This window comes from Butyrivibrio proteoclasticus B316 (assembly GCF_000145035.1).
GTDB classification, from domain to species: Bacteria; Bacillota; Clostridia; order Lachnospirales; family Lachnospiraceae; genus Butyrivibrio; species Butyrivibrio proteoclasticus.
Genome location: NC_014387.1, coordinates 2,059,044 through 2,116,714, shown reverse-complemented (window position 1 = coordinate 2,116,714; position 57,671 = coordinate 2,059,044). Strand labels below are relative to the sequence as shown.

The window sequence follows — 57,671 nt, the reverse complement described above, 5'->3', positions numbered from 1 at the left end:
GGCTGTGGTCAAATTATGCTGCAGCTCTTAATACAGGAAGTATGGGGCTGTATTTCTTTAACAGTATTTTGGTAACAACTCTGGCAATTGCAATTTCAATTATGGCAGCCATGATGGCCTGTTATGCAATCACCAGGATCAAATGGAGATTCAGTAAGCTTACGAATGCCTTCTTTATGCTGGGACTTACGATTCCTATTCAGGCTTCAATCGTTCCTGTATATGTAGTTATGAGTAAGGCTCACTGGCTCAACAAGTATTCAACACTTATTATTCCGTATTCAGCATTTGCATTATCTATGGCTATTCTTATCTGCACAGGCTTTATGTCTGAGATACCTTATGCGCTTGATGAGGCTGCAAGAATAGATGGCTGTGGACTTTTCAGAACCTTTTTTACCATCATATTACCGCTGATGAAGCCGGCTGTATCTACGGTTGGAATATATTCATACCTCCAGTGCTGGAACGAATTCATGTTTGCAAATGTATTCATATCCGATTCGGCCCACAGGACCCTCCCTGTCGGTATTAAGGCTCTCTCCGGCCAACATACAACGGATTGGGGACCGATCGGAGCAGCACTTGTGATTGCGACTTTCCCTACTCTCATAGTTTATCTGTTTCTCAGCCGCAAGATACAGGCTAGTTTCATCGCAGGCGCTGTGAAAGGATGACGAATGATGCCACTTTTTGTGCTGATAAGCTTTGCTAAAAGGCCAAAAAGTGGTATCTTTTTGTTTGACGAAAAAGTTATGGGGACTTTTGGAGTCAGGGTATAGTGTAAGAGTTATAAGGGGTTATAATACGGGGATTTTTATGGGGAAAGAGTCATCTAAAAAGGTATCTCTTTATGCAAGTTTGCAGAAGGGAATACTTGGTCTGATACTTGTCGTAACATTTTCTTTTTTGATCTCAACTTATTTTATCGCAGACAAGGAACAGAAGAACTATTGTAAAAGAGAGTCTGAGAGCGTTCTGAAAACTCTCTCAAGCAATATTTATTCTGATATACATAAATATATAGAGCTTTCCCGTATCATAATGACGGAAGAAAATCTGGTGGAATTTCTGCGTGCTGATGCCGACAGTGTTGACATAGGAATGATCAACGATGCCAGATACGGCGTCATGAATGTTTTAAATGTTACCGAGAGCGTAGACGGCGTCATGATCTTCAGGGAAGATATGATAATGGTCGCTACCAACAGATTTACTTACGAATATGACTATGAACTCATGGGGAGCGATGAATGGAAAAAAGATATCTATGACGGAAAAGGAAGCGCCATTGTTACTCTTAACAGTAATAAAGTCGCATCCAAGGTAGATAAAAGGCCGCTTGTTACTGTGGCGAGGGCAATCTATGACATCGACTCTCAGGAGAGAACCGGTGTCATGCTTCTTAACATATCCAATATTCTTTTTGACAAGATGCTGTCACAGCTTGGATACAGGAATATATGCATAATGGGTGAAGATGGCACTTATCTCGCGGGTAATCGCTCATATACTCAGTTTTTGGATAAAGATATAGCTCCGGGAAGGATAACATATAAGGATGTAAGCTTTGAGGGAGACAAGATGCTGCTGTCATCAACCAGAGTAAGCGATTATCCTATTATAGTCATGAGACTTGCCCCCTATAGCACAGAGGGAACTCCTTATAGCTTCATATATGTGCTTCTGGCCCTTCTTATGATCTTTATAGTGATGGTATTTTTTGTCAGCGGCTTTATCAGGAAGAATATTACTGATCCGGTTCTTTTGCTATCGGAGTCAATGGACAAGAATAAGAGGACAGGAGAACTTAAAAAAGTTGATGCTCAAATGCCATCTGATGAGCTTGAAATGCTCAAAGAGGATTATAATAGTCTCATAGATCATGTCAATGAACTTATCGATACATTGATAGATAAAGAAAAAACTCTTCAGAGAGCTGAAATGAGAGTTTTGCAGGAGCAGATCAAGCCACATTTTCTGTACAATTCGATAGAGACTATCGGCTTTATGGCTCTTGATGCGGGAGCTGAAAATGTTCATGAGGCACTTGAAACACTGGGAAGTTTTTATCGGAACTTCCTCAGCAAGGGCGACAGAGAAATTCCGTTATCCAGGGAAATCTGGATTGTAAAAGACTATCTGGCTCTTCAGAAGCTTAGATATGGGGATATCATGGATGATGAGTATGATATTGCTGAGGATACTCTTCAGATTGTGGTGCCAAAACTCATATTGCAGCCTCTTGTAGAAAACAGTATTTATCACGGCATCAGACAGAAGGGCGAAAAGGGAATCATCAGGATCAGCAGCAGATTGGAAAATGGCGATCTATTCCTTACTGTCAGAGACACAGGTGTTGGTATGAGCAGTGAGGAAATAAAAGAAATCCTGTCTACGGATAATAAAGCTGACAGGTCAGAGGCCGACAGCTTTGGATTATGGGGTACGATCCAGAGAATACGGCTATTTGAAGGTGAGGAAGATATAGTTAAAATAGAGAGTGAAGTAGGCGAATACACTCAGATTGAATTCAGGATCAAAGCAAAATAAGTATTAAAAAAGTATTGGTGGGGACAATATGGATAGAAAATACAGAGTTATGATCATTGATGATGAACAATCGGCAAGGAAACTGATGAGAGCCTCTATAGACTGGGAGAGTCTTAATATGGAGGTAGTAGGCGAGGCGGCAAGTGGTATTGAAGCCATTAACACAATTGACGAGATAAGGCCTGATATAGCATTTGTAGATATTTCAATGCCTTTTATGGATGGCATTGAATTTACTCAGGTGGCTACCGGCAGATATCCTAACCTTGTCATAATAATCATGACAGCTATAGATAAATTTGAATACGCAAGGAAATGCGTAAGTCTTCCTGTGTTTGAATACATGTTAAAGCCTATGGTCAGAGCTGAGATAACTGAGGTTTTGGAAAGAGTAAAAGGAAAGCTTGATAATTCTCCTGATTTTTGGGATGATAATAAGGCATCTTCAGAAGGATCTTCTTCAAAGGCTGATTCTACAGAGACTATCAAGGCTTATGTAGAGGAGAATTACGGAGATCCCAAGCTAAACCTTGCGTTTATAGCACAGCATTTTGGATTTAGTGCAAGTTATTTGTCCAGGAAATTCAAGCAGGATACAGGCAAGAATTTCATTGAATACCTGACAGGAATCCGAATGACCAAGGCTATGGACATAGCCCGTAGCGGTCATAAGATGTATCAGGCCGCTGCAGAAGTGGGGATACCTGATCCGAATTATTTCGGGAGATGTTTTAAAAAATATGCCGGTATGAGTTACTCTGATTATGTTAACTCAGAGGACTATGAAGGCAGGAATGCAGTGCACAAGACGGGTGCATGAGGTTTATATGAATGTTTTTGATATTATTGGTCCTGTTATGATAGGACCATCAAGTTCTCATACTGCAGGGGCAGTGAGACTTGGAAGAGTAGTTAATAAGCTTATTGATGACAGAAAACTTGAGAAGGTGGAGATCATCCTTTCAGGATCTTTTGCACAAACTTATAAAGGACATGGAACTGACAAGGCGCTTCTTGCAGGTATCATGGGTTATAAGAGTTATTCTCCGGAGATAAGGGATGCCCTTACAATTGCTAATGAGAGAGGAATTGAGTACTCTTTTATCAAAGAGGATATTAAGGATGCTCACCCCAATACCGCTCTGATAAGATTCTATCTTGAAGACGGAACAAAAGGCACTATGCAGGGCGCGAGTATAGGCGGAGGCAATATTCTGGTCAATCAGATAAATGGCATGCATGTTGAGTTTAACGGCGATAACAATACTATCCTGGTCATGCATGAGGATAAGCCGGGAGTAATTGCAAATGTTACTCATATGATGCATTTTGAACATGCGGATCTGAATATCTCTAATTTCCATCTGTCCAGACAGGAAAAGGGTGGAGATGCGATCATGACTATAGAGATCGACAATCAGCCCCCGGAAGAACTTGTTGATGAGATCAGACAGATAGAACATGTAAAAAACGCAATTTTGATAAGGCGTGTGTAATAATAGAAATATAGAGGTAGTAATGCTTAAATATGAATCAATACAGGAACTGGTAGAGGAAGCTGAGAAGAGAAATGTCAGGATAAGTCAGCTTGTTTTGGAAGACCAGGCTATTAGCATGGAGAAATCTGAGCAAGAGATATATGAGAAAATGGAGATGAGCTTTCAGATAATGAGAGAGTCAGTTCAGGCCGGTATGAACAAGGATCAGAAGTCCACCTCAGGGCTTACCGGTGGAGAAGGCTTTCTCATGAATCAGTATGCTATGAACAACGGAGGCCTTAGCGGCAGCTTTATGACAAAGGCTATCGCCAGGGCCCTTTCTGCGGCTTGCTGTAATGCGAGCATGGGCAAGATAGTGGCAGCTCCAACTGCTGGAAGCTGTGGAATCCTGCCGGGATGCCTTGTGAGTCTGTTTGAAGATAAGGGCTTTGAAGAAAAAGATATAGTGATGAGTATGTTTACTGCTGCAGCTTTCGGTATGGTAATTGCTGCAAGAGCAAGTATCGCCGGAGCTCAGGGAGGGTGTCAGGCGGAGTGCGGAAGCGCGTCTGCTATGGCTGCAGCGGCTCTTGTTGAGCTTAGCGGTGGAAGCCCGAGGCAGTGCGCCGATGCGCTGGCAATAGCTCTTTCAAGTCAGATGGGACTTGTTTGTGACCCTGTGGCTGGTCTTGTGGAAATTCCATGTATTAAGAGAAATGCTTCAGGCATGATGATAGCATTTTCCAGTGCAGATATGGTTCTTGCGGGAATTGATGCCAAGATTCCGGCAGATGAATGTCTTGATGCGATGGCTGAGGTTGGAGAGTGCCTTCCAAAGAGCCTTAAGGAAACTGCTAAAGGGGGACTGGCTACAACACCCACAGGCAAGAAGCTAAGGGACAGGGTATTTGGGTGAACTGATTGAATTTACCTGTGTCGTTATGCTAGAATGAAGCGTTGAATTTACGTAAAAGGATATTTGAAAATGAGTAATACATGTAAGACCATCATAGTTATGCCTGTTGCAAATGAGGCTGAAACTATGGCTCAGGTTATTGACGATATAATGGCACTGCCATATGAGAATCTCTATTATTATCCGGTAATAGATGATTATTCCAAGGATGATACAGAGAAGATAATTCGCCGGAAGGCGGAGGGTAATCCCAGGATAAAGCTTATATACTACAAGGAATCCCGTGGAGTTATCAGCTGTTATCTTGAAGGATACAGACAGGCACTATTGGATGGTGCTGACAGAATTATTGAGATGGACGGCGGACTTAGCCATGATCCTAAACAGATTCCTATGTACATGGACAAGCTGGATCAGGGATATGACTGTGTGTGGGGATCACGATTTATTAAGGGCGGCGGAGTAAGTGACCTTCCTCTTTACAGGAGAATACTCAGTAGTGGAGGAACTATTCTGGCCAATCTTGTTCTTGGAACCAGACTCAAGGATATGACAAGTGGCTACGAGGCATTTCAGAGACATGTACTTGAGAATATCAATCTTGATCAGATCATGTCTACCGGTCACATGTATCAGACTGAGCTGCGCTATTATTGCAGAAATCTCAACTGTATAGAAGTTCCTATTCACTATGTAGGCTCATCTACAGGACTTAAGCTTCAAACAGTAATAGAAGCTTTGGAAATACTATTTAAGCTTAAAAAGCACGAAAGGTACATATGGAAAAAGCAAAGTATCTGATACTTGGGGCAGGACCTTCCGGGCTTACCTTAGGAAGAAAACTTCTTGATAAGGGCGAGAAGGATTTTATAATTTTGGAAAAAGAGGACACTGTAGGCGGACTATGCAGATCAGAGACAGTAGATGGCAAGCCCCTTGATATAGGAGGCGGCCATTTTCTTGATGTCAGGAGACCTTTAGTATGTGAATTTGTTTTTCGCTTTCTTGAGGAAAAAGAGTGGAACTCTTTTGACAGGGATTCCAGGATAAGAGTTCACGGGACTGAGATCAATCACCCCTTTGAAGCTAATATATGGCAGCTTCCCAAGGAATATCAGGATAAGTACCTTGATTCTATACAAAAGGCCGGATGTAATACCGGAGTAGAAAAACCATCTCTTTTTACAGAGTGGATCAGGTGGAAGCTTGGAGATGAAATCGCTGATAATTACATGCTTCCATATAACAGTAAGATGTTTTCTGATACTCTTGATGAGCTTGGAACATATTGGCTTGAGAAACTGCCAAATGTCAGCTACGAGGATACACTTAGATCCTGTAAGGAACACAGGATGTTCGGATCTCAGCCTGGCCACGCACAGTTCTATTATCCCAAAGAGTATGGATACGGCGAGGCCTTCATCAGGATTGCCGACAGCATGAAGGAAAATGTATTTACCGGTGTTTCTGTTACAGAGATCAACTTAGATACAAGAATTGTTACATGTGGTGATGGAAGAGCCTTCCAGGCAGAAACAATAATTACAACTATTCCGTGGGACTGCGTTAAACTCACAGGAATATCAGATGAATTTGCCGGTGCTGTTTCATCTCTCAAGCATTCTGCTGTAGAAATCAGATATGTTGATGAAGATCCGGAGACGCCTGCGCATTGGGTATATGTTCCGGATGCAAATACGCCATATCATCGTATTTTGTGCAGATGTAATTTCTGTCCGGATTCCAAGGGCTATTGGGTTGAAACGGTCAAAAAGAGAACTGCAAAATATGTCGGTTCAAAATGGGAGAAGAATTATGCATATATGAACGAGTATGCATATCCTCTTAATACCATAGATAAACCTCAGAAGATCAGACTGATTTTGGATGAAGCAAGGGAAAAAGGCGTTATCGGTCTTGGAAGATGGGGCGAACATGAGCATTACAACTCAGATGTTGTAATGGAGAGAGCAATGAAGCTTGCTGATGAGCTTATGGATTAATAAATCTTAAATCTATTTAGATAGGGAGTTTTGTAAATATGAGAGCACCGGGAAAAGTAACTAAGGCGTTTCTATGCGTACTTGTGGTTGTTTTTACATGCCTTGTGCAGGTGGTACTGGGCAGACAGACTGGGCTACTTAATAAGTCGGAGGATGTACGTCCTCCGCTTTTTGATACACCTTCATATGTTGAGCTGTTTGATGGTGATACGCTTGAGCTGGAACTTACTGGTAAAGAAAACTGTCATTTAGGCAGCTTATCTGTTGTCCTTGTTAACACAGATTCAAAAGGTAAAGGTATTATTTCTTTTCTCTTAGCTGATGCTTCAGGAAGCGAAATATGGTCTGCAGATATGGATGAGTCTGCGGTATCAGTCGGAGAATGGGTTAATATTGGAAGCCCTGATTTTTATCTGGAAAAAGGTAAAAGCTATAGGCTGTCAATTACTGCAAAGGGCTGCAGTCCGTATTTTATCAAAACTCAGATAGATGCAACTAACAAGGTCCTGCCTTTCTATGAGAAAGTAGCAGGAAGTGATAATGGTATATCTCTTGGAACATCAGTTATATCTGATAAGCCACTTACATATGCGGATATTTTTTATTATTCCAGAATAATAGCTGTCATTGTGGGAGCAGCTGTTATCTGCTTTATAGTATTTGGATATGGGAAGAGCATAAGGGCGCTTAGAAGTATACCGGAACTTGGAATTATAGAGACGGCGGGAAATGATGCTTTTTTATGCGTTCTTTTTGTTACACTTTGTCTCTCTATATGGGTTAACGGATATCTTGAAGGCATCAATATAAGTGCAGATTCAGCGGGATATCTTAGAGAAGCTGTAAATATGGCTGCAGGAAACGGCTTTCATTATGATGGTATAGCAGGCTATGGAAATACCTGGTTTGCAAACTGGCCTATCCTGTATCCTGCTATGATAGCTCTTGTTATGAAGATGACCGGGCTTGAAGTGTATGTGGCGTCAAAAGTATTATCAATGATACTTGTTGGAGCGCTTATTATAATTCTAAGGGTTACCTACAAAAAAGATGCGTGGTTCTATGCTCTGTTTATGACTAATCTGGGACTTATGTATTTGTACTGGTATTCCTGGAGTGAACTTCCTTTTATTATTTTCATGGTGCTCTTTGTCCTTAGTCTTCACAGAGTTCTTGAGGCAAAAGAAAATAGGGCAGTTAATTATGTTTTCCTTGGAATCAGCGCGTTTTTGTGCTTCCTGACAAGATATTTTGGCATATTTACTTATTTTGTTATTGGCCTTTATATACTGGTTCTTTTGTTTGATAAGCTCTTTGGCAGCAATAAGGGTGATCTCAGGAAAGTCTTTTTCATGACTATCACGGCGTTTGTGTCAGGTGTCATGTGCATCCTGTACCTTGTTAACAACAAGATACAGAACGGCATGCCATCAGGCGTTTCCAGATCCATGTGGTGGGATGATTACCAGTCACTTACAAATGATCTTGTAAAAGCCCTTTTAGCTGAGATATTTAACATATTCCATACAGAGGTGCCGGCTTATATTGTGGGACTATCCTATGGGAAGAGTGTACTGATTGTATTTTTGTTTATTCTGGTTTTGGCATTTTTTGTTTTTGAAAATGTCAGGAGATTGTCAAGAGAATCTGTTTTTATAACAACCGGAGTTGTTTACTACCTGATGTTCATAGTTATACGATATTTTTCTTCAATGGACACTTTCTACTACAGATTTTTTGCACCGGCTACGTTTTTGATCACTCTTGGAACAGCAGGACTTATATATGATAAGATCAGAGCTAAACGCGTAAGAGGTGCTATTCTCATTGCGGTCACTCTTTTTGTAGGTATATTCGGGTGTAGCAATTATGCTGAGCATATCAGGACCAATACGCTTGCCTACTACGATATTGTCAAAATGTCATGGGATGAGGACTATGCTGAGATTCCTGACAGGAGCGTTGTTATCTTCAGTACCTTTGATTACAGATCCCAGTACTACAGACCAGATGTGGTAGAAGGAACGATAAGTCCTGAGGATTCAATGGATACACTTCGTGAAAGATATTCAGGAAGTGATCAGATGTGTATTTTGTCATCAGATGCTGCAGCTATGGCAGATGCAGGCATTTATGATGAGAGTATAAATTCTGCTATCAGGGATAACCTATCTGAAGGTAAAAAATATTGCATAATAAGCTTTTGATTGTTTTCAGATAATAACGAATAAAGTTGAATATTTTACGAATATATTACGGAATTGTTAATGAAATATTGACAATTCCGTTTTTTCGTTAATAATTAATATGTCGCGACAAAATAAATGGGAGGTGCTTAAGATGCACAAGTCTAAATGCATTAAGAGGGTATTTACTTTTTTATTGGCTTTATTTGTTTTTGTTATGGCGATACCGGCAACTAAAGTTTCTGCCACTGGCGGAACTGACAGGTCAGCAACGCAGGTTGTATCTGACATGAGAGTGGGGTGGAATATAGGAAACAGCCTTGATTCTTTTGGTCAGAGCTACAATTTCCCTTACACAAGTCTTAATGAGACTTATTGGGGAAATCCCGCAACAACCAAAGCACTTATTGATGAAGTTGCCAAGGCCGGTTTTAACACAATCCGTATTCCTGTTTCATGGGGACAGTATACTTCTGGTTCAGATTATCAGATTCCTGATTTTGTTATGAACAGGGTAAAAGAAGTAGTTGATTACTGTATCGTTAACGATATGTATGTAATCCTGAATTCACACCATGATATCAATTCAGACTACTGCTTCTATGTTCCTAACAATGCGAACAAGGATCGTTCTGAGAAGTACTTTAAGTCAATCTGGACACAGATTGCCAAAGAGTTCAGAAATTATGACTATCACCTTGTATTTGAGACAATGAATGAGCCAAGACTTGTTGGACATGGTGAAGAGTGGTGGTTCCCAAGAAACAATCCAAGCAATGATATCAGAGAAGCTGTTGCCTGCATCAATGATTATAACCAGGTAGCTCTTGACGCGATCAGAGCAACAGGCGGCAATAATGCAACAAGATGCGTTATGGTTCCCGGATATGATGCTTCTATAGAAGGCTGCATGACAGATGGATTCAAGATGCCAAATGATACAGCAAGTGGCAGACTTATTCTTTCAGTACATGCTTATATTCCTTATTATTTTGCACTTGCAAGCGATACATATGTTACAAGATTTGATGATAACCTCAAATATGATATTGATTCATTCTTTAACGACCTTAATTCCAAGTTCCTTTCAAGGAACATTCCTGTTGTAGTAGGTGAAACAAGTGCTACAAACAGAAACAACACAGCAGAGCGTGTTAAGTGGGCAGATTATTACTGGGGAAGAGCAGCTAGATACAGCAATGTAGCTATGGTACTCTGGGACAATAATATTTATCAGAATAATTCTGCCGGCTCAGATGGCGAATGCCATATGTACATAGACAGAAATTCTCTTCAGTGGAAGGATCCTGAGATCATCAGCACAATCATGAAGCATGTTGATGGAACTCCTGCAACAATTAATGGTAAGGAAATCCCTTCAACTGAGCAGCCTGATCCAACACCGGTAGATCCAGATCCAACACCGGTAGATCCGGACCCAACACCGGTTGATCCAGATCCTACACCTGTAGACCCGGATCCACAGCCTGTAGATCCTACTCCTGTATCTGGCGCTCTTAAGGCAGAGTATACGATCAATAACTGGGGTTCAGGATACCAGGTTCTGATCAAGGTTAAGAATGACTCTGCTTCCAGAGTTGATGGATGGACATTAAAGATCAGCAAGAGCGAAGTTAAGATTGATTCCAGCTGGTGCGTAAATATAGCTGAAGAAGGCGGCTATTATGTGATCACTCCTATGTCCTGGAATTCATCTCTTGAGCCTTCAGCTTCTGTAGACTTTGGTATTCAGGGCTCAGGTTCAATCGGAACATCCGTTAATATTTCAGTTCAGTAAATAAGCACTTTTTTCACGAAAGGCAGTCCACAAGGGCTGCCTTTTTCTGCTACTTTTTTGGTAGAAAATATGATTGACTTTTACGGGGGTTATTGTTTAAAATCTTTAATTGTGTGCTTATTTATGAAGGGGAAATATTAGGAAAAGGTATAGAATAGTTCAATGCAAAACCTGTTATCAAATTTTAAGGAATTTAATAATAAGCATAAGAAGCTGGTTCCATTTATTATATATTTTGAGATAATTGCAGTTATTCTGGCCAGTGCATTTAAGTATATCCGCAAGAATATCAAGCTTGTGGCGCTGATAATACTGATTGTTGCGATCATTATTCTGACAATCAGATACCTTACAGGCAGTGGGAACACAAATGCCGGAAGTGCTGGAACGGAGATAGTTGAGACTGTTTCTGTAGATGAGGTGATTGCAGCACGCAGCGCATCAGGATCAGTAGATGAGGCTTCAGTAATTGGAATGTCAGAAGAAGCAGCATCAAGCGAAGACACAGATGCTGCGGAAGAGGCTGATGATACAGCAAGTGAAAGTGTTGAAGCGGTTGATGGAGAGTTAAGTGTAGATATTACAGCTACTGAGGCAAATGAAGAAGTAAATACCAGTGAGGAAGCATCTGATTTGCAGTCAAGTGAGAATACATATGCAGCTAATGATGCCTCAAATGAAGATACTTCAGATCTTGTTCAAAACGATAATGAAGCTACCGATAGTGCAGAAGGCGGTAAGACAGCTCGTCCTGTAGCAACACTTCCCAAGGAAGGTATTTCCAAGTTTATTGCTGTTTATCCTGAGACTATAGCCTGGATCTGGTTTGAGGATGATCGCCTTAACTACCCGATAATGCAGAGTGAAGATAATACCAAGTATATGATCAAGGATTTCCAGGGAAATGATTCAGATACAGGATCTCTTTTCCTTGATTATAGAGCTTCCGCAGACTTTACAGATTCTAATTCCATTATTTATGGACATAACATGCGCGACAGAACAATGTTCGGCGCTCTCAGAACTTATAAAGATGATCTGGGATTTCTTGAGAATCATAAATACTTCCAGATCATTACACCAGAGGGCAGAACCCGCTACATGATATTTGCATTTATGGATGTGCCCAAGAATTCTTATATTTATGACGTTGTTGGAGCTGATCCTGATAATATGAGAGAGTTCCTTGATACAATTGAGTACAAGACATACATTGATACAGGAATTGAGCCTACAGTTGATGATAAGATCATAACTCTTTCAACATGTACAAGGTCAGATACTCTTTTCTTTGTAATGTTTGCCGTAGAAGTTGAGTAAAAATAGAATATAAAAGGGATGCCAGTCAATTTGATTGGCATCCCATTTTTATATTAGGAAATTCTTTCTTGTATAAGCTTATTACATCTGTGTTGATTCTCTGTAAATAAGATCAGTCTCTGTATAGGTTATCCTGTAATTGAGATCAGGCTGCTCAATCCTGGAGATTACAAGGTTGGCAGCTGAATAACCGATTATCTGGCTGTGTATGTGGCTGGTTGAGAGAGAAGGAGACATGATCTTGGACTCGGGGGAATCATCAAAACCGAATATCTTGATATCACGTGGACATTCTATTCCCATTCTCTTGAGGCCGGATATCAGATCGAGAGCTACAAAATCGTTGGCACAAATAAAGAGTTCGGGCATTTCTTGAATCTTCGTAAGAGCTTCGAATAAGTATTCTCTATATTCTGATCCGTGAGGATGAACCTCTGTAAGACAATATTTTTCGTCAAAGTTCAGATTATTGATATACATTGCCTCCCTAAAGGCTATGAATCGCTCGTAGAAAGAACGGCAATGTGTGACCTGGCCTACAAATCCTATCTTGGTAATTCCCTTTTTGCTCATGTCATTAACGACTGTATATATATTGGAAAAATTATCCATGAGCAGAACATCTGCGTTTAATGGTCTCCAGTAGCTTGCAACGGGAGCATCTATCATGAGAACAGGTAATCCTAGGCTGCACAACATTTCACAATAGGAGTGATCAAACATTTCGATGCATACAATAGCCTTGGTGTTATCCGGTCTGTATGAGAGAGGAAGAGTTCTTGACTCTATATTCTGATGATCAACCCGGTGCATTGTCAGGCTATAGCCAAGCAGAGAAATTTCATATTGAAATTTATCCAGCATGGTAGAAGCAAAGTGAGAATTATTAAGAAAACTGCCTGAAAAGAGAGCAATCTCTCCTGAAGCCTTGGGCTGGGAACTGAAAGGATTCGTAATGTCTGAAATGGAATTGGCATAAGAAAATTGCTTGTATCCCATTTCGATAGCTTTCTCTAAAACTTTCTGTCTGGTAGCTTCAGCTAAAACTCCGGTGTTATTTATAGCCTTGGATACGGTATTTCTGGATACTCCAAGAGCATCTGCTATATCCTGTAAGGTGACTTTTGCTGGCATAATGTAGTCTCCACTTTCTAAATAAAAGATGAATGTGTCAAAAGATGGGTGTGTCCCAGATAGTAGTTATGTATGACTTTTTGACACCTATATCATTATAAAATGTAAAAATCAAAGTGTCAAATGTAAAAATATATTGTGCAAATGTAAAATAATTATGTTGACAGTTGAAAATATGGGTGCTATATTTTACATATGCAAATGAGAATTATGCAAATGTAAAACTTGGGAGGGGCTACATGAACACAAAGGTAAAAGATAATTCGCTGCATAACACCCTGGTATATGTTAAACAGCATTGGCAATTATATGTGTTCTTTCTGGGGCCGGCACTGTTACTGACAATAGTGTTCAGGTACATTCCAATGGGAGGCATTCTGATTGCATTCCAGAAATACAATCCATTTAAGGGAATATTGGGAAGTGAATGGGTAGGACTTAAGTATTTCAAACAGTTCTTATCATCACCCGATTTTATGCAATATCTTGCAAATACTTTAAAACTTAGTGTTTTTGGCCTGTTATGGGGATTCCCAATGCCGATAATACTGGCGCTTCTACTTAACAGGATTGCCAGTAGCAAGATCAAACAGAAGATACAGCTTGTTCTGTATATGCCTAACTTCATATCTGTCATAGTCCTCTGTGGTATGGTCAGAATTCTTTTATCAGTTACAGGACCATTCAACATGCTTTTGGGAACGAACATCAACTTTTTGACAATCCCTGCAGCATTCAGACCAATCTACATCATAAGTGGTATCTGGCAGGGCGCCGGCTGGGCATCAATCATGTACACAGCAGCTCTTTCAAATGCCAGCAAGGAACTCAAAGAGGCAGCACAGATTGATGGAGCCAATATCTGGCAACAGATCAAGGCAGTAGAGTGGCCGGCTATCAAGGATATGGTAGTTATCCAATTCATCCTTCAGGCAGGAAACATTATGAGTATCGGCTTTGAAAAGGCCTATGCACTTCAGTCAGATATGAACCTTGCTTCATCTGAGATCATAGCTACTTATGTTTACAAAAAAGGTCTTTTGAATGGTGATTACAGTTATTCAACAGCGGTTGGATTATTTAATACGATTGTAAATGTAATACTTCTAATAGCGGTTAATAAAGTTGTTGAGAAGCTTAACGACGGTCAGGGACTATAAGGGGGAGCGAAATGCAACAGACAGTAAATATTAAAAAAAGCGAATTTGCCAGAGCTTCCATTGGAGATAAAGCATTTCTTTTGGTTGGGTATATTCTCCTTGCAGCCTTTGTAATGGCTATCATAGGTCCTGTAGTTTATATTATTGTAGCTTCCTTCATGGATCCTATAACACTTCAGAACAAGGGAATTGTATTTGATTTCAGCAAATGGACTCTTACAGCTTATGAGAGAGTTATGACCAATTCTCAGATATGGATTGGATTTAGAAATGCAATTATATATTCCGTATTATTTGCGGTTATTTCTGTATTTATAACACTTTTGTGTGCGTATCCAATGTCAAGAGATGATTTTAAAGGCAAGAAGTTTTTTAACGCAATCTTTATTATCACAATGTTCTTTGGCGGCGGACTGATTCCTACATACCTTCTTATCAGTAACATGGGACTTCTTGATACCATGTGGGCTGTAATTCTTCCGGGATCATTTAGCGTATGGAACATGATCATCGCAAGAACTTACTACAAAGGTATTCCAAGCGAACTTAGAGAAGCTGCTGATGTGGACGGAGCTAATGAATTGGTGTTCTTCTTCAGGATACTTCTTCCTGTGTGCACACCACTTATAGCAGTGCTGATATTGTGGCAGTTTGTAGGAATGTGGAACAGCTACTTTGATGCAATGATCTATCTGAATTCAGCAGATAAGCAGCCTCTTCAGCTGGTGCTTAGGGCTATCCTTATCCAGAATGAACCAGATCCGGGAATGATAGCAGATATGCAGAGTACAGCTCAGAGAGCACAGCTTGCAGAACTTCTTAAATATGCAACCATCATTATTTCAAGCTTACCGCTTATAGTAATGTATCCATTCTTCCAGAAGTATTTTGATTCAGGAATCATGGTTGGTTCAGTTAAGGGCTGAGAAGCTTAAATAATCAGAACTTCCCCTGGCAACAGGAGATAATAAAGAATTTTATAAGGAGAGGGAAAATGAAAAAGAAGACAACAAAGTTATTTTCAGCAGCACTTGTTCTTGCAATGTCAGCCAGTGTTCTGACAGGTTGCGGAAAAGGTGCTTCAGGCAGTGGGGCAGCATCAGTTTCAGCGGATGATATCAGCTTCCCGCTGGAAAACAAGGTTACTATCACAGGTACAATCAGCTATCCGTCAGGAACTGAGTCAGAACCTAACAACAGAACAATCTTCAAGAGACTTGAGGAAGAGACAAACGTACATGTTGACTGGACAGCTATTTCAAATGATCAGTGGGGCGACAAAATCAAGCTCAACATGGCTAACAAGAACACACTTACAGATTTTGTATTTAATGCAGGCTTTAGTAACTCAGACCTTATCAGATATGCTGATCAGGGAGTTATCCTTCCTGTAGAAGAGTACATTGACAACAACATGCCTAATCTTAAGGCAGTATTTGATAAGTATCCAGAGTACCGCACAATGTGTGAGGACTCCGAGGGACACATTTGGGCACTTCCATGGATTGAGCAGCTTGGTTCTAACAAGACAGCTATCCAGACAGTAGGTAATAACTTCACTTACATCAACAAGAAATGGCTTGATTTCCTCGGACTTCAGACACCTACAACAGTTGATGAATTCGAAGAAGTACTTAAGGCATTCAAGGAGCATGCTTCAGAGCTTCAGGCTGAGTTTGGTATTGAGGGTGACATCATTCCTATGTCATGCATCATGAACGATCAGGATCCAAGCCTTCTTATTAACGGCTTTGGCGAAGGTTACGGTGACAATGATATCGGACAGCACATTGCAGTTACAGATGACAAGAAGGTTATCTGCACAGCAACACAGGAAGGTTTCAAGTCAGGTATGCAGTGGCTTCATAAACTCTATGAAGAGGGACTTATCGATCCTGAGTGCTTCACACAGGACTGGTCAACTTATGTAGCTAAGGGTAAGTCACACAGATATGGTGTTTGCTTTACATGGGACGTTGCTAACATTGATAACCTTGAAGATTTCGTTCCACTTGCAGCTCTTAAGGCTGATGTTAAGAATGTAACTCCTATGAACAGCTCTTTCACATCAGGTTTTGATCGTGGCAGATGCGTTGTAACTTCTAAGTGCGAGAATCCTGCATTCGTATGCGCTTGGCTTGATAAGATGTATGATCCATTCCAGTCACCACAGAACAACTGGGGAACATATGGCGAGGATGATGAGTTTGATATCTTCGAGCTTTCAACAAATGCAAACGGCGACAAGATGCTCAAGCATGCACCACTTGGCGATGCTTCTCCTGTAGAAGTTCGTGAGGCTGAGTGTGTTGGTGGTCCTCTTGCAATCCTTGATGAGTACTACGGCGTATATGTTACATGCCCTGATGACGCTCAGTACCGTCTTGACTGGATCAAGGAGTACTACACAGACGATATGAACTGCAAGTATGTATATCCTAACGTATTTATGACAGCTGATGATACAGAGGCTCTTACAACTATCCAGACAGATCTTATCAGCTATATCAACTCCAGCAGAAGTAACTTCGTTATGAACGGTCTTACAGATGCTGAGTGGGATGAGTACCTCAAGCAGGTTAATGCATATGGTCTTGATGAGTATCTCTCTATCTACCAGAAATATCTTGATGAGTTCTATAAGTAATTCATATAACCGGAAAGGCAGGGAGGAGATTTTCTCCTCCCTTTTTTAAAAAATGAAAAGAAAAGTTGCCATAATTGCAGCACTTCTTGCTTGTATGCTCACAGGATGTGCTGATAGCCAAAATGCAGATACTCTTTTTCCAAGGGCTGAGGACAGTTATGTTGGAGATGTAATGGCTCTTTCAGAAGAAAATGGAGTATATCTGAATTATTTATATGAAACAGATCATAACGGTGTGGGCTATCATCCCATTCACCGTTTTTATACCAAGGACTTTTTAAGCTTTGAGGATAAAGGAGAAGTTCTTCCTTTTGCAGAGGATTCAGAAATACAGGATCTTGCAGTAGGAACCGGTTCTTTTATCAGGGATGAACAGGGAAACTATCATTGTTTCTACACAGGACATAATGATTACTACGACACATATGGACTAGATAAAGAATGTGTGTTACATGCTACAAGTAAAGATAACAAAAGCTTTACCAAAGACTATGACAATATAATTCATGCACCAAAAGGGTATAGTACAAACGATTTTCGTGATCCGCAGGTTTATAAAACTGATGATGGCTATCTGATGCTTGTGGGAGCAAGAAAAGAAAAAGAAAACGAGAGCGCTATAGTATATTACGAGTCACAGGATTTAGAGAACTGGACTTTTAAGGGAGATTTCTATACCAGTCGGAATCTGTATTTTATGGAATGCCCGGATGTCTTCCAAATGGGAGATAAGTATTATCTGGTATTTAGTTGGAACAACGTGGTCTATTACAGAGTTTCGGATAATTTCTTTGGACCATGGGAAAAAGAGGAGATTGATACTTTCGATGGGGATGGCTTCTATGCAGCCAAAACTTGTGAATACAAGGGTAAGAGGTATCTTATAGGCTTTCTGGACCGCAAAAAAAGAGAAAAGGACAGCCTGAAGTATACATGGGCAGGAAGTGTCCTGGTATATGAACTTAGACAATTATCAGACGGCAGACTTGGGGTATGCATGCCTGATCAATATAATGAATATTTCACAAAAGAACTGTTAAATGCTTCTTCTGAAGATAATGCGCTGGATCTAGGGAAGGTGCCGGAAACTTGTCACCTCTCTTTTGACCTTGATATGGAAGAAGCCGGCAGAATGGACCTGGTGTTTAGTAATCCTGAGAGCGGAGAAGAATACAAGCTTAGCATCGACAATCAGGATGATAATATATCTTTTAATGCTTTTCCTAACAATCAGCCGATCAGGCTGGAAAGCGGAACCAAATATCATATAGATGTTGTGGTTGAAAAAGATATTGTAGTTATTTATGCAGATGGAATAAAAGCTCTGTCAAACAGAATTTATGCAGCTGTGGGAGCGGATTGGGAAATTGAGCTTACAGATGCATTGGCAGAAAATGTAATGATTTACGGTAAGTGAGGATAGAAATGAGTGATAAGTTAAACAAGGCACGTGAATATGAAGAGAGAAAGGAAAAGATGATCGCCCCTGAAATGAGGCCTCTTTTTCATCTGACACCAAGATGTGGATGGATGAATGATCCTAACGGTTTTAGCCTTTATAAGGGTGAATACCATCTCTTTTACCAGTATTATCCATATGAGACAGTATGGGGACCTATGCACTGGGGACATGCGGTTAGTAAGGATCTGATCACATGGGAATATTATCCTGCTGCTATAGCTCCTGATATGGAATATGACAAGAACGGTTGCTTTTCAGGTAGTGCCATTGAAATGGAAGATGGCAGACAACTTCTGGTGTACACAGGAGTTCAGAAAATGGAAGATGAAGATGGCAACATCAGAGAGGTTCAGACCCAGTGTGTTGCTTTTGGTGACGGCAAGGATTATGAGAAGTATGCCAATAATCCTGTAATTGACAGCACTATGCTTCCTGAGGGCGCCGGCAAATATGACTTCAGAGACCCTAAGGTATGGCGTGAAAATGGCAAATATTACATAGTAGTTGGCAATAAAACTGAGGATATCGATGGACAGATATTACAGTTTGTAAGTGATGACGGTATCAACTGGTCCTATGATAAGACTGTTATCAAGAACAATCACAGATTCGGTGTAATGTGGGAGTGCCCTGATTACTTTAACCACGATGGCAAACAGGTCCTTCTCACAAGCCCTCAGGATATGCTTCCTGAAGAGCTTGAGTTCCACAACGGAAACGGCACCTTGTGTGTGATAGGAAGTATCGATGAAAATGGAGAATTCTGCGAAGAAAACTGTCAGGCTGTTGACTATGGTATTGATTTTTATGCGCCACAGACAATCAAGACTCCTGATGGACGAAGAGTCATGATCGGCTGGATGCAGAACTGGGATACATGCGGAATCAGGCGCGATGACTTCCCATGGTTTGGCCAGATGAGTATTCCAAGGGAAATAACTATTAAGGATAACAGACTTATTCAGTGGCCTGCCAGAGAGATAGAGAATTATTACGGCAAAAGAATCAGCAGACAGAATGTACTTATTTCTGATAGTGCTTCACTTTCAAGTATTGAAGGCAGATGCGTAGATATGACAGTAAGAGTCAGATCTACACAGGCAGAGCTTTCATATAAAAAATTTGAAATTCGTTTTGCTGATAATGGCAAGGCTTATTCAACGATTGAATATGACCCTGTTGACAATATTGTTAAGATAGACAGAAAGCATTCAGGAAGCAGAAGAGCCATTGTTCATCAGAGAAGATGTAAGGTTGCAGGAAATAAGGGTGAGATTTCACTTAGACTTGTTCTTGACAGATACAGCATGGAGCTCTTCATCAATAATGGACAGCAGGCAATGTCTATGGTAATCCTTACAGATGTCAGAGCTGAAGGTATCAGTTTTAAGGCAGTTGGAGAACTTCTTATGGATGTTACTATGTATGAGCTTGAGAGGAAATAACTTATGAAAAAAGATGTAGTTGCGCTGGGGGAGTTGCTTATTGATTTTACAGGAAGCGGAGACAGCAACCAGGGAAATCCTTTATTTGAGGCTAATCCAGGCGGAGCACCCTGTAATGTGCTGTCAATGCTTCAGAATTTAGGAGGCAGCACAGCTTTTATCGGCAAGGTTGGAAACGACTTTTTCGGAAGGATGTTAAAAGAGAGAATTGAAAAGCAGGGTATAGACTCTACCGGACTTGTCTTTGACGAGGAGGTAAATACTACCCTTGCATTTGTTAATAAACTTCCAAATGGAGACAGAGATTTTTCTTTTTACAGAAAGCCCGGAGCAGACATGATGCTGACAGCAGAGGATGTTGAGAAGAATGCTGAGCTTATAAGGAATGCAGATGTATTTCATCTTGGAACACTGTCAATGACAGACGAACCTGCAAGAGAGGCAACTGTCAGAGCTGTTACAATAGCTAAAGAGAGCGGAGCAGTCATATCTTTTGATCCAAATTACAGAGAACCTTTATGGAAGAACGTAGACGATGCAATAGATGCTATGAAATATGGCTTTGAAAACTGTGATATCCTGAAAATTTCAGATAATGAGATTGAGCTTTTTACAGGCCTTAAGGATATAGAGGCAGGAGCAAGGAAAATAAAGAGAGACTTTGGTATTCCAATCGTGTTTGCCACACTTGGACCTGAAGGAAGTATAGCTCTTTATAAAGATATGGTGATCAAAAAAGACGGGTACAGAAATCCTGCTACTATAGAGACTACAGGAGCAGGCGATACCTTCTGTGCCTGTGCCATAGATTACGTTCATAGAAACGGACTTGATAATCTGACAAAAGACGGATTGTTTGAATGCCTGTCGTTTGCAAACGCTGCGGCATCCATTATAACCACCAGAAAAGGTGCGCTTTCTGTAATGCCAACCAAAGAAGAAATAACAGCTTTTCTAACAAACAAGTAATGATAAGAATAAAGAATATGCGAAAAGGGATTAACTTTAGGTTGATCCCTTTTTCAATTGTTTTTTGACAGCCTGAATTCTTTTGGTGTGATGCCTTCTCTTTTCCTGAAAGAGTAGCAAAAGGCACTTTCGTCTTCAAAGCCGCAGGCATAAGCAATTTCAGATACAGTCATGCCGGTGTTGGAGAGATTATATTTGGCAGCGGACATACGGGCGGATATCAGAAACTGGTGGGGAGTAAGGCCGGTTTCTTTTTTAAATCTTCTAAGGAAATAGTAGGGCGAAAACCCTGCAAGTTCTGCCATTTCATTTAAGGATATATCTCTGGAAAAGTTATCAGTAAGGTATTCCGTAACTTTATTAATGCCGCTCTGAACGGGCTCTACTGATGCCTTGCCTGACATTAGTTCCAGTAAGATATTGCCTATCATTATACTCATCTGTGCCTCGCTCTTGGCTGAGTGTTCTTCAAAGGATCTAAACAGGCGTCCAAGTAAAGTGTGGACTGCATTAAAGTTCTTGATAGTAAGAATATTGGTATTATCCTGAGTGAGGTTATCGTAGTAGCTTCCTGCCATTTTGCCGTCAAAATGAAGCCAAAGGGTCTTGCATCCTGTAGACGTTCTGTAGGCATGCGGCTTGTAACAGTTAAGAAGGATAACGTCACCTTTTCCTGCGGGCAAGTATTTTCCATCGAGCAATATTTCCATAGTCCCACTCTCAATCAGAATAATGAGATAACTATCATATCTGTTTCTTATAAGTGAGTAGGAAGGCAGGTATTCAAAGCTTCCAATTACTGTAGGGTATAGGAAAAGAGATTTGGAAGTCTCAGTTGGAGTGTAAAAAAAATACTGGGATCCACCTGTTATTTTTTCTTCTGATGAAAACATGCTATAAACCTCGATGATTAGAGCAATTTTTTTATATTATAAGGCAAGTTTAATAATTGAGAAAGTGTATTTTATTATCTAATATAGTTTTTAATAACGAGGAAAATAAAAGGAGCAGAGTAGCATGGATACAGTTAAGATCTGGGAAGAAAAGGTTAAAATTCCAACCTATGACATAGGAGAGCCGGACATTAATCCTATGTTTCTGGAAAAGAGAGTTTATCAGGGAAGCAGTGGCAAGATTTATCCCTACCCTGCGATCCAGGAAATAAAAAGGGAAAAGAAGGACAAGGAGTGGGACGTTGTTTTTCTTGAAAATAAATACATCAAGGTAATGGTTATGCCTGAACTTGGAGGAAGGATCCAAAGAGCCTACGACAAGACAAACGGCTATGACTTTGTGTACTACAATCACGTGATCAAACCTGCGCTTGTAGGACTTACAGGTCCATGGATTTCAGGCGGTATTGAGTTTAACTGGCCACAGCATCACAGGCCAACTACTTATATGAAGGTTGAGTACAAGATAAGGGAAAACGAAGACGGGTCCAAATCGCTTTTATTAGGAGACGTTGACAGAATGTACGGAACAAGGGTTATTACTTCGATAACTCTGTATCCAGATAAGTCTTTTATAGAAATCGAAGGTCAGCTCTATAACAGAACACCGCTTCCGCAGACCTTCCTGTGGTGGGCAAACCCAGCAGTTTCTGTTAATGACAATACCCAGTCGGTCTTTCCGCCTGATGTTCACTCTGTATATGATCATGGTAAAAGAGCTGTATCAAGATTTCCTATTGCGACAGGAGAGTACTACAAGCACGATTACAGTGCAGGTGTAGATATTTCCAGATACAAAAATATCCCGGTGCCTACTTCATATATGGCTGAAAAATCTGATTTTGATTTTGTGGGTGGCTATGACTATGGGAAAGAAGCAGGTCTTTTGCATGTAGCTGATCATCATGTATCTCCCGGTAAGAAACAGTGGACCTGGGGATGCGGAGATTTTGGCAAGGCATGGGATAGAAACCTTACAGATGAAGATGGACCTTATATTGAGCTTATGACAGGTGTCTACTGTGACAATCAGCCTGATTTTACCTGGCTTGGGCCCTATGAGGAAAAGAAATTCAAGCAGTATTTCATGCCATACAAAAAGATTGGATATGTCAAGAATGCAAGCTTGTCAGCAGCCGTAAGCCTTGAAGTTTCGGATGATGAAATAAGGGCCAGAGTATATGCTACAGAGCTGTTTGAAAATGCAAGGATCGTGATCACAAATGACGGCGAGAAGATCCTTGATGAAGAGGCTAATATATCACCTGAAAATGTATACGAGAAAGTTCTTTCCGTGAAAGATGCTGACAGATATAAGGTTAAGATCGCGGTATATCATGAGGGAGAGGAGTTAGTATCTTATCAGGAAAAGAATTATGGTATCCCCAAACTTGCGGAGCCTGCCAAAGCAGCTAAGGCTCCCGGGGATATCCTTACAAATGAAGAGCTATATCTTACAGGTCAGCATATTGAACAGTACCGTCATGCTACCTGGCTACCTGACGGGTATTATCTTGAAGGGCTTAAAAGAGATGAAGGCGATATCAGGATCAACAATGCCTATGGAATGCTTCTTTTAAGAAGGGGCGAGTTTGAAAAATCAGAAAAGTTCTTTAGAAGAGCCATTCAGAGACTTACTCTTTTAAATCCAAATCCATATGACAGTGAGGCTTATTATAATCTGGGATTATCTCTTTTCTATCAGAAGAGGATGGATGAAGCGTATGATGCATTTTATAAAGCAACCTGGACAAGTGCTCAGCAGGAGATGTCTTTTTATTATCTGGCTGTTATAGATGCCATAAGAGGAAGATATGAAGAAGCTCTTATGCTGATAGAAAAAGGGCTTGTTAAGAACTGCCATAACATCAAGGCAAGGGGGCTTAAGGGAGCTCTTTTAACAATTCTGGGAAGGGAAGATGAAGCGAAAAGTTATCTTCATGAGAATCTTGACGTTGATGCTTTCGACTTTGTATCAAGATGGCTCTTATATAAGCTGGATGATAGCTGCAAAGAGAGTGTTATCACCGGTGATATAGAGAATTTCCTTCAGACGGCAAGAGACTTTGCAGAATTTGGAATGTATGAGTATGCAGCTGAAGTACTTGCTGAGTGTAGGCAGGAGAGTCCGCTTAAGTATTACTACAGGGCTTACTACCTGTACATGCTCGGGGAAACTGATAAGAATATCAAAGATGAGCTTAACAGGGCTGAAAATGCTTCATTTAAGTACTGTTTCCCTAATAAGCTTGAAGATATAGTTGTTTTGGAAAAGTGTATAGAGCTTAATCCAAGTGGAGCCAAGGCATATTATTATCTTGGGTGCCTGTATTATGATAAGCTTGGATATGAAAGGGCTGTTAGTCTCTGGGAGAAGTCCAAAGAGCTTGATGATACTTTCCCAACACTACTAAGGAATCTGTCTATTGCCTATTATAATAAGTGTAATGACAAGGATAAGGCAAAAGAGTGTCTTGAGAGAGCCTTTGAACTTAATAAGAGCGATGCAAGAGTATTTCTTGAACTTGATCAGCTATATCAGAGACTTGGATTATCCTGCAGGGACAGACTAAGGAACTTTGAAGAGAACAAAGAGCTGATTTATAAGAGGGATGATCTTTATACTGAGTATGTAACAATACTCAATCTCTGCGGAGAATATGAAAAAGCTCATGCAGAGACAATCAGTCATTCTTTCCAGACTTGGGAGGGCGCTGAAGGTAAGATCACTACGCAGTTTAAGCTATCTCTTTTCATGATGGCAAGAAAGCTTCTGGAGCAGAAGGCGCCTGAGAAAGCAGTAGAGCTTATAGAGGAAGCACTTTCCTATCCTGAGAATCTGGGAGAAGGAAGACTTGAAGGAACCAAGGACAATAACCTTTATTACCTTCTTGCCAGGTGCTATAAGGCTATGGGAGATGAAGCAAAGGCCAAAGAGAATTATGAGAGAGCAACGCTTGGGGGAAGTGAGCCTGCAGGAATGATGTATTACTATGATCAGCCTGCGGATATGATATTGTTCCAGGGAATGGGATTTAGAGAGCTCAAAGATATCAACAGTGCAAATACACGTTTTTATAAGCTTTTGGACTACGGAGAGCACCATGTTAATGATAAGTTTGTAATGGACTATTTTGCTGTGTCAATGCCTGATATGTCTGTATTTGATGCGGATATGGATGTCAAGAACAGGGTACACTGCTATTATCTTATGGGACTTGGCAATATGGGACTTGGCAGGAACAAAGAGGCAAAAGAGTGGTTTGAGAAAGCTCTTTTTCTTGATAAGAATCATCAGCTTGCAGCGTTATACCTTAAAATTTGTGAGGAGTAAGGGTGATAAATATGAGTAACTTTTTAAGTCTTGCCGGAGAGTGGGAGGTTAAGCTTGCAGATGGCAGCAGGCATAAAGCTATACTTCCGGGAACGCTTGATACCAATAACATAGGCTATGAGGATAAGCCGGCAAAAAAGCTTTATCAGGACGAAAACTATATTGAGAATGAAGCGCTTTCTGCAAGTAAGGTGATAGCGACAAGATTTACAAGAAACCATACCTATGAAGGTAAGGCAGTTTTTAGAAGAGTCTGTGATCAGGAAATGGCTGGGGAAAAGAGATATTTTCTGATTGCAGAGAGAGCCAGAGTTTTGGAACTGTCTATTGATGGTGTATCAGTGCCTTCTATATCAGGAAGTCTTTCAACTCCGTATATATTCGAGGTGACAGGTCTTTTACATAAGGGGGCTGTTATAGAGATAACATCGGATAACAGCTACGAGGGGCTTCCTCATGACAACATAGTCTATTCTTCAGCTGCTACCGATGAGACACAGACCAACTGGAACGGGATAATTGGAAGATTCGGCCTGTTGATCAGAGAGAGAACTTTTATCGAAAGCATCAGAGTCTATCCTAAGAGAAGCCTGGAGGATGGCAGATGGATACTCGATACGGAAGTATGTATAGAATCAGATAAATGGTTTAGAGAAAAACTTGAGCTTGAGTTTGAAGAACTTGGCAGAACGGGTACACTCGAGATTGCAGGTACAGCAGGAAAATCGTATTTCAAAATGAGCATTGACGCAGGAGTTCCTGATGACCTTTTATGGGATGAATATGAGGGAAGGCTATGCCATGTAAGAGCGGTGCTTATTAAGAATGCGGGGAAAGAAGGAAGCTCAGATGTATTAGAAGAAGCTTTCGGTATCAGGTCTTTTGAAGATATAGACGGGCATCTGTGCCTTAATGGCCGCAGAATCTTTTTGCGAAGTGAAGCAAACTGCGCTGTTTTTCCGGAAGAAGGGCATCCGCCGGTAAGTGTGGATGCTTGGAAAGAGGTTATCAGAACCTATATGGGTTATGGGGTTAATTGCCTTAGATTTCATTCTCACTGTCCGCCGGAAGAGGCATTTATGGCAGCAGACGAGTTGGGAATCATGATGCAGCCTGAGCTATCTCACTGGAATCCTGCAGATGCATTTTCTGACCAGACGGCAGCAGGCTACTATAGAAGAGAATTATCTGAGATTATCAGAACATATGCTAACCATCCATCCTTCGTGATGATGACCTTTGGAAACGAACTTCAGTACAAAGAGGATGGAGCGCCTATAGTTAAAGAGCTTTTGAAGCTGTGCCACGAAATGGATAAGACAAGGCTTTTTGCGTTTTCTTCAAATGCTTTTTATGGAGAGAAGGGGGCTGACCCTGACAGCGACTTCTACACAGCTATGCGCTATAAAGGTCTACCTATGAGGGCAACCTTTGATGGCATGCAAGGGTATCTTAATAATGAATATCCAAATGCCTGTCATAACTATGATGATACTGTAGCTGAAATACGCAAAGAGTATGAAGGACCTGTATACAGCTTTGAAGTTGGTCAGTTTGAGGTATTACCTGATTTTAAGGAGATAGATCTTTTCCATGGGGTTACAAGGCCGGATAATCTTGGACTGATCAAGGAAAAAGTTGCTAAAAAAGGACTTTTGGATAACTGGGAGAAGTGGGTTGAAGCTACCGGCGAATTATCGTTATTGGGCTATAGAGAAGAGGTAGAAGCAGCCCTTAGAAGCAGAGATTATTCAGGAATATCTCTTCTGGGACTTCAGGACTTTCCGGGGCAGGGAACAGCCCTGGTTGGCATGCTCAATTCTCACCTTGTGCCTAAGCCTTACAGCTTTGCTGAACCCGGCAGATTCAGGAGTTTTTTTACCGATGTGCTGCCTCTTGTATATTTGGAGAAGTACACCTATGTTGAGGATGAGGTTCTAAGAGCAAAGGTCAGAGTTGCAAATTATTCCAAGGGTGACATAGAGGGAAGACTTGAAGTCAGCGTTTGCAAGCAGAAATATGTCTTTTATGAAAACGAGGAAGATAAGCCTGACATCTGCAAACAGGGTAGTCTGTCTGATGTCGGTGAGATAGAGATTAGTCTTAGTAAGCTTGGACTTAAGAAAAATAGCGCAGTTGACCTTCATGTGTCTTTTGCCGGATTTGATAATACTTATAGGATCTTTGTGTACATGCCAGGCAGCCAAAATCCTGTTAAGCCTGCGAACGTGCATCAGACAAAGGTTCTGGATAATGAGGCAAGAAAGGTCCTTGAAAATGGAGGAGTTGTCTTTTTAGCTCCTGATTCCAGCAAAGAGGAAATTCCTTCATCGATTAAATCAACCTTCACTACGGATTTTTGGTCTGTTGGAACCTTTGCAAGCCAGGAAGGCAGCATGGGCCTTTTAATAGATGATAAGCATCCTCTTTTCAGGGATTATCCGACAGACTTTTATACGGATTATCAGTGGTTTATGCAGGCTTCCCAGAGAGCTATTATTTTGCCTGAAGGCATAAAGAGTATAGTGACTGTTATGGATAGCTATGCCTATCTTAGAAATATGGGAATGCTTCTGGAATTTAATTGTCTTAAGGGCAAAGTGTTTATTTCCTCGATGGGGCTTCATGATCTGATGGATTATCCCGAGTGCAGAGCATTGCTGTCATCTATTTATGAATATATTTCCTCAGAGGAGTTCGTGCCTGAACGGAGCATTGATTTTGATGAACTTAAGAAAATGATCTGTTCAGAGTGTTGATCTGCGACGATTTGAGAAAACGATTTAAAGATAGCTGTCTGAGTTTTTGCCAGATATATTTTTGTTTCGTATAAAACTACAGATAACAAAAATAAATGGAGGGGACATAAATGAATACAGCTATGAAAGATGCAGAACTTGAGAAAGTAGCAGGTGGATCACTCTATCTTGATGGAATGAAGAAACATTGCTTACATGAACGCAAATGCCGTACAGGCGGTGAGAGGGACGTTACGAGATGGATCTTCTGGGATGCACACGAGTATCAATATTTCTGTCCTGATTGTAAAGAGATGTTCTGGGATTAAGAATGAGGTATATAATAAAAAGGCTCATGTCAATGACATGGGCTTTTTTATGGTGCGCCTAGCGGCGCACGCTTCTATTAAAATAATAATACCATGACATAGAAATGATAAGATTTGGTATTATGGATGAATTTGAAATAATACTATGACAAATTAAATGGGCGGTTTGGTATTATCAATATTTGAATAAGAAGACTAAAAATGTAGTATTTGTAATAACAAGAACCTGATTATAGCTTGTATGGTATTATAAAAAGACACTGCAAATCTTTTTATAAGATCTTTTCATAATATCAAGAAGCGGTTTTTGTATATTGTGGTATTATTTTGATATTTCATATAGAAAAATTATAATACCAGAGAATAGCATTAGTTCCTAATGTTATTATTTTGAGCAAGAAAATGGTTTGGCAAAGTTAATTTATATACTAAAGGATAGTATAAAAAAATGACAAAGGTATTAGTTACATGATCATAAATACAGGACAGAGAACAGATATCCCGGCCTTTTATCCCAAGTGGCTGGCAAACAGATTCAAAGAGCAAATAGTATGCGTAAGAAATCCATTTAACCCGGAGCAGGTCAGTAGGTACAGGCTGAGCCCGGAAACAGTGGATGTGGTTGGCTTTTGCTCCAAGAATCCTGCGCCTTTCTTTGAATATATGGACATCATTAAGGATTACGGACAATATTGGTTTGTGACTATCACACCATATGGGAGAGATATTGAGCCGCATGTTCCTGACAAACATAAGATTCTTGAAGATTTTAAAACTTTATCACAAATGGTTGGCATAAATAGCATAGGTTGGAGGTATGACCCGATACTCATAAATGACAGATACACAGTAGAGTACCATCTAAGAGCATTTGAGCAGATGGCTGCTTCTCTATGCGGCTACACGGAGACCGTAGTGATCAGTTTTATTGATCTATATGAGAAGGTAAAGAGAAACTTCCCGGCGGTGCGTTCCGTATCAAGGGAAGATCAGTATTTCCTGGGAAAAGAGCTGATAAAGATTGCAACCTCCTATGGTATGGTAGTTAAGCCCTGCGGCGAAGGACAGTTCCTTGCAGAATATGGTGCGGACTGCAGAGGATGCATGACTATAGAAACCTACGAGAAGGCTATAGGACAAAAGCTCATCGTTCCAAATAAAAAGCCCGCAAGAAAAGAGTGCGCCTGCTATCTTTCGGGAGATATAGGTGCTTACGATAGTTGTGGGCATTTGTGCAGATATTGTTATGCCAATAATGATATAGAAGCAGTCAAAAGAAATATGAAGCTTAATGATCCAAATTCCCCATTCCTTATTGGAAATTATAAAGAGGGAGATGTCATTCATGATGTTAAAATGGAATCATATATAGATAATCAGCTGAGCTTGTTTCTATGAATATGACATCTTAGATGAAATTACAGAAACACGCATTTACTGCGGGTTTCGTGAGAATATGATTCAGGTGGCAAATAGGCCCTGCGACGAAGTCGCTTTGGAATGGCCTATTTGCTTGCATCTTGAATCTTTGATTCAAGATGTCATAGATTATCGAATTTCTGAGGAAGAACGGAAATCTGTATTTATATGAATTAAATGATATTGAGAACAAATTCTTATGATAAATTATGGAGAAAGTATGGGGAATAGTATTGCTAATATAACTAAGAAAAAGAGATTTTTATCTCTGAAAAACATATATCTGATCATATCTGTGTTGTCATTTTTGTACTCAATTGCAGTATACATGGTAGGAAGCGGAACATATTCTTTTGTGATATGGATTGCTGCGGCTCTATTCTTTGGCTTTTTATTTGTTATGGACCAGAAGAAGCTGTGGTCAAGAGTTCCAAAGGCTGTCAGATATGCCTTTAGAACAGTAGTTGTGGCAGGAGTACTTGTGTTTACGATATGTCAGGTGTGTATCCTGACTGCCTTTTTTTCTAAGGGAGCACCCGGAGCAGATTATATAATTGTGTTGGGAGCACAGATGAGATCGTCCGGTCCAAGCATCATTTACAAGTATCGTCTGAATTCAGCTATAGAATATCTTAGAAACAATCCTGATACCAAAGTAGTAGTTACCGGAGGTCAGGGGAGCAATGAGCCGATATCTGAAGGAGAGGGCGGAAAGATTTATCTGATGGAAAAAGAGATTTCTGAGGATAGGATAATTGTTGAGAGCACATCACTTGATACCGATGAAAATATAGTAAATGCTATGAAGCTTATAAATCCGGACAAAGATATGACTATAGGCATAGTCACTAACAATTTTCATCTTTTCAGAGGAATGATGCTGGCAAGACGCCATACAGATGCTGAGATAACGGGGATTGCGGCATTTACCGAGTATCAATTTCTTCCTAACAACATGGTAAGAGAAACATTTGGAATATTAAAAGATATTTATTAACTGATTATTTTCTATCGGTTTATAAGGCGAAAAAAGCCATGTTTTTGCTATAATAAAAGCAGTAATATGAGTTTAGTTTTCTATATTTGCTTGGGGTGATTGGAGGGACAGGACATGGCAGCAAAACTACTATATCAGGGACATGCAAGTGTACGTATTGTGACAGATGAAGGAAAAGTAATCTACATTGATCCATTTATGGGGGATGGATACGATCTTCCTGCAGATCTTATTTTGATGACACATGATCACTATGACCACGTTCAGGATAAGCTGATTACTAAGAGAAATGATGGCTGCGACGTGATTAAGTGGACTGATGCGTTACTGGGAGGGAGCCATAACAGCTTCAACCTTGGGTATGTGAAGGTTGATAGTGTGGAGGCCGGATATAATAAGAATCACGACGCTTCTTCATGCGTTGGATTTATCCTCACTTTTTCTGATGGCGTTCAGGTGTATTTTTCCGGGGATACATCGACCACTCCGCATATGACAAGGCTTGAGAGTAGAAAACTTGATTACGCTTTTCTGTGCTGCGATGGCGTCTATAACATGGATGTAAAAGAGGCGTCAAGGTGCGCAAAGATAATAGGCGCCAAGCACAATATCCCATATCATATGGAACCGGTAAAAGACAAAACCGGCTTTGATATGAAGGTTGCTCAGCGCTTTGAAGCTCCCGGTAAAATAGTTCTAAAGCCCGGGGATGAGCTGGAACTTGTGTAAGCTTGATCCTTTTAAGTTAAATTTAGGTTTCGGATTCATAATTGCCTTAACAACAGACCTGATCCAAGTGATCAGGTGTAAAAAGGAGTTAAACTATTATGAAGAGAAACGAGTTAAAGAAAAAACTATCTATTGCAGTTGTATCAATCATGTGCGTAGCACTTACAGCCTGCGGACAAACAAGCACAGCTACTGTTGAAGGTGAAGATACTGCGTCTTCGCAAGAAAGTGTAGCTATAGAAAATACAGAGCTTTCTGAGAATCAGAACGGTGAAAACCCTCCTGAAAAACCTGATGGTGAAGCACCTGATGGAGCTCCGGGAGAGAAGCCTGATGGCGAGGCTCCGGGGAATCCTCCTGAAGGCGGAAGCAGCAGTGCTGATATAGACTATAAGGGAGCAGTAGAGATAACAGGCGCTGATTCGCAGGATGGAGAGACCTATGCTAGTACTACTGCTGATGAAAGTGCTCTTTTGATCGCTACATCCGATGATGTTGAGATTACAAATGCTACAGTTACCAAGACCGGGGATTCTGATGGCGGAGATAACTGCAATTTCTATGGACTAAATGCAGCTGTTCTGGTAAAAGATGGTTCAACAACCACTATTTCAGGAGCAAGTATTACATCAGATGCTGACGGAGCCAACGGCGTATTCTCCTATGGCGGAAACGGCGGTAAAAATGGTGCTGAGGGAGATGGAACAACCGTAATTATCTCTGACAGTACAATTACAACTACAGGAGATGGCTCTGGCGGTATCATGACAACCGGAGGCGGCATTACCAAAGCTTCTGATCTTACTGTTGAAACCAGCGGAAGATCATCAGCAGCTATTAGAACTGACAGAGGCGGAGGTACTGTTTCAGTAAATGGCGGTACATATACAACAAACGGGCTTGGCTCACCTGCTATTTACTCAACTGCGGACATAACGGTTTCTGATGCAACTCTTGTGTCTAACCTTTCAGAGGGAGTCTGCATCGAGGGTATTAATTCTATTACCTTAAATGACTGTGATATGACTGCCAATAATACTGATACCAATGGCAATGCAACATTCTATGATACGATCATGATATACCAGTCTATGTCAGGAGATGCAGACAGCGGTACATCTACTTTTACTATGAATGGCGGTACACTTACCAGTAAGAATGGTCACGTATTCCATGTTACTAATACAACAGCTGTGATCAATCTTGAGAATGTTAAGATTGTTAATGAGGATTCTGAGAATATCCTTCTTTCAGTCTGTGCAGATGGCCGGAACGGAGATACAAATACAGCTACATTAAATGCAATTGGCCAGACACTCGAGGGAACAATTCTTGTAGGTAGTGATTCTGAGCTTACGCTTAACCTTACAGATGGTTCAGACTTTACCGGAACAATAGATGGAAACATAACAAATGCCAAAGGAGAAGAGGTTTCTACAGAGGTTGGAACTGTTACGGTTTCTATAGATAAGAACAGCACCTGGACTCTTACAGCAGATACTTACATCACATCCTTTGACGGAGATATTTCCTGCGTCGATACAAACGGATATACTCTTTATGTAAACGGAGTAGCACTTAATTAAATAGAATTCAGTAAAGGACCATGGGCTTGCCCCATGGTCTTTTATGATATAGGGTATTTCTCCGAAATTCCTATATCACACGCTCCGCTAGGGATTGAAGCGGTTAATCATTGATGAGTTTTGTGTGGCAGTATATACTTTTACAGAGGAGGATGCTATGAAAACTTACGATGAAATGTATGACCTGATCATAAAAACAGCGACTGAAGATGACAGAATTCGCGCTGCCACGATGGAAGGCTCTGCAGTTACTCCGGGTGCAGTCCGGGATGGCTTTTCAGACTTTGATATAACTTTTTTTGTTTCTGATATCAGAGAATTCACTGCAGATAAGAATTATATGAGGAAATTTGGAGATATTCTTATCATGCAGACTCCGGATGACTGGTACATGGAACCCTATGACTATAATGGGAAAAAACGTTTTGCATATCTGACACAGTATAAGGATGGAAACAGGATTGATCTGACTTTTATTGATGTTTCTGAGATTGGAAAGCAGACAGATTTTAATGAGCCTAGAACAATACTCATAAATAAAGATGGCTTCACTGAGCTAAAAGAAATCACATCTGGCGATATCTTTTTTATCCAAAAACCAAGTGAGTTTGAATTTTATAATACTGTCAATGAATTCAGATGGGTCAGCAACTATGCTACAAAGGGGCTTTGCAGGCATCAGTTCTACTATGCCAAATACTCCATGGAGCATCTGATGATGAATATGTTTATGAAGATGATCAACTGGAAAGTGGGCATCGATAATGACTTTAAGGTCACCACAGGTTCTTTTTCCAAGTATCTTAGAAAATATCTAACAGAAGATGAAATGAAGCGCTTTGAGGGAATCTTTGCCGGCGGGGCTTATGAAGATATGTGGGATAAGGTTTTTCTCATGTATGATTACTTTGAAGATTTATCTATTTATGTGGCTGATAAACTTGGATTTTCGCTTGACCTTGAAGAATCGTCAAATGTGCGTGAGTTTATGAAAAAGAGATATGCAGATAATTGCGAGAAATAGCCGAAAGTATCAATTATCTTGATACAGTATCATGCTGCACTTCATTATATATGCTTGTGGGGGTAAAAACTATGGATATTCAATATAAGAAACTGACATACGCTGAGTTAGATGAATTTATAAATATGAGAATTGCTCAGCTTACTGAGGAATATATATCTACAGGCAGAACTGTTCCGGAAGGTGTCGATTTGAAATTATCACTCAAAGATTATTATGAAAGGCATATGACGGATGGAACATTTGTCTCCTGGCTTGCTATTGACGGAGATAAGATAATTGGAACCAGTGGGATGTCTTTTGTTGAGAAACCACCATATTTTACATGTCCAACAGGAAGGCTCGGTCTTCTCTCCAGCATGTATACCAATCCTGACTACAGGAGGATGGGAATTGCCAGAGAACTGCTTCATAGAGTAGTGGAAGAAGCCAGAGCCTACGGGTGTGGTGCAGTTCACATTACAGCGTCTGATATGGGAGTGAAACTATATACGGCTTATGGATTTACGCATAATGGGAACTTTATGCAATATAGATTAGATGTTTAGGATCAGGGCCGGATATATGAAATGGGGGTGCCCGGAAAGGAAAAGGCAGTTATTAAAAAAGATGATAATAGATAGAAAAAAGGTTAGAGAGAAATTTGCAGAGTACACAAGGAATTATGACCCATCAAACCCTAAAATAGCGCTTAAGATAGCCCATACATACAGAGTGGCAGATAATTGCGAGAAAATAGCCAGGAGTATAGAGCTTTCTGATGAGGATGTGGAGTTTGCTTGGCTGTCAGGGATGCTCCATGATATAGGCAGGTTTGAACAGGTCAAAAGATATAACACCTTTATAGATTCGGAATCAGTTGACCATGCAGAATTTGGTGCTGATCTTCTTTTTGGAGATGAAAACCTGATCACAGATTATGTAGATTTCAGATCTTGGGATAGAGACCTTGAAACAGTTATCAGACAGCACAACAAGTATAGGGTGGATAAAGAAGTTTCCGGTAAGCTGCTTGTCTTTTGCAATATCTTAAGAGATGCTGACAAGGTCGATATTCTGAGAGTAAATGTAGAAACCCCTATGGAGGAGATATACAACGTTACAGAGGATGTTCTGTTCTCTGCAGGCGTTTCTGAGAAGGTTATGGAGCAGGTCAGGGAGCATCATGCAGTAAACCGCGATATCATGGATTCACCTGCAGAGCATCTGATCGGCCATATAGCACTTGCCTTTGAACTTGTTTATCCAAAGAGTTGGGAACTTGCCAGGGAGCAGGGATATCTTTACCAGATGTTCGAATTTCCGACCAGAAATCAGAGCACCAAAAAGGCGATTGCGGAAGCGAAAAGCGAACTTGAAAAACAAGTCGTAGTTCTTAGGAGAGGGAAATAAGATGGAATTAATTAGTGATTATAGGGTATTTTATAAATAGCAAAAACGGAAATACTATTATGATGATAGAAGATTAAGATTGATGTGTAGCTACGAAATATCACAGAAAGGAGGAGGTTGCGTATGGTCAGGGAGATGATCCAGAAAACATTGGATTATGTTGATAGCAACATAAAAGAAGACATTACTGCAGAAGAACTGGCGGAGATTGCGGGATATTCTGTTTTTCACTTTTACAGATTGTTCCAATCAGCTGTTGGAATACCGGTTATGCAGTACGTTTTAAGAAGAAAGCTCCTATATGCTATCTATGAGATAGGCCAGGGAAGGAAGAAAAACGACGTCGTTTATGAATATGGTTTCGAAACATATTCGGGCTTCTACAGAGCTTTTATCCGCGAGATCGGATATACGCCGGCGCAATACCTCCGGGAATATAAGGCAAAAAGACCTTATAAGATTAATATTTTTCAGGAGGAACACATCATGGTCAGTAATAAGTTGATTTCTGAAGTGCTGGTAAATTGGGGGCTTCAGGATGCGAAAGTGTCAGATATCGTCTTTCCGGAAACTGGAGAGATCAGCGACTGCGCAAAGTATGTAGGAAGTAATATGGTGATCAAGTATACAGCAAATCTTGGCTCGGTGAAGAAGGCAAACCAGATTTCCAAAGCGCTTAACAGTGTTGGACTTACTGCTCCGTCGGTTATTCCGACTATTGATGGTAAAGAATATGTTACAGTCGGAGAACTATACTTTACGCTTACAAGGAAGGTTGAAGGCGAGAGAGTTATGGCGAGCGGGCTTTATCTAGACGATTATAAAGAAAAAGCACGTTTTATCGGGGAAATCGTTGGACAATTGGATCTTGCGCTTGCCAAGATAGACACGATTGCGGAAGAAGCGGACTTAGGAAAGTGTGTCAGGGAGTGGGCGGTCCCAGCCTTGAAGGGTAAAATCGATATGAATCCTGAAGCTATGGAGAAATATGCAGCGCAGTTTTGTGATCTCTATAGGGATTTGCCGCGCCAGGTGATTCATAGGGATCCGAATCCGAGCAATATTATCCTGGCGAAGGACAAGTGGGGATTTATTGATTTTGAACTAAGCGAGGAAAACGCCAGGATATTTGATCCATGTTATGCGGCAACAGCCATACTGTCAGAGACTTTTGAAGAAGGAAACGAAGATAAGTTACTTACCTGGGTAGGAGTCATGAAAGAGATCATGTACGGATATGACAGTGTTGTAAAATTGACAGATGCGGAAAAGAAGGCTGTTCCATATATGATATTGGCAAATCAGTTTGTGTCTACAGCTTTCTTTGCAGGAAAAGATAAGTACGAGGAACTCTACTGGATAAACAAGGCTATGACTGAATGGATTGGCAGGAATATAGAAAAACTGTGTATGTAGGTACTGGCCCTAGGGGGCGTCCCCTAGGACCATTTGCACCCTTTACAGTAACAATTAAATCCGGCTCCGATATGGCATTTCTTATAGGATAGATTATATATGTTAGGTACAGAAGAAATAGATAAACTCATAGAGAAATATCAAGACAATGATGATCTTCAAGGTCTTATTAGAGAGTACAGAGCCTTGAGGCTCATGAGACCAGATTCTGATACACCACGAGGGTATGCTATATCAGTTCATAATAGCAGTACAGCAAGAATTGATAAAGCTATTATAGGCTTACTATACGCGTTTTTCTATATTCTGAGGGCGTCAGATCATATATTTTTTTAAATACTTTCACAAAGTAATTGTTGTCAGAATATCCGACGTAGCTGCTGATCTCCTGGACCGGAAGATCTGTCTTTTTCAGGAGCCCGGCAGCTTTTTTGCAGCGCATAAGTGCGATGTACTCCGTCATGGTCCCGCCGGTTTCTTTTTTGAACACCTTAGACAGGTGAGAGATGGACATACTGGCATTTGCCGCCAGATCATCGTTTGATATATGGTCCCCCAGATGAAGATTGATGTATTCCATTACCCTCTGAATGGGGGGAGAATACTTGTCCAGAGACAGCTTGTGGTTGTGAACAGCTTTTGTCAGCTCAACGATCATATCGATCTGATAGCGCGTCTGAAGTTCTGCATTGTTTGTAGCGGATGAAAGCTGGGTGTATTTTTGGGTTATCTCATCTATTGTAATGACTGAAAGACCTGATTCTTCCGCAGCTTTTCTGGAAAGAGCTTTAAGTATTGCCAGACCATAGCCCGAGGCATAGTAGTTAAGAGTCTCTTTGGAAAAATCGGAAAGAGCCTCCGGACCGGACAATTTTTCAAATGCGGACAGGATGTTTTTGGTATCCCCGTTTCTTATCATCGAAAGGAACTGCTTTTCCTGATCATATCTCCTGTAGATTTCACTGTAATTCTTCTCGGACAGTTCTGTCTTATCATCTTCTTCAGATACATCCTGAATAAATCCCGATAGTCTTCTGTATGAATACTCACTTTCCGTAGGGGAAAAAGAGATTATGCATTTATTTACAACACTGGTGATCTGCTCGGTATACACAATGGGAAATGCTGTGTAATACAGCTTAAACGCCAATGATTTGGATGAGGATTCATCGTTTTTTGCAAGTACGGTTTCTGTCTTAAGCTCTGAATATTTCTCTTTTACATAAGGTCCGATTATATAAAACCTGTTATCAAACGTAAAAAAGGACAAGCAGATACCGAGCTGGTCTATGAGCTCATAGATCATGCTTTCTTTGGAGGAGGACAGAAGATAGTAAAGCGCCTTGCTTGTAAACATGGGCTGCATCTTTATGCTGAAGCAGTATTCCTTTTCAAAGGCGTAAAGAGAGCTGTCCATGTCTGTTGCATCCGTGACATCCACAGAGAGCAGGTTTTTTAAAAGAGCTGAAAAAAGAGTGTGGTCCATATTTATTCCTCAAAACAATAAAATAATACTAATCAGGATAAAATAATTCTAACATATTGCGAAACTAAATGATAACATGACCATAACAGGAAAGCTTTCAAAGATTATCATGCAACTGAAAGGGGTTAATAATAATGGGTAAGGGCAAATCTCTGATAAGAGAAGAAAATGGGGTAACCTATAAAAGAGCTAAAACCTGGCATATTGCGCTTGCGATGATGACAGGTGCAGGGCAGATGGCATTTTATCTGCTGATGAATGGTGCAACATATATTGGAAATTCCAACTTTGGAATACTTGTTGCAGTTACAGGACTTATTATCACAGGATCAAGGCTTTTGGATGGAATTACAGACCCGGTAATAGCTTTTTTCCTGGAAAGATTTAATTCCAGATTTGGAAAAGTAAGATTTTCAATCATGTTTGGATGGCTTCTTATGGCCATTGCTACGACGCTGATGTGCAATATAGGGGCAAAGCTGTCACTTACGGGTGCAGCGGGAATAGCATTTTTTGTCCTCTGCTATGTGATCTATATCATTGGTTATACATTCGTAAGTATAGCAGGTCAGATCAATATGAACATTCTGACAAATGATCCAAAACAGCGTCCTACAATCGGTGTCTGGAGTACAGCGTATTCATATCTGGTGCCAATGATCATGAGCGTTGTGGCATCGGCTGTGATTCTCCCAAGATTTAATAACATTCAGGGAACAGAATACTTCGCAACTTACAATGTAGTGGTAATACTTGTTTCACTCTTTTTCTACATTCTGGCATGCATAGGAATTGCTCCATATGACATTCCCGAGAATTTCGAAGGAATCAAAAAGGATGGCGAAACCGATGAAAAGCCAAGCTTTAAGGATATGCTGGCTCTGATCAAAGAAAACAAAGAGCTTCAGAGATTCATCATGGCTGCAACATCCGATAAGCTGGCTCAGACAATAGGCTCTGCAGCGGTAGTATCCACGATGCTTAACGGAATCATGCTTGGATCAATGGCTATTTCATCAATTCTTTCTGCTGTGGCAATGCTTCCATCCATTATTTTCGCAATCATTGGTGCGAAGATTGCAGGAAAACAGGGTAGCAGAAAGGTCATGATCGACTGGACCAAGAATTGTATCGGACTGAATATCGCATTTGCGGTATATCTTTTATTCACACCTACAACTCTTGTGGGAACAGTATTCGGTGGCAACTTATCAACCGGAGCAGTTCTCATGGCAATCACTTATGTACTCTTTACATTTGGAAATAACGCAATGAAGATGGTTGTTTCTGTATCAACAAGCGCGTTCAGAATGGATGTTGTTGACTATGAGATGGATCGCTCAGGAAAATACATGCCTGCGACAGTATCCGCTACTTACAGCTTTATTGACAAAATAGTTTCATCTTTTGGTGCAACTATCGCAACACTCATGATTGGACTGATAGGATATACAACTACAGCTCCCCAGCAGGGTGATCCGCTTACTTTCGGCGTCAGAGTTATGACTGTAATACTTCTTATCGGATTCCCTATAGTGGGATGGATCTGCACACTTCTGGCAATGAAGAATTCTGAGCTCACATACGAGAAGATGGAAGAGATCCAGAAGAGTATCGGCGAGAAGAAAAAAGCTGCAATGGGTCAGTAAAAAACTGGAGAGGTGAAACATGCGAACAACAATTCTTTGGAATGATAACTGGATATTTGAAAAAGAGGGAAAGAGCAAAAGCATAACTCTTCCTCATACCTGGAATGCTGTTGATGGACAGACGGGGCCTGAGCAGTATTACAGAGGAACCTGCCTTTATAAAAAGACATTTGAAAGACCGGTAATGGAAGAGGAACAGCGGGTGTTTGTGGAGTTTCGAGGCGCTAACTCCTCTGCAAAAGTTGTTTTAAACGGCCGTGAGGTAGCGAGCCATGATGGCGGATATTCCTGCTTTAGGACGGACATTACAGAGGCACTTTCAGATTTAAATGAGATGGTAGTTTCTGTTTCCAACGAGCCTAATACAAGGGTGTATCCACAGAAAGCGGATTTCACTTTCTATGGTGGCATTTACAGGGATGTTTATCTTGTGGTTGTGGATGAAAAGCACTTTGACATGGACTATTATGGTGGAAAAGGACTGTACGTCACACCAAGACTAAACGGAAATGATGCTGAAATTGAAATAAAGACATACACAAGCGGCGGAGAGCGCGTAAGAATATCAATTGACGGTGTAACAGAGCAGGAGTTTGAGGTGGTTCCGGCAGAGGATGCATCCTGTGGATATGTTGCCTGCGGTAAGATCACGATAAAAGAGCCACATTTATGGAACGGTCTCAAGGATCCGTTCTTGTACAACATAACAGCAACTCTTTTGGATGGAACAAAAGAGTGTGACAGAATCTATGACAGGTTTGGAGTAAGGCAGTTTCATGTTGATCCTCATAAAGGATTTTTCCTCAATGGAGAAAGCTATCCGCTTCGAGGAGTTTCAAGGCATCAGGACAGGGCAGGAGTTGGCAATGCACTGGCAAAAGAGATGCACAGGGAGGACATTGATCTCATCCTCTCCATGGGTGCCAATTCCATAAGACTTGCACATTATCAGCATGATCAGTACTTCTATGATCTTTGTGATGAAAAGGGAATAGTAGTATGGGCTGAGATTCCATATATCACTGTACATATGGACAGTGGAAGAGAGAACACCATATCCCAGATGAAAGAGCTGATAAGCCAGAATTACAATCATGCATCGATAATGTGCTGGGCACTTTCAAATGAAATCTCTTTGCAGGGTGTTACTGAAGATCTTTTGGAGAACCACAGGATATTAAATGATATTGTCCACGAGATGGATCCTATCAGATATTCTGCCATGGCAAATCTGTTCCTTCTTGAGACAGACTCGCCTCTTGTAACACTGCCTGATATTCGCGGCTACAACCTCTACTATGGCTGGTATGTAGGCGAGATGGAGGACAATGACAAGTGGTTTGATGATTTCCATAATCAGCATCCCGATGTGGCAATAGGACTTACGGAGTATGGCGCAGATTCAGTAATTACGCTTCAGTCTCCAATACCTGAAAAAGGCGATTATACAGAGAGTTATCAGGCTGTTTATCACGAGCATATGCTTGAAATGTTCAGCACCCGTCCATATATCTGGGGAACATATCTTTGGAATATGTTTGAATTTGCTGCAGCAGGACGAGATGAGGCAGGAGATCCGGGCAAAAACCACAAGGGTGTCATCACCTTTGACAGAAAGCAGAAAAAGGACGCTTATTATATCTATAAAGCATGGTGGTCTGATGAGCCTTTCGTTCATCTTTGCGGAAAAAGATATCACGACCGCATCGAGGATAATACAGAGATAAAGGTATATTCAAACCAAAAGTCCGTCACACTCTTTGTTGACGGTGTAGAAGTTGGAAATGCAAGCGGAGAACACGTATTTAAGTTTAATGTTCCCATAACCGGAGTACATACAATAAAGGCTGTTTCAGGCGAGTTATCTGATGAAATGGAGATAGCAAAGGTTTCTGAGCCCAATCCGACATATTTTGCACCGGATAAAAAGGTCAGAAACTGGTTTGATAAGGCAGATGAACCTGAGGAAAAAGAGGGATACCTTTCCCTTTCAAGTACAATGGCAGAGATTCAGGCCATACCTGAAGGAAAAGCAATTCTCGACAGGATGATGGCAGCAATGACATCAAGAACAGCAGGCGGAATGGGAGAAGGCGTAGAGATTTCAGAAGCAATGCAGCAGATGATTGCCCGCCAGCCCCTTAAGAAGCTCCTGCAACAGGGCGGAATGGATATAGAATCTGACGAGATTAAGGCACTTTCAAATGCTCTTATGAATATTAAAAAGCAGTAAAGAATACAAGAGGTGTTAGATGGAAGCGGCTAAGATTTATGAGAAAGCAAAGTGGATATCACCTGAAACCGTGACAGAACCTGATAAGAGAAAGGGAGCAGGCTATTTAAGGACCACATTCTCTTATAAAGAGGGGAAAGTTAGCATATATGCTACGGCCCATGGCTTGTATGAAATATTGATAAATGGCCGGAAAATTACGGATGCGCGACTGACACCGGGATGTGATGAGTATGATAAAAGGCTTCAGTATCAGGAGTATGAGATCACGGATACGCTGATATGCGGGGAAAACGAGATATTCGTCACACTGGGTGATGGCTGGTACAGAGGATGCAACGGGATTGACGGTGTGAGAAATCTGTACGGAGAGGATATTTCATTTCTGTGCGCGATAATAGGCGATGGAGACATAGATAATCCTTTACTTGTTACGGATTGCAGCTGGGATGCCTGTGAAAACGGACCTATAAAGCTTACGGACCTTGAGCTGGGAGAGACCTGCGATGCCGGTTCGGGCTTTGGTGAGTGGCATAAGGCAAGAAAGATGTCTTTTGACAAAGGGAATCTTATAGCTCAGACATCGCCGTTTGTTACGGAACATGAAGTGTTTGAAGGCAGACTTACCACAACTCCGAATGGAGAAAGCGTATTTGATTTCGGGCAGAACCTGGCCGGATATACTTCTTTTGTCGTGGAAAATGCCAAAGGCGGTGAGAAGATCTGTCTCATCCACGGTGAAACCCTGGATGAGGACGGGAACTTCACAATAGAAAACTTCCAGCCCGGAGACAGAAACAAATCCGGTGGAATAAAGCAGGAAATAAACTATATTTGCAAGCCGGGCAGGAATGATTTTAAGCCGCATTTTTCGATGTTTGGATTCAGATATGCAAAGGTAACGAGCGATATTTTACTGTCAGACATCCAGATTAAGAGCATTGCTGTGTATTCGGACATGAAGGAAACAGCAGGCTTTGAGTGTGGTGTAGATGAAGTAAATAAGCTCTTTAGAAACAGTGTATGGTCTATGAAGTCAAACTTCTGTGACATTCCTACTGATTGTCCCACAAGGGAAAGAGCAGGCTGGACAGGCGATGCAGCGGTCTTTGTGAGGACCGGTGCGTACCTGATGGACTGCAGGGGAGTTTACGAGAAATGGCTTGCGAACGTGAGGATAGGGCAGCATTCAGATGGCAAGATGGCGTATATCTGTCCCAAGAACTCAAATCCGGGCAAGATAGCAGAGATGTTCTCGGCGTCTGTTGGCTGGGGCGATGCGGCGGTTCTTGTGCCCTGGAATCTGTACAGAATATATGGCGATGAGCAGATACTTAAAGACAACTATGAAATGATGAAGAAGTGGGTGGATTTCCTCGGAAGAAGGGCCGGAAAAAGCAAGCTCAAGAACCGCTTTGGAAAGAACCCATACAGGAAATACATCATCGATACCGGAATGGACTACGGTGAGTGGTGCGAGCCGGGGGCAGATGTTATGAAGACCATGATGTCTGCATTCAAGGATGGCCAGCCTGAAGTAGCAACAGCTTACTATGCATATTCATCTGGGATTCTCGCCAAAATATCAGAGATTCTCGGAAATGGTGCCGATGCGGATAAGTATAAAGAGATCTCGGAAAAGGCGACTGAGGCATACAGATATCTGGTTCTGAAAGACGGGCATATAAGATCTGACAGGCAGTGCGAGTACGTAAGGCCTCTTGCGTTTTGTCTTTTACCTGTAAAAGAGGCAGTGGAAGCTGCTAAAGACTTAAATGAGCTGGTAGTGAAAAATGACTATCATCTTAATACAGGCTTCCTTTCAACGCCTTTCCTGTGCAGCGTGCTTGCAGATTACGGTTATGTGGATACTGCATACAGACTGCTGTTGCAAAGAAGCTATCCTTCGTGGCTCTATGCGGTGGAGAAAGGTGCTACCACTATCTGGGAGACGTGGGATGGTATCAGGGAAGACGACACTGTACATGATTCGCTGAATCACTATTCCTACGGAGCTGTTTCCGGATGGCTTTTGTCCGGTGTCTTGGGAATCAGATACGATTTTGACAAAGTCCTGATAAAGCCTCTGCCGGATGAGAGACTTAAGTTTGCAAAGGGTTACTATGATTCACCGAAAGGTCGCATAGTTTCTGAATGGAGATATATTGAGGAGACGGATTCTTTTGCCTACCGATTTGAAATTCCTGAAGGAATGGAAGCAGAGCTGGAGCTCCCCGGCGAGGAAAAGAGAATTCTGACAAGCGGAAGTTATGAGATTTAAATTATGGAGGATAGGAAAATGAACAAGTTCGAGAACGGATTTATGCTGGGCGCTTCTACTGCAGCCCACCAGGTTGAAGGAAACAATACAAATTCAGATTACTGGTTGATGGAGAATATGGAGTATTCCCAGTTTGTTGAGCCATCGCTGGATGCTGTTGACCATTACAACAGATATGAAGAAGACATCAAGATGCTTGCGGATGCAGGCCTTAACACTTACAGATTCTCTGTTGAATGGGCGCGTATTGAGCCTGAGCAGGGCAAGTTTGATGAAAAGGAGATCGAGCATTACAGGAAGATGATCAAATGCTGCAGGGACAATGGTGTTGAGCCGGTTATTACCCTCATGCATTTCACATCACCTGTGTGGCTTATAAAACTGGGAGGCTGGGACAATGAGCAGGTTGTAGAGCTTTTTGCCAACTATGCAAGGTTCGTCACAGAGCAGCTTGGAAGCGAGATAAAGTATATCTGCACCATAAATGAGGCCAACATGAGACTTCAGATAGGCGCTCTCATGGAGAGATTTAAGAAGCAGATGATGGCGAAAATGGCAAATGCAGCCAAAAGCAGCGGTGACTCCATGGAGGGACAGGTTCAGGTTGGACTTAATCTCTCTGACCCGATGGAGAAAATGAAGCTGGCAGCAATGGAGAATGCCAAAGTATTCGGAGATCCTCAACCGCATACATTTGTTTCTGCAACAGATGCAAATGGCGATATGATAGTTATAAAGGCGCATCAGGCAGCCAAGGAAGCAATCAAGGCTGTTAATCCGGATATTCAGGTTGGTATTACGCTTTCCCTGCACGACTGCCAGTACATAGAAGGTGGCAAGGAGCGCGCAGACAGCGACTGGAATGAGGAGTTTAGCCATTACATTCCTTATATCAAGGATGATGATTTCTTTGGACTTCAGAATTATACAAGAACTACTTACGGCCCAGATGGAATTGTGCCTGTCCCCGAGGGAACACCAATGACACAGATGGATTATGAAGTATATCCTGAGGCTCTTGAGCATGTAATAAGACGCGTGCATGAGGAGATGCCAAATGTTCCGATCATGGTTACCGAAAATGGAATAGCAACAGCAGATGATAAGCAGAGAGTTGAGTTTATCGACAAGGCAATTGAGGGTGTTCAGAGCTGTATAAATGATGGAATTCCTGTCATCGGATACTGCCACTGGTCACTTATCGATAATTTTGAGTGGCAGAAAGGTTATGCGCTGACATTTGGTCTTTGCGCAGTTGACAGGAAAACACAGATCAGGGCACCAAAGCCTAGTTTGAAGCATCTTGGAGGCTATTTGAAATAATGAAAGACACAGTACTAACGGGTGTGCAACAGATAATGATTGGTAGCAGATGCAATAGTTTTGAGAGTGCACTCAGCACACTTCAGAGCATCAAGAGTGCCGGCTATGACGGCATTGAACTAAATGACTTCATGATCAAGCCAACGCCTTTTATTGTGAGGCTGCTTACAAAATTTGCCGGTATGCCCACTGGTAATGGCGGAAAACTCGATTGGAAGAAGCTGATCTCAGAGAGCGGCCTGAAAGTAATAAGCCTGCACAGCTATCTAAACAGCATTGAAGAAAACCCTGAGGCTGTTGCTAAAGAAGCCATGAGCTTTGGAACAGATACCGTTGTTATAACCGGTATGTACAGGTTTGATTACGGGAACGCTTCTGAGGTAAAAAAACTTGCTGAGAGGCTTAATAAGGCGGGAGAAGCTCTTTTACCCTATGGAGTAAAACTTCTTTATCATAATCACAATGTCGAGTTACAGAAGGTCTCAGAAGAAAAAACTGCATTGGACTTTATCGCCATGAACACCGACCCCAGGTATGTTAACTTCGAACTTGATACCTACTGGCTTGCAGACGGAGGAGCAGATGTTACTGCTCTGGTAAAAAAGCTGTCAGACAGAATGGTAATGTGGCATATAAATGACAGAGGCTGCAGAAAACAAGGACCGTTCATTACGCCTATTCTCAAGGAAGATGCGGCTGAACTAGGAACAGGGAATATGGCCCTGGGCAGTATTTTGGAGACTGTACAGGAGGCTGCCAAAGTAAAGGCAATTGTATTGGAAACTCATAAAAACTGGATTGACAATGATCCGATAAAAAGTCTGACTCTTAGCGCGCAGTGGTTTAAGAAAAACAAATTGAGTCCTACCTTACAGTAGGGCATGATGAAGAATTGATGCATGTACTTGCACCTGATTACGAATGGTGAGTCAAGGGGGACGTTCCCGTCCCCGTGACTGCCCTGACCGGTATTACATTATTTCAGCCTCTGCGCCTGATCATATATCCCCTTCAGCAGAATATCAAACTCATCAAATTTCTCCACCGCTGTCCTTGCTCCCTCTTCGCCCATACTGGACAAAGATGCCACCTGCTCACTTGTGGCGGCGAGGCTCGCAATATTATTATTGATCTCCGTTGCACTTCTTCCTATAGCTTCTATGGAAGTACCGATATCATTAAATCTTCCTATAAGGTTTCCAACGTTCTCCCCGATCTCTTCAAAAGTATCTGCGGTCTCTCTGATAAGAATGTCCTGAGCCTTGACAGACTCAGCTGCCGCATTGGTAGAGTCTACCGCATTCTGAACATCAGCGGAAAGCTCCTGCATGATGCTGGTGATCTGATTTGAAGCGCTGCTGGTCTGCTCCGACAGCTGCCTTATCTCATCGGCAACCACAACGAAACCTTTCCCGGCTTCTCCCGCACGCGCTGCCTCAATTGAAGCATTGAGCGCAAGAAGATTGGTCTGCTTTGATATCGATATGATGGAACCGACAATCTTCTCAACCTTTTCGACCTTCTCAGTGACAGCTTTTGTGGATGCCACCGTCTTATCACTCATTTCAACAACATTTGCGGTCTTGTCCTTGAGCTGGTCGATGACCTTAGTCCCATCAATAACGGCTTTCTGCGTGCTCTCGGACATCTCAACCATCTGATTTCTCTTGGCATCAGCCACTTCCGTCTGCTCATGGATATCTGCTATCTGATGTGACTGCTCTGTCACGGCAGCTGCGGTATTTCCTGAGCTGCCCGCAATTTCCCTCATGCCATCGTGGTTTCTTCCTATGATGCTCTTTAACTCATCGACTTCCCCATGGGCCTCATCAAACAGCCCCGTAATTTCCTTGGCGATCTCCACCATTTGGATACGGGTCTTTTCCTGGGTCTCCTGCCCTTTCTTGATGGCCTCGTCGTCCTCTCTTACCAGGGTCCGCCTCATCTTAAGCGACTCTATTCCGGCAATTCCCGCAAGAATGATTATGAAACCGTCCACAAAATGGTCCCTGGGTATCGAACCTGTAGCAATAAGATTTCTGACCAGGACAATAAGTCCGCCTATGGTCATAGCCATCTGTCCCACCACATAGAGCCTTAAGTCCAGATAAAGTATACACGACAGCATTACCGGTATCGCGAATGCATAAAAAATCATATCATTTTGTATTATCATGATAATCATATAGTAAAGAGTCGGACCTCCAAGAATGACCACTGCGCCAAACCTGGTCTCTCTGAATTTGATAAATCCAACCGTCATCTGCAGCACACCTGCCAGGACAGCGACAATCTCGATGACAAGCCCCAGGCTCATTCCGTGTGTTGCAGCATCCAGCACTACCATTAAAAGCGCAGCAAAGGCAATAATAAGGTTGATCTGAAATACTTTTTTGTTTGATCTTGCATACTGGTCAGGGGTCATATAATTATCTCCTTTAGCCATGAAAACAGAATTTAACTGTACAATAACTGACAAAATAATTATACAATATTTTATTGTGAACAATTATTAAATAACGCTAAAACCAATCTTGCATCCGGTTATGAAGTCAGTCATGGGAAAACTATCGCCTGACCGTATGCAAGATTGGTTTTAGCAGTATCGCCCTGATCTTTACTACGGCTCAATTGTTGTATTATTGACAGGAACAACATAGAATTCTGCCTAAGACAGTACAGTAGTGTTGTCCTTGCCATCAAGAACCTTAACGGGAAAAGTATATTATCTATAAAGTGTGGGAACTCTGAATATCTCAGAATCAAAAATGTGCCTGACTACTTTTTGACTACTTTTCATGTCCATGATTTCCCCAGATATTCGTAGTTATTACACAAACTGTGATATGATAGTTCTGTCACCGTGATATATGAACACTTTTCTAATCCTGCAACGGTGCGCCATACATGGAAAATGGACCACAAACCCCGTCCCCTAGGACCAAAAGGAGCCAAAATTAATGATAAGAATTTTATTCGTCTGCCACGGCAACATTTGCCGTTCGACAATGGCTGAGTTCATAATGAAAGACATAGTCAACAAACAGGGGCTGGCAGATGCTTTTCATATTGAGTCATCTGCGACCCATACTGATGAGATATGGAATGGAGTGGGAAGTCCGGTGTATCCACCTGCGAGAGCGAAGCTAAGAGAGCATGGGATAGGCACGGATGATAATGAGCTTGGAGTTAGTCAGAAGAGGGCAAGGCTTACTTCCAGAACTGACTATGATAAGTTTGACTTCATTATTGGAATGGACAGTGCCAACATCAGAAATCTGAATGGGATATTTGGCGGAGATCCGGATAAAAAGATATTCAAGATGCTGGAGTTTGCTGACAGAGATGGGGATGTAGCTGATCCGTGGTATACAGGGAACTTTGATGCTACCTGGAGGGACTGTAGCGATGGATGCCACGGGCTGTTCAGACAGATCATGATGGATTCTCGTTTCGCTGGTGACCTTGGTGATGGGGGTTTCTCGGATTCAGATGATGAAGGTTACTATAGCGACGGGCTCAAATATGACGACTTCCCTCGAGGATAATGATCATAGATATTGACCGTTTCCAATGGTAATTAAACAATACGCAACATATTCTCCAAATGACATGTTAATTAATTAGAAAACGTTAATTTAGCACATATCTTTTTGGGGGAACAAATATGTTTTTTGTAGATCTTGTATTATCTTTTTTACCAATGTGGTGTCTGATTACGCTGGTTAAAGTCAGAAAACATAGTGTATATACGGCTATTGTGTTTTGTGCGACACTCATACTGATAGGCTTTGATATTATCGTATCTGTGACGTCATCAGATTTTCACGATGCTGCATTTATATTGCAGCTCTTTTTACCGGCGCAGGTGATCTTAGCAATCATTTCACTTCTGGTCGGCAACCTGTTCCTACTGATCATCAATATACGTGCGAGGAAACATTCGCAGATTGAGGAGTAATCCTATATATGAAATACGACAACATAACCAAAGCGGTCTTTGTAAATCGCCCTAATCGTTTTATTGCAGAAGTCGATATCGATGGGAAAAGAGAAATTGTCCATGTCAAGAATACTGGCAGGTGCAAAGAGCTTCTGATTCCAGGATGTGAGGTGTGGCTGACTGAGCCGGGAACAGCTGACAGAAAGACCAGATATGACCTTGTGGCAGTCAGGAAGGATAATGGTATTCTTTTTAATATAGACAGCCAGGCACCTAACAAGGTGGTAAAAGAGTGGCTCTCTACGCAAGGGTATGACAAGGTTATCCCTGAATATAAGTATGGCAACTCCAGAATTGATTTTTATATGGAACGAGGGGAAGACAAATATCTAATGGAAGTCAAGGGATGCACTCTTGAGATAGATGGTGTTGGGTATTTCCCTGATGCTCCTACGCAGCGCGGGGTTAAGCATTTGCAGGAACTAGCTGTAGCTACACGTGCGGGCTACAGGGCTTTGCTTACTTTTGTAATACAGATGGATGGAGTATCAGAAGTCAGAGCCAATATCTCAACCCACCCGGAGTTTGGAGCAGCGCTTGATGCTGCTAAGGCTGCCGGAGTTGAAGTACTTTTCTTGAAATGTCACGTTGAACCTGATTCACTGGAATTTTGTCAAGGTGATTAGGTAGGTGTATTTGTGACTTTTGACATCTATATCATAATATCGTTTATGTATAAATTGATTTAATACCAAGCCATATAAATACATTGAGTTGTTATTATCGTTTTCTTTTTGAATAGGATTCCCTGAGCGCTAGAATAATAACAATACAAATATCATGACCCCATTGTTATTACATAATGAACGGACAATAGTTAATAAAACTGATTTATGTAATACCAAAGTAAGATTTTCCAATATCTTGGTATTAAATGAAGGTGCAGAAATATAAATATGCAAAAAAGCTATCCTCAAGTATTATTCTTAAAAAGAATCTCTTTAAAACATAATTCTAAAAAAGAATCTCTATAAGATCATAATAAAAAAAGAATTCCTTTAAGATCATAATTCTTAAACAAGTAATCTCTATAAGATCATAATTAAAAAGAATTCCTTTAAGATCATAATTCTTAAACAAGTAATCTCTCTAAGATCATAATACGTAAATAAGAAATCAATCTATAATACATATTCATAAACAATCTGGTATGTGTACATAAAAACTGGTGGTATGCGTGAAATATATGCTATTATTATAATGAAGTAGCATATATTTTTATATGAATTACCGAGAATATTTTCACCACCGTCTATGTTTGTACTGCACAGTGAGGTAAAAGATAATATGAATCAGAAAAAATATTCTTTTCATACCTATGAAGAGCTTGTGACTATAGTGGATGTTATCAAAGACAGCAAGGATTACAAGTCTGCCTCCGGAGTGCTTATGCAGCTGTACAATCCCAAGATTGATGCCGATGATGAAGCTATTGTAGACTACATCAATGCAAATTGCAGTAATGCCTGCCTCATAGGACTTACCTGTGCTAACATAGCTGACGAGGAATTTGATATTAAGGATAATCCAATCGAGCTTAATATTACTTATTTTAAGAAAACTCGTCTGATAGAATATGATTTTGATCTTAATATAGCCACCGGATTTGTTGCCGGAAGAATGATCAACGAAGCACTTCAGGATATAGATGATGCGAAGTGCATGCTTACCTGCTATTCATGCGGTAGCGCGGTCATACATTCTTTTGTCAGTGAATTTAGCCATCATAAACTGCCGATGTTCGGAGCTAAGGCGGGGCGAAGCATCAGAGCCCTTAACACGGCCAAGGCCTATGGTAAAAGAGCTGGAGACAACAAGATAGTTTCTGTCATATTTGCAGGAACTGATCTCCATATTTTTATGGATAACTGTCTGGGCTTTAAGGAAATTGGTGTTGAGATGGTTGTCACCAAGACAGAGGGCGATAACATTATTGCAGAAATTGATCACAGGCCTGCTACTGAAGTTTATTCCAAATATCTCAAGGTTAGCCCAGGCAAATATTTTGTCGAGAATGTATGCGAATTTCCTATGATCTTCCATAGAAGGGATTGTGTGATAGCAAGGGTTCCTTCGGCTTATGGAGAGGATAATTCTATTCATTTTACTTCTGATGTGGTAAAAGGTGAAAAGCTAAGACTTTCATACGGAAGCGCGGATAATCTTCTGGATACTATCAGCGAATCTGTGCGCGGAATCAAGAATTTCAATCCGGAAGCGGTATTTTTGTTTGAATGTGGTAACAGAGTCCGTTTCCTCAAAGAAAAAGCAAGTAGTGAGACAGCAAGCTATAGGATTCTGTATCCGGAAGTCTCGGTTGCTGTGGGATATGCTGAAATCTATGAATCTGCGTCTGGAAGCGGCGGCGTTCTAAACAGCGCTCTTGTAGCTGTGGGACTTAAAGAAGATCCTGATGCTGAAGACGAGTTTAGACCCGGTGTTACTTATATTGACGATACACAGATTCAGGAAGATGAAAGAGATTATATCCCGTTTGTTGACAGAATTCTGAATTTCCTTGAGAGAACTTCAATAGAGCTTGATTCCATGAATAAAGAGCTCGGCAAGATAGCCTATACTGACCAGCTCACCAGGATTTATAACAGGTGGGAGCTTGAAAACAAGGTAAACGAAATCCTCTCTGAGTGCAACGAGGGCGGAAACAGGGCATCGATCATCTTCATGGATATTGATCACTTCAAGCATGTAAATGACACTTATGGCCACGATGTTGGAGATATGGTTCTAAGGGCCTCTGTAGATATTATCAGAGATAATCTCGAGGCACAGCATGTGTTTGGCAGATGGGGAGGAGAAGAATTTATTTATGTCCTTCCGGATACGGGTATTGATGAGGCAGTTGAATTTGCAGAAAACCTCAGAAAGCAAATTCAGGATAACTGCTTTGTTACTGTGCAGCATATAACTATGAGCTTTGGTGTTACCCAGAACATAGCGGGAGACACCCTTGAAACTTTTGTTAAAAGAGCTGACGACGGCCTTTACAAGGCAAAAGAAGGTGGAAGAAACAGAGTGGTAAGAAATTAATTTCTTTATTTTGTTCAAAAAATTTCTTGTGTAAACAGGTGCCTGATAATAAAATGGTAAAGATGGAAAAATCTAAATATTGGGAGGAGTATCATGGCACAAAGAACTGATATACACAAAGTTTTGATTATCGGCTCGGGACCGATTGTTATTGGGCAAGCGTGTGAATTTGACTATTCCGGTACGCAAGCCTGCAAGGCTCTTAGGAGTCTTGGATATGAAATTGTTTTAGTTAACTCCAATCCGGCAACTATCATGACGGATCCGGAGATGGCGGATAAGACTTATATCGAACCACTTAATGTGGAACGTGTAGCAGCAGTTATTGAAAAGGAAAGGCCAGATGCTCTTCTACCTAATCTTGGTGGACAGTCAGGCCTTAATCTGTGTTCTGAATTATACAAGGCCGGAATTCTCGACAAATTCAACGTAAAAGTTATTGGTGTTCAAGTTGACGCTATTGAGCGTGGCGAGGACAGAACAGAATTTAAAAAGACAATGGATATGCTTGGTATCGAAATGGCTCGTTCCAAGGCTTGTTACAGTATAGAAGAGGCTCTTGCCGAAGCTGATGAACTTGGATATCCTGTAGTGCTTCGTCCTGCCTATACAATGGGCGGCGCCGGTGGCGGACTTGTATATAACAAGGAAGAGCTTCAGACAGTTTGCGCACGTGGCCTTCAGGCATCTATTATTCATCAGGTTCTTGTTGAGGAGTCAATTCTTGGCTGGGAAGAGCTTGAACTTGAAGTTGTTCGTGACAAGGACAACAACATGATCACGGTATGCTTTATTGAGAATGTTGATCCTGTAGGCGTTCATACAGGTGATTCCTTCTGTACAGCTCCTATGCTCACTATTTCAGAAGACCTGCAAAAAGAGCTCCAGCGTCAGGCATATAAAATTGTAGAGCACATCGGCGTTATTGGTGGAACTAACGTACAATTTGCGCATGATCCTGTAAGCGGAAGAGTTATCGTAATAGAGATTAACCCAAGAACCTCACGTTCTTCAGCTCTTGCCAGCAAGGCTACAGGGTTTCCGATTGCACTTGTTTCAGCCAAGCTTGCTACAGGACTTACTCTTTCAGAACTCCCTGATTCTAAATTTGGAACCCTTGATAAATATGTTCCTAATGGCGATTATGTTGTTGTTAAGTTTGCACGCTGGGCTTTTGAGAAGTTCAGGGGAGTAGAAGATAAGCTCGGTACACAGATGAGAGCGGTTGGAGAAGTTATGAGTATCGGTAAGAACTTCAAAGAGGCTTTCCAGAAGGCAATCAGGTCCCTTGAAAAAGACCGCTATGGACTTGGATGTATTGAAAAGTTTGAGAAAATGTCCAGGGAAGAACTTCTTAGATTATTAAAGGACGCTTCATCTGAAAGATACTTCCTCATATATGAGGCAATTAAAAAGGGAGTTACCGTAGAAGAAATCTTTAATATAACCAAGGTTAAGCATTATTTCCTTAATGAGATAAAAGAGCTTGTTGAAGAAGAGAAAGCTCTTTTAACAGAGTCAAAGGGAAGCGTTCCGGCTAAGGAAGCCCTGATTAAAGCCAAAAAAGATGGCTTTTCGGATAAGTACTTATCAAAGCTCTTGGGAGTTTCCGAAGATGATATCAGAAACACCAGAATGGGCTTTGGACTTAATGAAGCCTGGGATGGTGTCCATGTATATGGCACAGATGGCAGTGCTTACTACTACTCAACATATCAGGATGAGAGCGCTTTAGAGCATCCTATGAAGCTTTCCACAGGTGAGAACAAGAAGATCATGATCCTTGGCGGCGGCCCTAACAGAATCGGTCAGGGAATTGAGTTTGACTATTGCTGCGTTCATGCTGCTATGGCGCTTAAAAAGCTCGGCTTTGAGACAATCATTGTCAACTGTAACCCTGAGACTGTTTCTACTGATTATGATACTTCAGACAAGCTCTACTTTGAGCCTCTTACACTTGAGGATGTTCTGCAGATATACCGCAAGGAGCAGCCACTTGGCGTAATTGCTCAGTTTGGTGGTCAGACACCACTTAATCTTGCTGCCAAGCTCAAGGAAGAGGGCGTTAATATTCTTGGTACAACCCCTGAAGTTATTGACCTTGCAGAGGACAGAGACCAGTTCCGCATGATGATGGAGAAGCTTGGAATTCCTATGGCAGAGGCAGGAATGGCATCTGATGTTGAGGAAGCCAAAGAAATAGCGGCACGCATCGGATATCCTGTAATGGTTCGACCTTCATTTGTTCTTGGCGGACGAGGAATGGAAATTGTCAGAAGCAAAGAGCAGATGGAAGAATACATGAGAGCTGCTGTTGGTGTAACGCCTGACAGACCTATCCTCATTGACAGATTCCTTCATAATGCGCTTGAATGTGAGGCTGACGCTATAAGTGATGGAGAGCATGCTTTTGTACCTGCGGTTATGGAGCATATTGAACTTGCAGGTATTCATTCAGGAGACTCTGCATGCATAATCCCATCCAAGCATATTTCAGACAAGCATCTTAAGACTATCGAAGAGTACACCAGAAAGATAGCTGTTGAGATGAATGTCGTGGGACTTATGAATATGCAGTATGCGATTGAGGATGATACTGTTTATGTTCTTGAGGCTAATCCAAGAGCGTCCAGAACAGTTCCGCTTGTATCCAAGGTTTGCGGAATCAGGATGGTTCCTCTTGCTACAGATATTATTACTGCAGAGCTTACAGGCCGTAAATCACCTGTGCCGGAACTAATTGCTACTAAGAAGGATGCTGAACCTCCTTATTATGGGGTAAAAGAGGCAGTGTTCCCATTTAATATGTTCCCTGAAGTTGATCCGGTTCTGGGACCTGAGATGAGATCAACTGGAGAAGTACTCGGACTTGCCAAAACTCCCGGAGAAGCCTTCTTCAAGGCAGAAGAGGCTGCTGGAATGGGACTTCCTCTTGAAGGAGCTGTTCTTATCTCACTTAATCAGGAGGACAAACCGCACGCTGCCTGCCTTGCAAAGAGCTTTGCAAAAGACGGCTTTAAGATTTATGCAACCGGTAAGACCTATGATCTTATTACAGAGGCTGGAATTGAAGCTACTAAGATAATGAAGAATTACGAGGGCGGACGTCCTAATGTAGAAGACATTATCAAGAATGGTGAGGTTCAGCTTATCATAAACACACCGATTGGCCGTGGAGCTGAGCATGATGACGGATATCTTCGCCGCGATGCGATCAAAGCCCGCATACCATACATTACAACTGTTGCTGCAGGTAAGGCTGCGGCAGAGGGCATTCATGAGGTGAAAGAGAAGGGCTGTGGCCATATCAATTCTCTTCAGGAATATCACGACAAGTTATAAGCTATAGCTAAAATAATGAATCAGCTCACTTCTCGTTGCTGTGATTACTTGTAACTCAAAATAGAGATATCATTTTCCTGGGACAAAGTACTCGATGCTACGCATCTCAAACAATTGTCCCAAAACGGAAATGATATCTCTATTTTATCGTTTCAGTAATCATCAGCTCCTGCGAATGATTCGCTGATTTATTATTTTTTTAGCTATTATTCTAAAATGTACTTCATACAAAGATAATAAACTCTGTCAAGCTCTGAAGAATGTTAATAAGATTGGTCGTCCGAGAATTGAGTATTATTGCATATAAATTGATTCTTCTATTATCAGGACTTGAAGAATGTTGAGAGGATGCCCCTTCCAAGGCTTGCACCGAGATTTCCGCCAAGGGTCTTGCCGAACTTACCAAACTTACCGCCAAGAGACTTGCCGACTTCTCGTCCGACTGTTCCTGCAACTGCATTACCAACTGATTTAGCAGCCTGCTTTTTCTTTTTGGCTTCGGCGGCTTCTGCCTTTTCTTTAGCCTTAGCAGCAGCGGCTTCTTCTTTTTCTTTTGCCTTAAGAGCTTCCTGCTCAGCCTTTAATTTAGCGGCAGCTTCTGCATCAGCCAGTCCCTTTCTTTCCAGGAATTCATAAGCTGAATCAGGGTCTTCTGGCTCATAGTACTTGCTATATAGTACATTCTGTTTGATTTCTTTTTCTCTGACAGAGGAATCTATAGCTCCCATCAGACTCTGTGGTGGGAGAATTTTTACTCTTTCAACGACTGTTGGGGTTCCGTCTTCGGACAGAAATGAAACTACAGCTTCACCGACGCCCAGTTCCTGAATAATATCGGCAGTCTTAAAAGCCGGATTTTCTCTAAATGAATCAGCAGCGGCCTTAACTGCTTTCATATCGGAAGGGGTATAAGCGTGAAGTGCGTGCTGGATCTTGTTACCGAGCTGAGCCAGAACACCATCAGGAATATCTCTTGGATTCTGAGTTACAAAGTAGATGCCGACGCCCTTGGATCTGATGAGCTTAACAACCTGCTCAATCTTGTCCATAAGAAGCTTGGGAGCATCGTCAAATAACAGATGGGCTTCGTCAAAGAAAAATACCATCTTGGGTTTATCAAGATCGCCAACTTCAGGAAGTGTCTCAAACAGTTCAGACATCATCCATAAAAGGAAGGTCGCATACAGCTGACCGTTATTTATAAGGCTTGTGCTGTCGAGAATGTTGATCATTCCCTTGCCGCCTTCGCCTATAGTAAACCAGTCTTTGATATTAAGCGCAGGCTCGAAAAAGAATTTGTCACCGCCTGCAATTTCCA

The 57,671-nt window shown here is 41.3% G+C and carries 42 protein-coding genes (2 of these 42 cut by a window edge); 37 read left to right on the top strand and 5 right to left on the bottom strand.

Annotated features, from left to right (window positions below):
• The 10 genes from BPR_RS08725 to BPR_RS19795 form a co-directional block, all read left to right on the top strand.
• Positions 1 to 677, top strand: the 3' portion of a protein-coding gene (locus BPR_RS08725; protein ID WP_013281109.1) for a carbohydrate ABC transporter permease. Its footprint begins 172 nt before the window's first position; the window shows 677 of its 849 coding nt (coding positions 173-849); its start codon lies beyond the left edge, outside the window; it ends in the stop codon at positions 675 to 677.
• 142 nt (positions 678 to 819) lie between these two features.
• Positions 820 to 2,553 carry a sensor histidine kinase gene (locus BPR_RS08720; RefSeq protein ID WP_013281108.1) on the top strand — a complete coding sequence of 578 codons (1,734 nt, stop codon included), beginning with the start codon at positions 820 to 822 and terminating at the stop codon, positions 2,551 to 2,553.
• A gap of 28 nt (positions 2,554 to 2,581) precedes the next feature.
• Positions 2,582 to 3,373: a response regulator transcription factor gene (locus BPR_RS08715; protein WP_013281107.1), complete on the top strand. Its 792-nt coding sequence runs from the start codon at positions 2,582 to 2,584 to the stop codon at positions 3,371 to 3,373.
• 7 nt (positions 3,374 to 3,380) lie between these two features.
• Positions 3,381 to 4,049 carry an L-serine ammonia-lyase, iron-sulfur-dependent subunit beta gene (sdaAB, locus tag BPR_RS08710; protein WP_013281106.1) on the top strand — a complete coding sequence of 223 codons (669 nt, stop codon included), beginning with the start codon at positions 3,381 to 3,383 and terminating at the stop codon, positions 4,047 to 4,049.
• Positions 4,050 to 4,071: 22 nt separating this feature from the next.
• The gene (gene sdaAA, locus BPR_RS08705; RefSeq protein ID WP_013281105.1) at positions 4,072 to 4,947 is read left to right on the top strand and encodes an L-serine ammonia-lyase, iron-sulfur-dependent, subunit alpha; all 876 of its coding nucleotides are present in this window, start codon (positions 4,072 to 4,074) and stop codon (positions 4,945 to 4,947) included.
• Positions 4,948 to 5,016: 69 nt separating this feature from the next.
• Positions 5,017 to 5,748 (top strand): glycosyltransferase, encoded by a 732-nt coding sequence (locus BPR_RS08700; protein WP_013281104.1) that lies wholly within the window; start codon positions 5,017 to 5,019, stop codon positions 5,746 to 5,748.
• Complete coding sequence (locus tag BPR_RS08695; protein ID WP_013281103.1) at positions 5,727 to 6,950, top strand: protoporphyrinogen/coproporphyrinogen oxidase; 1,224 nt, start codon at positions 5,727 to 5,729, stop codon at positions 6,948 to 6,950. The genes BPR_RS08700 and BPR_RS08695 overlap by 22 nt, the downstream gene beginning before the upstream one ends.
• A gap of 38 nt (positions 6,951 to 6,988) precedes the next feature.
• The gene (locus BPR_RS08690) at positions 6,989 to 9,157 is read left to right on the top strand and encodes a hypothetical protein (protein ID WP_013281102.1); all 2,169 of its coding nucleotides are present in this window, start codon (positions 6,989 to 6,991) and stop codon (positions 9,155 to 9,157) included.
• 133 nt (positions 9,158 to 9,290) lie between these two features.
• Complete coding sequence (locus BPR_RS08685) at positions 9,291 to 10,934, top strand: cellulase family glycosylhydrolase (RefSeq protein ID WP_013281101.1); 1,644 nt, start codon at positions 9,291 to 9,293, stop codon at positions 10,932 to 10,934.
• 162 nt (positions 10,935 to 11,096) lie between these two features.
• Positions 11,097 to 12,254: a class B sortase gene (locus BPR_RS19795; RefSeq protein ID WP_013281100.1), complete on the top strand. Its 1,158-nt coding sequence runs from the start codon at positions 11,097 to 11,099 to the stop codon at positions 12,252 to 12,254.
• 81 nt (positions 12,255 to 12,335) lie between these two features.
• Here the strand turns inward: BPR_RS19795 and BPR_RS08675 are convergent, their stop codons facing one another.
• Entirely contained in the window at positions 12,336 to 13,388 is a 1,053-nt protein-coding gene (locus BPR_RS08675; protein ID WP_013281099.1) for a LacI family DNA-binding transcriptional regulator, read from the bottom strand.
• A 239-nt stretch (positions 13,389 to 13,627) separates the two neighbouring features.
• Here BPR_RS08675 and BPR_RS08670 point away from each other — a divergent pair, with 239 nt between their 5' ends.
• The 6 genes from BPR_RS08670 (at position 13,628) to BPR_RS08645 (ending at position 21,071) form a co-directional block, all read left to right on the top strand.
• Positions 13,628 to 14,548 carry an ABC transporter permease gene (locus tag BPR_RS08670; protein ID WP_013281098.1) on the top strand — a complete coding sequence of 307 codons (921 nt, stop codon included), beginning with the start codon at positions 13,628 to 13,630 and terminating at the stop codon, positions 14,546 to 14,548.
• Positions 14,549 to 14,559: 11 nt separating this feature from the next.
• Positions 14,560 to 15,474, top strand: a complete 915-nt coding sequence (locus tag BPR_RS08665) for a carbohydrate ABC transporter permease (protein ID WP_013281097.1) — start codon at positions 14,560 to 14,562, stop codon at positions 15,472 to 15,474.
• Between the two features lie 68 nt (positions 15,475 to 15,542).
• The gene (locus BPR_RS08660; protein WP_013281096.1) at positions 15,543 to 17,195 is read left to right on the top strand and encodes an ABC transporter substrate-binding protein; all 1,653 of its coding nucleotides are present in this window, start codon (positions 15,543 to 15,545) and stop codon (positions 17,193 to 17,195) included.
• Positions 17,196 to 17,247: 52 nt separating this feature from the next.
• A complete protein-coding gene (locus BPR_RS08655; RefSeq protein ID WP_042256816.1) occupies positions 17,248 to 18,612 on the top strand; it encodes a glycoside hydrolase family protein in 1,365 nt (454 codons plus the stop codon).
• An 8-nt stretch (positions 18,613 to 18,620) separates the two neighbouring features.
• Complete coding sequence (locus BPR_RS08650; RefSeq protein ID WP_013281094.1) at positions 18,621 to 20,102, top strand: glycoside hydrolase family 32 protein; 1,482 nt, start codon at positions 18,621 to 18,623, stop codon at positions 20,100 to 20,102.
• Between the two features lie 3 nt (positions 20,103 to 20,105).
• On the top strand, positions 20,106 to 21,071 hold the full coding sequence (locus BPR_RS08645; protein ID WP_013281093.1) for a carbohydrate kinase family protein: 966 nt from the start codon (positions 20,106 to 20,108) through the stop codon (positions 21,069 to 21,071).
• A gap of 53 nt (positions 21,072 to 21,124) precedes the next feature.
• On the opposite strand, the gene BPR_RS08640 is transcribed toward BPR_RS08645, so the two are convergent.
• Entirely contained in the window at positions 21,125 to 21,964 is an 840-nt protein-coding gene (locus BPR_RS08640) for an AraC family transcriptional regulator (RefSeq protein WP_013281092.1), read from the bottom strand.
• Between the two features lie 124 nt (positions 21,965 to 22,088).
• Here BPR_RS08640 and BPR_RS08635 point away from each other — a divergent pair, with 124 nt between their 5' ends.
• The 11 genes from BPR_RS08635 (at position 22,089) to BPR_RS08585 (ending at position 36,988) form a co-directional block, all read left to right on the top strand.
• Positions 22,089 to 25,358, top strand: a complete 3,270-nt coding sequence (locus BPR_RS08635; protein WP_013281091.1) for a DUF5107 domain-containing protein — start codon at positions 22,089 to 22,091, stop codon at positions 25,356 to 25,358.
• A gap of 11 nt (positions 25,359 to 25,369) precedes the next feature.
• Entirely contained in the window at positions 25,370 to 28,117 is a 2,748-nt protein-coding gene (locus BPR_RS08630) for a glycoside hydrolase family 2 TIM barrel-domain containing protein (RefSeq protein WP_013281090.1), read from the top strand.
• 110 nt (positions 28,118 to 28,227) lie between these two features.
• Positions 28,228 to 28,425 (top strand): hypothetical protein, encoded by a 198-nt coding sequence (locus BPR_RS08625; RefSeq protein WP_013281089.1) that lies wholly within the window; start codon positions 28,228 to 28,230, stop codon positions 28,423 to 28,425.
• 468 nt (positions 28,426 to 28,893) lie between these two features.
• Positions 28,894 to 29,823, top strand: coding sequence for a DUF1848 domain-containing protein (locus tag BPR_RS08620; protein ID WP_013281088.1), 930 nt, complete (start codon positions 28,894 to 28,896; stop codon positions 29,821 to 29,823).
• Positions 29,824 to 30,064: 241 nt separating this feature from the next.
• Positions 30,065 to 30,841 (top strand): YdcF family protein, encoded by a 777-nt coding sequence (locus BPR_RS08615; RefSeq protein ID WP_042256810.1) that lies wholly within the window; start codon positions 30,065 to 30,067, stop codon positions 30,839 to 30,841.
• Positions 30,842 to 30,955: 114 nt separating this feature from the next.
• Positions 30,956 to 31,570, top strand: coding sequence for an MBL fold metallo-hydrolase (locus BPR_RS08610; RefSeq protein WP_013281086.1), 615 nt, complete (start codon positions 30,956 to 30,958; stop codon positions 31,568 to 31,570).
• A 98-nt stretch (positions 31,571 to 31,668) separates the two neighbouring features.
• A complete protein-coding gene (locus tag BPR_RS08605) occupies positions 31,669 to 33,156 on the top strand; it encodes an ICP22 family protein (RefSeq protein ID WP_013281085.1) in 1,488 nt (495 codons plus the stop codon).
• Between the two features lie 157 nt (positions 33,157 to 33,313).
• Positions 33,314 to 34,180, top strand: a complete 867-nt coding sequence (locus tag BPR_RS08600) for an aminoglycoside 6-adenylyltransferase (RefSeq protein ID WP_013281084.1) — start codon at positions 33,314 to 33,316, stop codon at positions 34,178 to 34,180.
• Positions 34,181 to 34,251: 71 nt separating this feature from the next.
• On the top strand, positions 34,252 to 34,728 hold the full coding sequence (locus BPR_RS08595) for a GNAT family N-acetyltransferase (RefSeq protein WP_013281083.1): 477 nt from the start codon (positions 34,252 to 34,254) through the stop codon (positions 34,726 to 34,728).
• A gap of 61 nt (positions 34,729 to 34,789) precedes the next feature.
• Complete coding sequence (locus BPR_RS08590) at positions 34,790 to 35,572, top strand: HD domain-containing protein (RefSeq protein ID WP_042256807.1); 783 nt, start codon at positions 34,790 to 34,792, stop codon at positions 35,570 to 35,572.
• Between the two features lie 123 nt (positions 35,573 to 35,695).
• Positions 35,696 to 36,988, top strand: coding sequence for a helix-turn-helix domain-containing protein (locus BPR_RS08585; protein WP_013281081.1), 1,293 nt, complete (start codon positions 35,696 to 35,698; stop codon positions 36,986 to 36,988).
• Between the two features lie 274 nt (positions 36,989 to 37,262).
• Here the strand turns inward: BPR_RS08585 and BPR_RS08580 are convergent, their stop codons facing one another.
• A complete protein-coding gene (locus tag BPR_RS08580) occupies positions 37,263 to 38,474 on the bottom strand; it encodes an AraC family transcriptional regulator (RefSeq protein WP_013281080.1) in 1,212 nt (403 codons plus the stop codon).
• Between the two features lie 134 nt (positions 38,475 to 38,608).
• Here BPR_RS08580 and BPR_RS08575 point away from each other — a divergent pair, with 134 nt between their 5' ends.
• From BPR_RS08575 to BPR_RS08555, 5 genes are read left to right on the top strand one after another with little or no spacing between them, the layout of a single operon-like run.
• Entirely contained in the window at positions 38,609 to 40,123 is a 1,515-nt protein-coding gene (locus tag BPR_RS08575; protein ID WP_013281079.1) for an MFS transporter, read from the top strand.
• Between the two features lie 19 nt (positions 40,124 to 40,142).
• Positions 40,143 to 42,356, top strand: a complete 2,214-nt coding sequence (locus tag BPR_RS08570; protein ID WP_013281078.1) for a glycoside hydrolase family 2 protein — start codon at positions 40,143 to 40,145, stop codon at positions 42,354 to 42,356.
• 19 nt (positions 42,357 to 42,375) lie between these two features.
• Positions 42,376 to 44,637 carry a family 78 glycoside hydrolase catalytic domain gene (locus tag BPR_RS08565; RefSeq protein ID WP_013281077.1) on the top strand — a complete coding sequence of 754 codons (2,262 nt, stop codon included), beginning with the start codon at positions 42,376 to 42,378 and terminating at the stop codon, positions 44,635 to 44,637.
• A gap of 18 nt (positions 44,638 to 44,655) precedes the next feature.
• The gene (locus BPR_RS08560; RefSeq protein WP_013281076.1) at positions 44,656 to 45,960 is read left to right on the top strand and encodes a glycoside hydrolase family 1 protein; all 1,305 of its coding nucleotides are present in this window, start codon (positions 44,656 to 44,658) and stop codon (positions 45,958 to 45,960) included.
• A complete protein-coding gene (locus BPR_RS08555; protein ID WP_013281075.1) occupies positions 45,960 to 46,838 on the top strand; it encodes a sugar phosphate isomerase/epimerase family protein in 879 nt (292 codons plus the stop codon). Before BPR_RS08560 ends, BPR_RS08555 begins: the two co-directional genes overlap by 1 nt.
• A 98-nt stretch (positions 46,839 to 46,936) precedes the next feature.
• Here the strand turns inward: BPR_RS08555 and BPR_RS08550 are convergent, their stop codons facing one another.
• Positions 46,937 to 48,439: a methyl-accepting chemotaxis protein gene (locus tag BPR_RS08550; protein ID WP_207636469.1), complete on the bottom strand. Its 1,503-nt coding sequence runs from the start codon at positions 48,437 to 48,439 to the stop codon at positions 46,937 to 46,939.
• Positions 48,440 to 48,920: 481 nt separating this feature from the next.
• Here BPR_RS08550 and BPR_RS08545 point away from each other — a divergent pair, with 481 nt between their 5' ends.
• The 5 genes from BPR_RS08545 to carB all read left to right on the top strand — a co-directional run bounded on the left by BPR_RS08545 (position 48,921) and on the right by carB (position 56,353).
• A complete protein-coding gene (locus BPR_RS08545) occupies positions 48,921 to 49,508 on the top strand; it encodes a low molecular weight protein-tyrosine-phosphatase (RefSeq protein ID WP_013281073.1) in 588 nt (195 codons plus the stop codon).
• A 119-nt stretch (positions 49,509 to 49,627) separates the two neighbouring features.
• Complete coding sequence (locus BPR_RS08540) at positions 49,628 to 49,921, top strand: hypothetical protein (RefSeq protein WP_026661446.1); 294 nt, start codon at positions 49,628 to 49,630, stop codon at positions 49,919 to 49,921.
• Between the two features lie 8 nt (positions 49,922 to 49,929).
• Positions 49,930 to 50,589: a DNA/RNA nuclease SfsA gene (gene sfsA, locus BPR_RS08535; protein WP_013281072.1), complete on the top strand. Its 660-nt coding sequence runs from the start codon at positions 49,930 to 49,932 to the stop codon at positions 50,587 to 50,589.
• Between the two features lie 661 nt (positions 50,590 to 51,250).
• Positions 51,251 to 53,011 (top strand): sensor domain-containing diguanylate cyclase, encoded by a 1,761-nt coding sequence (locus tag BPR_RS08530; RefSeq protein WP_042256800.1) that lies wholly within the window; start codon positions 51,251 to 51,253, stop codon positions 53,009 to 53,011.
• A 93-nt stretch (positions 53,012 to 53,104) separates the two neighbouring features.
• The gene (carB, locus tag BPR_RS08525; protein ID WP_013281070.1) at positions 53,105 to 56,353 is read left to right on the top strand and encodes a carbamoyl-phosphate synthase large subunit; all 3,249 of its coding nucleotides are present in this window, start codon (positions 53,105 to 53,107) and stop codon (positions 56,351 to 56,353) included.
• A 323-nt stretch (positions 56,354 to 56,676) separates the two neighbouring features.
• Here carB and BPR_RS08520 read toward each other — a convergent pair whose 3' ends face one another.
• Positions 56,677 to 57,671: the 3' portion of a helicase HerA-like domain-containing protein gene (locus BPR_RS08520; RefSeq protein ID WP_013281069.1), read on the bottom strand. Its footprint extends 583 nt past the window's final position; the window shows 995 of its 1,578 coding nt (coding positions 584-1,578); its start codon lies off the right edge, out of view — the gene reads right to left on this strand; its stop codon occupies positions 56,677 to 56,679.

Excerpts from the sequence above, each read along its gene's own strand:
- BPR_RS08720 (WP_013281108.1), top strand. The coding sequence starts at position 820 with ATGGGGAAAGAGTCATCTAAAAAGGTATCTCTTTATGCAAGTTTGCAG.
- BPR_RS08715 (WP_013281107.1), top strand. The coding sequence starts at position 2,582 with ATGGATAGAAAATACAGAGTTATGATCATTGATGATGAACAATCGGCA.
- sdaAB (WP_013281106.1), top strand. The coding sequence starts at position 3,381 with ATGAATGTTTTTGATATTATTGGTCCTGTTATGATAGGACCATCAAGT.
- sdaAA (WP_013281105.1), top strand. The coding sequence starts at position 4,072 with ATGCTTAAATATGAATCAATACAGGAACTGGTAGAGGAAGCTGAGAAG.
- BPR_RS08700 (WP_013281104.1), top strand. The coding sequence starts at position 5,017 with ATGAGTAATACATGTAAGACCATCATAGTTATGCCTGTTGCAAATGAG.
- BPR_RS08695 (WP_013281103.1), top strand. The coding sequence starts at position 5,727 with ATGGAAAAAGCAAAGTATCTGATACTTGGGGCAGGACCTTCCGGGCTT.
- BPR_RS08690 (WP_013281102.1), top strand. The coding sequence starts at position 6,989 with ATGAGAGCACCGGGAAAAGTAACTAAGGCGTTTCTATGCGTACTTGTG.
- BPR_RS08685 (WP_013281101.1), top strand. The coding sequence starts at position 9,291 with ATGCACAAGTCTAAATGCATTAAGAGGGTATTTACTTTTTTATTGGCT.
- BPR_RS19795 (WP_013281100.1), top strand. The coding sequence starts at position 11,097 with ATGCAAAACCTGTTATCAAATTTTAAGGAATTTAATAATAAGCATAAG.
- BPR_RS08675 (WP_013281099.1), bottom strand. The coding sequence starts at position 13,388 with ATGCCAGCAAAAGTCACCTTACAGGATATAGCAGATGCTCTTGGAGTA.
- BPR_RS08670 (WP_013281098.1), top strand. The coding sequence starts at position 13,628 with ATGAACACAAAGGTAAAAGATAATTCGCTGCATAACACCCTGGTATAT.
- BPR_RS08665 (WP_013281097.1), top strand. The coding sequence starts at position 14,560 with ATGCAACAGACAGTAAATATTAAAAAAAGCGAATTTGCCAGAGCTTCC.
- BPR_RS08660 (WP_013281096.1), top strand. The coding sequence starts at position 15,543 with ATGAAAAAGAAGACAACAAAGTTATTTTCAGCAGCACTTGTTCTTGCA.
- BPR_RS08655 (WP_042256816.1), top strand. The coding sequence starts at position 17,248 with ATGAAAAGAAAAGTTGCCATAATTGCAGCACTTCTTGCTTGTATGCTC.
- BPR_RS08650 (WP_013281094.1), top strand. The coding sequence starts at position 18,621 with ATGAGTGATAAGTTAAACAAGGCACGTGAATATGAAGAGAGAAAGGAA.
- BPR_RS08645 (WP_013281093.1), top strand. The coding sequence starts at position 20,106 with ATGAAAAAAGATGTAGTTGCGCTGGGGGAGTTGCTTATTGATTTTACA.
- BPR_RS08640 (WP_013281092.1), bottom strand. The coding sequence starts at position 21,964 with ATGTTTTCATCAGAAGAAAAAATAACAGGTGGATCCCAGTATTTTTTT.
- BPR_RS08635 (WP_013281091.1), top strand. The coding sequence starts at position 22,089 with ATGGATACAGTTAAGATCTGGGAAGAAAAGGTTAAAATTCCAACCTAT.
- BPR_RS08630 (WP_013281090.1), top strand. The coding sequence starts at position 25,370 with ATGAGTAACTTTTTAAGTCTTGCCGGAGAGTGGGAGGTTAAGCTTGCA.
- BPR_RS08625 (WP_013281089.1), top strand. The coding sequence starts at position 28,228 with ATGAATACAGCTATGAAAGATGCAGAACTTGAGAAAGTAGCAGGTGGA.
- BPR_RS08620 (WP_013281088.1), top strand. The coding sequence starts at position 28,894 with ATGATCATAAATACAGGACAGAGAACAGATATCCCGGCCTTTTATCCC.
- BPR_RS08615 (WP_042256810.1), top strand. The coding sequence starts at position 30,065 with ATGGGGAATAGTATTGCTAATATAACTAAGAAAAAGAGATTTTTATCT.
- BPR_RS08610 (WP_013281086.1), top strand. The coding sequence starts at position 30,956 with ATGGCAGCAAAACTACTATATCAGGGACATGCAAGTGTACGTATTGTG.
- BPR_RS08605 (WP_013281085.1), top strand. The coding sequence starts at position 31,669 with ATGAAGAGAAACGAGTTAAAGAAAAAACTATCTATTGCAGTTGTATCA.
- BPR_RS08600 (WP_013281084.1), top strand. The coding sequence starts at position 33,314 with ATGAAAACTTACGATGAAATGTATGACCTGATCATAAAAACAGCGACT.
- BPR_RS08595 (WP_013281083.1), top strand. The coding sequence starts at position 34,252 with ATGGATATTCAATATAAGAAACTGACATACGCTGAGTTAGATGAATTT.
- BPR_RS08590 (WP_042256807.1), top strand. The coding sequence starts at position 34,790 with ATGATAATAGATAGAAAAAAGGTTAGAGAGAAATTTGCAGAGTACACA.
- BPR_RS08585 (WP_013281081.1), top strand. The coding sequence starts at position 35,696 with ATGGTCAGGGAGATGATCCAGAAAACATTGGATTATGTTGATAGCAAC.
- BPR_RS08580 (WP_013281080.1), bottom strand. The coding sequence starts at position 38,474 with ATGGACCACACTCTTTTTTCAGCTCTTTTAAAAAACCTGCTCTCTGTG.
- BPR_RS08575 (WP_013281079.1), top strand. The coding sequence starts at position 38,609 with ATGGGTAAGGGCAAATCTCTGATAAGAGAAGAAAATGGGGTAACCTAT.
- BPR_RS08570 (WP_013281078.1), top strand. The coding sequence starts at position 40,143 with ATGCGAACAACAATTCTTTGGAATGATAACTGGATATTTGAAAAAGAG.
- BPR_RS08565 (WP_013281077.1), top strand. The coding sequence starts at position 42,376 with ATGGAAGCGGCTAAGATTTATGAGAAAGCAAAGTGGATATCACCTGAA.
- BPR_RS08560 (WP_013281076.1), top strand. The coding sequence starts at position 44,656 with ATGAACAAGTTCGAGAACGGATTTATGCTGGGCGCTTCTACTGCAGCC.
- BPR_RS08555 (WP_013281075.1), top strand. The coding sequence starts at position 45,960 with ATGAAAGACACAGTACTAACGGGTGTGCAACAGATAATGATTGGTAGC.
- BPR_RS08545 (WP_013281073.1), top strand. The coding sequence starts at position 48,921 with ATGATAAGAATTTTATTCGTCTGCCACGGCAACATTTGCCGTTCGACA.
- BPR_RS08540 (WP_026661446.1), top strand. The coding sequence starts at position 49,628 with ATGTTTTTTGTAGATCTTGTATTATCTTTTTTACCAATGTGGTGTCTG.
- sfsA (WP_013281072.1), top strand. The coding sequence starts at position 49,930 with ATGAAATACGACAACATAACCAAAGCGGTCTTTGTAAATCGCCCTAAT.
- BPR_RS08530 (WP_042256800.1), top strand. The coding sequence starts at position 51,251 with ATGAATCAGAAAAAATATTCTTTTCATACCTATGAAGAGCTTGTGACT.
- carB (WP_013281070.1), top strand. The coding sequence starts at position 53,105 with ATGGCACAAAGAACTGATATACACAAAGTTTTGATTATCGGCTCGGGA.